The organism is Ekhidna sp. (assembly GCF_039960695.1).
Taxonomy (GTDB): domain Bacteria; phylum Bacteroidota; class Bacteroidia; order Cytophagales; family Cyclobacteriaceae; genus Ekhidna.
This window is the reverse complement of sequence record NZ_JBDVKP010000008.1, coordinates 1-56413: the sequence shown is the minus strand read 5'-3', so window position 1 is coordinate 56413 and position 56413 is coordinate 1. Positions and strand designations below refer to the sequence as shown.

General features: G+C 39.6%; 64 protein-coding genes and 1 other RNA gene (1 of these 65 cut by a window edge). 33 read left to right on the top strand and 32 right to left on the bottom strand.

Annotated elements, in window-relative coordinates:
• The 3 genes from ABJG98_RS05335 to ABJG98_RS05325 form a co-directional block, all read left to right on the top strand.
• Positions 1-14 carry the end of a LytTR family DNA-binding domain-containing protein gene (locus ABJG98_RS05335; protein ID WP_348278451.1) on the top strand. Its footprint begins 745 nt before the window's first position, so the window shows 14 of its 759 coding nt (coding positions 746-759); its start codon lies off the left edge, out of view; the stop codon is at positions 12-14.
• Between the two features lie 101 nt (positions 15-115).
• On the top strand, positions 116-1171 hold the full coding sequence (locus ABJG98_RS05330; RefSeq protein WP_348278450.1) for a DUF2911 domain-containing protein: 1056 nt from the start codon (positions 116-118) through the stop codon (positions 1169-1171).
• Position 1172: 1 nt separating this feature from the next.
• On the top strand, positions 1173-1838 hold the full coding sequence (locus ABJG98_RS05325) for a hypothetical protein (protein WP_348278449.1): 666 nt from the start codon (positions 1173-1175) through the stop codon (positions 1836-1838).
• Between the two features lie 288 nt (positions 1839-2126).
• On the opposite strand, the gene ABJG98_RS05320 is transcribed toward ABJG98_RS05325, so the two are convergent.
• From ABJG98_RS05320 to ABJG98_RS05310, 3 genes are all read right to left on the bottom strand, one after another.
• Positions 2127-2342 carry a hypothetical protein gene (locus ABJG98_RS05320; protein WP_348278448.1) on the bottom strand — a complete coding sequence of 72 codons (216 nt, stop codon included), beginning with the start codon at positions 2340-2342 and terminating at the stop codon, positions 2127-2129.
• A 244-nt stretch (positions 2343-2586) separates the two neighbouring features.
• Positions 2587-3126 carry an ATP-dependent protease subunit HslV gene (gene hslV / locus ABJG98_RS05315; RefSeq protein ID WP_348278447.1) on the bottom strand — a complete coding sequence of 180 codons (540 nt, stop codon included), beginning with the start codon at positions 3124-3126 and terminating at the stop codon, positions 2587-2589.
• A gap of 106 nt (positions 3127-3232) precedes the next feature.
• Positions 3233-4870 (bottom strand): pyruvate dehydrogenase complex dihydrolipoamide acetyltransferase, encoded by a 1638-nt coding sequence (locus ABJG98_RS05310; RefSeq protein ID WP_348278446.1) that lies wholly within the window; start codon positions 4868-4870, stop codon positions 3233-3235.
• A gap of 112 nt (positions 4871-4982) precedes the next feature.
• Between ABJG98_RS05310 and ABJG98_RS05305 the strand changes: the two genes are divergently transcribed.
• From ABJG98_RS05305 to ABJG98_RS05280, 6 genes are all read left to right on the top strand, one after another.
• Positions 4983-5666, top strand: a complete 684-nt coding sequence (locus ABJG98_RS05305) for an SOS response-associated peptidase (protein ID WP_348278445.1) — start codon at positions 4983-4985, stop codon at positions 5664-5666.
• Positions 5666-6787 carry a serine hydrolase gene (locus ABJG98_RS05300; protein ID WP_348278444.1) on the top strand — a complete coding sequence of 374 codons (1122 nt, stop codon included), beginning with the start codon at positions 5666-5668 and terminating at the stop codon, positions 6785-6787. The genes ABJG98_RS05305 and ABJG98_RS05300 overlap by 1 nt, the downstream gene beginning before the upstream one ends.
• Positions 6788-6792: 5 nt before the next feature.
• Entirely contained in the window at positions 6793-7362 is a 570-nt protein-coding gene (locus tag ABJG98_RS05295; RefSeq protein ID WP_348278443.1) for an RNA polymerase sigma-70 factor, read from the top strand.
• A gap of 55 nt (positions 7363-7417) precedes the next feature.
• On the top strand, positions 7418-8302 hold the full coding sequence (locus tag ABJG98_RS05290) for a FecR domain-containing protein (RefSeq protein WP_348278442.1): 885 nt from the start codon (positions 7418-7420) through the stop codon (positions 8300-8302).
• Between the two features lie 93 nt (positions 8303-8395).
• Positions 8396-10948, top strand: a complete 2553-nt coding sequence (locus ABJG98_RS05285; protein ID WP_348278441.1) for a carboxypeptidase-like regulatory domain-containing protein — start codon at positions 8396-8398, stop codon at positions 10946-10948.
• Positions 10949-11782, top strand: coding sequence for a DUF4249 domain-containing protein (locus tag ABJG98_RS05280; RefSeq protein ID WP_348278440.1), 834 nt, complete (start codon positions 10949-10951; stop codon positions 11780-11782). It begins immediately after the preceding gene.
• A 352-nt stretch (positions 11783-12134) separates the two neighbouring features.
• Here the strand turns inward: ABJG98_RS05280 and ABJG98_RS05275 are convergent, their stop codons facing one another.
• The 3 genes from ABJG98_RS05275 to ABJG98_RS05265 are packed head-to-tail and all read right to left on the bottom strand — an operon-like array spanning position 12135 to position 14289.
• A complete protein-coding gene (locus ABJG98_RS05275; protein ID WP_348278439.1) occupies positions 12135-12581 on the bottom strand; it encodes a DinB family protein in 447 nt (148 codons plus the stop codon).
• Entirely contained in the window at positions 12581-13180 is a 600-nt protein-coding gene (locus tag ABJG98_RS05270) for a YigZ family protein (RefSeq protein ID WP_348278438.1), read from the bottom strand. Before ABJG98_RS05270 ends, ABJG98_RS05275 begins: the two co-directional genes overlap by 1 nt.
• Positions 13177-14289, bottom strand: coding sequence for a hypothetical protein (locus ABJG98_RS05265; protein WP_348278437.1), 1113 nt, complete (start codon positions 14287-14289; stop codon positions 13177-13179). Before ABJG98_RS05265 ends, ABJG98_RS05270 begins: the two co-directional genes overlap by 4 nt.
• 96 nt (positions 14290-14385) lie before the next feature.
• On the opposite strand from ABJG98_RS05265, the gene ABJG98_RS05260 reads away from it, so the two are divergent.
• A complete protein-coding gene (locus ABJG98_RS05260; protein ID WP_348278436.1) occupies positions 14386-15276 on the top strand; it encodes a GNAT family N-acetyltransferase in 891 nt (296 codons plus the stop codon).
• On the opposite strand, the gene ABJG98_RS05255 is transcribed toward ABJG98_RS05260, so the two are convergent.
• Complete coding sequence (locus ABJG98_RS05255) at positions 15260-16426, bottom strand: glycosyltransferase (protein WP_348278435.1); 1167 nt, start codon at positions 16424-16426, stop codon at positions 15260-15262. The genes ABJG98_RS05260 and ABJG98_RS05255 overlap by 17 nt on opposite strands.
• A 49-nt stretch (positions 16427-16475) precedes the next feature.
• On the opposite strand from ABJG98_RS05255, the gene ABJG98_RS05250 reads away from it, so the two are divergent.
• Complete coding sequence (locus ABJG98_RS05250; RefSeq protein ID WP_348278434.1) at positions 16476-17318, top strand: glycosyltransferase; 843 nt, start codon at positions 16476-16478, stop codon at positions 17316-17318.
• On the opposite strand, the gene ABJG98_RS05245 is transcribed toward ABJG98_RS05250, so the two are convergent.
• The 7 genes from ABJG98_RS05245 to ABJG98_RS05215 all read right to left on the bottom strand — a co-directional run bounded on the left by ABJG98_RS05245 (position 17319) and on the right by ABJG98_RS05215 (position 23982).
• The gene (locus ABJG98_RS05245; protein WP_348278433.1) at positions 17319-19982 is read right to left on the bottom strand and encodes an ABC transporter permease; all 2664 of its coding nucleotides are present in this window, start codon (positions 19980-19982) and stop codon (positions 17319-17321) included. It lies immediately after the preceding gene.
• A 1-nt stretch (position 19983) separates the two neighbouring features.
• Positions 19984-20391 carry a hypothetical protein gene (locus ABJG98_RS05240; RefSeq protein ID WP_348278432.1) on the bottom strand — a complete coding sequence of 136 codons (408 nt, stop codon included), beginning with the start codon at positions 20389-20391 and terminating at the stop codon, positions 19984-19986.
• Positions 20392-20405: 14 nt separating this feature from the next.
• On the bottom strand, positions 20406-20744 hold the full coding sequence (locus ABJG98_RS05235) for a helix-turn-helix transcriptional regulator (RefSeq protein ID WP_348278431.1): 339 nt from the start codon (positions 20742-20744) through the stop codon (positions 20406-20408).
• A 122-nt stretch (positions 20745-20866) separates the two neighbouring features.
• Positions 20867-21688, bottom strand: a complete 822-nt coding sequence (locus tag ABJG98_RS05230; RefSeq protein ID WP_348278430.1) for a DUF4197 domain-containing protein — start codon at positions 21686-21688, stop codon at positions 20867-20869.
• Between the two features lie 165 nt (positions 21689-21853).
• Positions 21854-22768, bottom strand: coding sequence for a ribosome small subunit-dependent GTPase A (rsgA, locus tag ABJG98_RS05225; protein ID WP_348278429.1), 915 nt, complete (start codon positions 22766-22768; stop codon positions 21854-21856).
• Positions 22769-22874: 106 nt separating this feature from the next.
• On the bottom strand, positions 22875-23504 hold the full coding sequence (locus tag ABJG98_RS05220; protein ID WP_348278428.1) for a peroxiredoxin: 630 nt from the start codon (positions 23502-23504) through the stop codon (positions 22875-22877).
• A gap of 34 nt (positions 23505-23538) precedes the next feature.
• On the bottom strand, positions 23539-23982 hold the full coding sequence (locus tag ABJG98_RS05215) for a Fur family transcriptional regulator (RefSeq protein ID WP_348278427.1): 444 nt from the start codon (positions 23980-23982) through the stop codon (positions 23539-23541).
• Between the two features lie 170 nt (positions 23983-24152).
• Here ABJG98_RS05215 and ABJG98_RS05210 point away from each other — a divergent pair, with 170 nt between their 5' ends.
• The 3 genes from ABJG98_RS05210 to ABJG98_RS05200 all read left to right on the top strand — a co-directional run bounded on the left by ABJG98_RS05210 (position 24153) and on the right by ABJG98_RS05200 (position 26684).
• Positions 24153-25214, top strand: a complete 1062-nt coding sequence (locus ABJG98_RS05210; protein WP_348278426.1) for a DUF6588 family protein — start codon at positions 24153-24155, stop codon at positions 25212-25214.
• 139 nt (positions 25215-25353) lie between these two features.
• Positions 25354-25824, top strand: coding sequence for a low molecular weight protein-tyrosine-phosphatase (locus ABJG98_RS05205; protein WP_348278425.1), 471 nt, complete (start codon positions 25354-25356; stop codon positions 25822-25824).
• Positions 25821-26684, top strand: coding sequence for a fructosamine kinase family protein (locus tag ABJG98_RS05200; protein WP_348278424.1), 864 nt, complete (start codon positions 25821-25823; stop codon positions 26682-26684). The genes ABJG98_RS05205 and ABJG98_RS05200 overlap by 4 nt, the downstream gene beginning before the upstream one ends.
• Here ABJG98_RS05200 and ABJG98_RS05195 read toward each other — a convergent pair.
• Positions 26681-27919, bottom strand: coding sequence for an aspartate kinase (locus ABJG98_RS05195; RefSeq protein ID WP_348278423.1), 1239 nt, complete (start codon positions 27917-27919; stop codon positions 26681-26683). The two genes, ABJG98_RS05200 and ABJG98_RS05195, sit on opposite strands and share 4 nt — an antisense overlap.
• 77 nt (positions 27920-27996) lie before the next feature.
• Between ABJG98_RS05195 and fbp the strand changes: the two genes are divergently transcribed.
• Positions 27997-29004, top strand: coding sequence for a class 1 fructose-bisphosphatase (fbp, locus tag ABJG98_RS05190; protein WP_348278422.1), 1008 nt, complete (start codon positions 27997-27999; stop codon positions 29002-29004).
• Here fbp and ABJG98_RS05185 read toward each other — a convergent pair.
• Complete coding sequence (locus ABJG98_RS05185; RefSeq protein WP_348278421.1) at positions 28979-29296, bottom strand: hypothetical protein; 318 nt, start codon at positions 29294-29296, stop codon at positions 28979-28981. The genes fbp and ABJG98_RS05185 overlap by 26 nt on opposite strands.
• A gap of 42 nt (positions 29297-29338) precedes the next feature.
• On the opposite strand from ABJG98_RS05185, the gene ABJG98_RS05180 reads away from it, so the two are divergent.
• Positions 29339-29809, top strand: a complete 471-nt coding sequence (locus ABJG98_RS05180) for a nuclear transport factor 2 family protein (RefSeq protein ID WP_348278420.1) — start codon at positions 29339-29341, stop codon at positions 29807-29809.
• On the opposite strand, the gene ABJG98_RS05175 is transcribed toward ABJG98_RS05180, so the two are convergent.
• Genes ABJG98_RS05175 through yihA form a run of 3 tightly spaced genes read right to left on the bottom strand, consistent with a single transcriptional unit; the run spans position 29799 to position 31363 of the window.
• Positions 29799-30251 carry an acyl-CoA thioesterase gene (locus tag ABJG98_RS05175; protein WP_348278419.1) on the bottom strand — a complete coding sequence of 151 codons (453 nt, stop codon included), beginning with the start codon at positions 30249-30251 and terminating at the stop codon, positions 29799-29801. The genes ABJG98_RS05180 and ABJG98_RS05175 overlap by 11 nt on opposite strands.
• On the bottom strand, positions 30244-30729 hold the full coding sequence (locus ABJG98_RS05170; protein WP_348278418.1) for a DUF5606 domain-containing protein: 486 nt from the start codon (positions 30727-30729) through the stop codon (positions 30244-30246). The genes ABJG98_RS05175 and ABJG98_RS05170 overlap by 8 nt, the downstream gene beginning before the upstream one ends.
• Before the next feature lie 31 nt (positions 30730-30760).
• Entirely contained in the window at positions 30761-31363 is a 603-nt protein-coding gene (gene yihA / locus ABJG98_RS05165; RefSeq protein ID WP_348278417.1) for a ribosome biogenesis GTP-binding protein YihA/YsxC, read from the bottom strand.
• A gap of 62 nt (positions 31364-31425) precedes the next feature.
• Between yihA and ubiE the strand changes: the two genes are divergently transcribed.
• Genes ubiE through ABJG98_RS05145 form a run of 4 tightly spaced genes read left to right on the top strand, consistent with a single transcriptional unit; the run spans position 31426 to position 35076 of the window.
• Positions 31426-32148 (top strand): bifunctional demethylmenaquinone methyltransferase/2-methoxy-6-polyprenyl-1,4-benzoquinol methylase UbiE, encoded by a 723-nt coding sequence (gene ubiE, locus ABJG98_RS05160; RefSeq protein ID WP_348278416.1) that lies wholly within the window; start codon positions 31426-31428, stop codon positions 32146-32148.
• Positions 32097-32942: an outer membrane beta-barrel protein gene (locus ABJG98_RS05155; protein WP_348278415.1), complete on the top strand. Its 846-nt coding sequence runs from the start codon at positions 32097-32099 to the stop codon at positions 32940-32942. Before ubiE ends, ABJG98_RS05155 begins: the two co-directional genes overlap by 52 nt.
• Complete coding sequence (locus tag ABJG98_RS05150) at positions 32939-33691, top strand: SDR family NAD(P)-dependent oxidoreductase (protein ID WP_348278414.1); 753 nt, start codon at positions 32939-32941, stop codon at positions 33689-33691. Before ABJG98_RS05155 ends, ABJG98_RS05150 begins: the two co-directional genes overlap by 4 nt.
• A 38-nt stretch (positions 33692-33729) precedes the next feature.
• The gene (locus ABJG98_RS05145; protein WP_348278413.1) at positions 33730-35076 is read left to right on the top strand and encodes a saccharopine dehydrogenase C-terminal domain-containing protein; all 1347 of its coding nucleotides are present in this window, start codon (positions 33730-33732) and stop codon (positions 35074-35076) included.
• 1 nt (position 35077) lies between these two features.
• Here ABJG98_RS05145 and ABJG98_RS05140 read toward each other — a convergent pair whose 3' ends face one another.
• The 3 genes from ABJG98_RS05140 to ABJG98_RS05130 are packed head-to-tail and all read right to left on the bottom strand — an operon-like array spanning position 35078 to position 36768.
• A complete protein-coding gene (locus ABJG98_RS05140; protein ID WP_348278412.1) occupies positions 35078-35707 on the bottom strand; it encodes a hypothetical protein in 630 nt (209 codons plus the stop codon).
• Between the two features lie 39 nt (positions 35708-35746).
• Positions 35747-36202, bottom strand: coding sequence for a ribonuclease HI (rnhA, locus tag ABJG98_RS05135; RefSeq protein WP_348278411.1), 456 nt, complete (start codon positions 36200-36202; stop codon positions 35747-35749).
• Entirely contained in the window at positions 36199-36768 is a 570-nt protein-coding gene (locus ABJG98_RS05130; protein ID WP_348278410.1) for a MarC family protein, read from the bottom strand. The genes rnhA and ABJG98_RS05130 overlap by 4 nt, the downstream gene beginning before the upstream one ends.
• 178 nt (positions 36769-36946) lie before the next feature.
• Between ABJG98_RS05130 and ABJG98_RS05125 the strand changes: the two genes are divergently transcribed.
• The gene (locus ABJG98_RS05125) at positions 36947-38254 is read left to right on the top strand and encodes a tetratricopeptide repeat protein (RefSeq protein WP_348278409.1); all 1308 of its coding nucleotides are present in this window, start codon (positions 36947-36949) and stop codon (positions 38252-38254) included.
• 38 nt (positions 38255-38292) lie between these two features.
• On the opposite strand, the gene ABJG98_RS05120 is transcribed toward ABJG98_RS05125, so the two are convergent.
• Entirely contained in the window at positions 38293-39171 is an 879-nt protein-coding gene (locus ABJG98_RS05120; protein ID WP_348278408.1) for a hypothetical protein, read from the bottom strand.
• 97 nt (positions 39172-39268) lie between these two features.
• Here ABJG98_RS05120 and ABJG98_RS05115 point away from each other — a divergent pair, with 97 nt between their 5' ends.
• Both ABJG98_RS05115 and ABJG98_RS05110 read left to right on the top strand, forming a co-directional pair.
• A complete protein-coding gene (locus tag ABJG98_RS05115; RefSeq protein WP_348278407.1) occupies positions 39269-40180 on the top strand; it encodes an MBL fold metallo-hydrolase in 912 nt (303 codons plus the stop codon).
• Between the two features lie 40 nt (positions 40181-40220).
• Complete coding sequence (locus tag ABJG98_RS05110; protein ID WP_348278406.1) at positions 40221-40907, top strand: hypothetical protein; 687 nt, start codon at positions 40221-40223, stop codon at positions 40905-40907.
• On the opposite strand, the gene murA is transcribed toward ABJG98_RS05110, so the two are convergent.
• From murA to ABJG98_RS05085, 5 genes are all read right to left on the bottom strand, one after another.
• The gene (gene murA / locus ABJG98_RS05105) at positions 40900-42207 is read right to left on the bottom strand and encodes a UDP-N-acetylglucosamine 1-carboxyvinyltransferase (protein ID WP_348278405.1); all 1308 of its coding nucleotides are present in this window, start codon (positions 42205-42207) and stop codon (positions 40900-40902) included. The genes ABJG98_RS05110 and murA overlap by 8 nt on opposite strands.
• A 98-nt stretch (positions 42208-42305) precedes the next feature.
• On the bottom strand, positions 42306-42992 hold the full coding sequence (locus ABJG98_RS05100; RefSeq protein WP_348278404.1) for a DUF4290 domain-containing protein: 687 nt from the start codon (positions 42990-42992) through the stop codon (positions 42306-42308).
• A 40-nt stretch (positions 42993-43032) separates the two neighbouring features.
• Positions 43033-43455, bottom strand: coding sequence for a DUF5362 family protein (locus tag ABJG98_RS05095; protein ID WP_348278403.1), 423 nt, complete (start codon positions 43453-43455; stop codon positions 43033-43035).
• A 1-nt stretch (position 43456) separates the two neighbouring features.
• On the bottom strand, positions 43457-43879 hold the full coding sequence (locus tag ABJG98_RS05090) for a Rid family hydrolase (protein ID WP_348278402.1): 423 nt from the start codon (positions 43877-43879) through the stop codon (positions 43457-43459).
• A gap of 1 nt (position 43880) precedes the next feature.
• Complete coding sequence (locus ABJG98_RS05085; RefSeq protein ID WP_348278401.1) at positions 43881-45170, bottom strand: aminopeptidase P family protein; 1290 nt, start codon at positions 45168-45170, stop codon at positions 43881-43883.
• 37 nt (positions 45171-45207) lie between these two features.
• On the opposite strand from ABJG98_RS05085, the gene ABJG98_RS05080 reads away from it, so the two are divergent.
• Entirely contained in the window at positions 45208-46401 is a 1194-nt protein-coding gene (locus ABJG98_RS05080; RefSeq protein ID WP_348278400.1) for a S8 family serine peptidase, read from the top strand.
• Here the strand turns inward: ABJG98_RS05080 and ABJG98_RS05075 are convergent.
• Positions 46398-46913, bottom strand: a complete 516-nt coding sequence (locus ABJG98_RS05075) for a GNAT family N-acetyltransferase (protein ID WP_348278399.1) — start codon at positions 46911-46913, stop codon at positions 46398-46400. The genes ABJG98_RS05080 and ABJG98_RS05075 overlap by 4 nt on opposite strands.
• A 106-nt stretch (positions 46914-47019) precedes the next feature.
• Here ABJG98_RS05075 and ABJG98_RS05070 point away from each other — a divergent pair, with 106 nt between their 5' ends.
• The 6 genes from ABJG98_RS05070 to ABJG98_RS05045 all read left to right on the top strand — a co-directional run bounded on the left by ABJG98_RS05070 (position 47020) and on the right by ABJG98_RS05045 (position 53089).
• The gene (locus ABJG98_RS05070; protein ID WP_348278398.1) at positions 47020-47355 is read left to right on the top strand and encodes a YciI family protein; all 336 of its coding nucleotides are present in this window, start codon (positions 47020-47022) and stop codon (positions 47353-47355) included.
• Between the two features lie 106 nt (positions 47356-47461).
• Entirely contained in the window at positions 47462-48688 is a 1227-nt protein-coding gene (locus tag ABJG98_RS05065; RefSeq protein WP_348278397.1) for a sigma-70 family RNA polymerase sigma factor, read from the top strand.
• Between the two features lie 112 nt (positions 48689-48800).
• Positions 48801-49337 (top strand): DUF4136 domain-containing protein, encoded by a 537-nt coding sequence (locus ABJG98_RS05060; protein WP_348278396.1) that lies wholly within the window; start codon positions 48801-48803, stop codon positions 49335-49337.
• 58 nt (positions 49338-49395) lie between these two features.
• Positions 49396-50634, top strand: a complete 1239-nt coding sequence (locus ABJG98_RS05055) for a pitrilysin family protein (protein ID WP_348278395.1) — start codon at positions 49396-49398, stop codon at positions 50632-50634.
• A 17-nt stretch (positions 50635-50651) separates the two neighbouring features.
• Positions 50652-51290 carry an O-methyltransferase gene (locus ABJG98_RS05050; protein WP_348278394.1) on the top strand — a complete coding sequence of 213 codons (639 nt, stop codon included), beginning with the start codon at positions 50652-50654 and terminating at the stop codon, positions 51288-51290.
• Positions 51287-53089: a LysM peptidoglycan-binding domain-containing protein gene (locus tag ABJG98_RS05045; RefSeq protein ID WP_348278393.1), complete on the top strand. Its 1803-nt coding sequence runs from the start codon at positions 51287-51289 to the stop codon at positions 53087-53089. Before ABJG98_RS05050 ends, ABJG98_RS05045 begins: the two co-directional genes overlap by 4 nt.
• A 19-nt stretch (positions 53090-53108) precedes the next feature.
• Here the strand turns inward: ABJG98_RS05045 and ABJG98_RS05040 are convergent, their stop codons facing one another.
• Positions 53109-53555 carry a hypothetical protein gene (locus ABJG98_RS05040; RefSeq protein ID WP_348278392.1) on the bottom strand — a complete coding sequence of 149 codons (447 nt, stop codon included), beginning with the start codon at positions 53553-53555 and terminating at the stop codon, positions 53109-53111.
• Positions 53556-53576: 21 nt separating this feature from the next.
• Positions 53577-53918, bottom strand: a complete 342-nt coding sequence (locus ABJG98_RS05035; protein WP_348278391.1) for a hypothetical protein — start codon at positions 53916-53918, stop codon at positions 53577-53579.
• An 85-nt stretch (positions 53919-54003) separates the two neighbouring features.
• Here ABJG98_RS05035 and ABJG98_RS05030 point away from each other — a divergent pair, with 85 nt between their 5' ends.
• Positions 54004-54150, top strand: a complete 147-nt coding sequence (locus ABJG98_RS05030) for a hypothetical protein (RefSeq protein WP_348278390.1) — start codon at positions 54004-54006, stop codon at positions 54148-54150.
• A 73-nt stretch (positions 54151-54223) separates the two neighbouring features.
• Here ABJG98_RS05030 and dnaX read toward each other — a convergent pair whose 3' ends face one another.
• Positions 54224-55339 carry a DNA polymerase III subunit gamma/tau gene (gene dnaX / locus ABJG98_RS05025; RefSeq protein ID WP_348278389.1) on the bottom strand — a complete coding sequence of 372 codons (1116 nt, stop codon included), beginning with the start codon at positions 55337-55339 and terminating at the stop codon, positions 54224-54226.
• Between the two features lie 87 nt (positions 55340-55426).
• Here dnaX and ABJG98_RS05020 point away from each other — a divergent pair, with 87 nt between their 5' ends.
• Both ABJG98_RS05020 and ssrA read left to right on the top strand, forming a co-directional pair.
• Positions 55427-55939: a hypothetical protein gene (locus ABJG98_RS05020; RefSeq protein ID WP_348278388.1), complete on the top strand. Its 513-nt coding sequence runs from the start codon at positions 55427-55429 to the stop codon at positions 55937-55939.
• A 74-nt stretch (positions 55940-56013) separates the two neighbouring features.
• Positions 56014-56413: a transfer-messenger RNA gene (ssrA, locus tag ABJG98_RS05015) on the top strand.

Here is a 56413-nt window from a genome sequence, read left to right as displayed (position 1 = left end):
AATATTTAGGATAAATTCAACGGTTTATCACATCGTTAACACTTGATCATAAACATTCATTGCGTGGTTCTACTCCTCCGTAATCTTATTTCAAAAGATTAAAACAATGAAAGTCATGAACTACAACTCAAACAAGGCAATTACCATTTTGGCATTGATGATAATGTCATCAATGGTATTTGCACAAAACATTACCTTGCCTAGACCTAGCCAGTATGCTGAAATATCGCAGCGGGTAGGCATCTCAGATGTAACTATTACCTATCACAGTCCTGGTGCCAACGATCGGCAAATCTGGGGTGGTGTGGTGCCATTTGGAGCTATATGGCGAGCAGGCGCGAATGAAAACACAACCATTACATTTTCTCACGACGCTAAAATAGAAGGACAGCCGATTGCTGCTGGCACGTATGGTCTTTTCATGTTTGTTAAAGACAAAGAAAACATTCGTATCATACTTTCAAAGTATGCTAAATCCTGGGGAACAAACTATCCTGCTGAGTCTGAAGCAGTATTGATGGCGGAAGTGAAGACCAATGAAATCTCCATGCAGGATTGGCTGAGTTATGATTTTATAAATAGGTCAGGGGATGAAGTAACTGCAGTTCTCCGCTGGGCAGAACTGGAGATTCCGTTTAATATCTCCTTTGATGTCGATGCTATAGTTATTGATAATGCCCGAGCAGAGCTGAAAGGACCGGCTGGTTTTTCCTGGAGAGGCTACATGCAGGCTGCAAACTTCTGCTTACAAAACGATACCAATCACGAAGAAGCAATGGCATGGATTGATCAATCCATTGCTATGAGTAGCGGCTTTTCAAACCTTCAGGTAAAGGCAGGATTGTTAGCTAATAAGGGAGAAGTAGAAGAAGCTAAAAAAGTTATGGATCAGGCACTGCCAACGGCGAATGCTTTTCAGCTCAACCAATATGGCTATCAGCTGCTTACTGGTGGTGATACCAAAAAAGCCATTGAAGTATTCTCTATGAATGTGGAGAAGAACGCTGATCACCAGTTTATCTGGGGCTTTACGGACAGCTTAGGAGAAGCCTATCTGAAAGATGGAAACAAGAAACTCGCCTTGAAATACTATCGAGAAGCTCGGAAGCTTGCTCCAGAAAACCAGTACGCCTATTTGGATGGCGTGATAGAAGGCATTGAAGGAAAATAACATGAGTAGGTTTTTAGTAATTATGTTATTTGGTCTGAGCTGCAGTTGTGCGGCTCAGACTTCAAAGCGGGAATTTAAATCTTTCGATTATCAGGGAAAGAAGATCAGTTACGCAATTCAACTACCTGAAAATTTTAACCCAAAACAGACTTATCCTGTGGCTGTTGGTCCATCCGAAGCTGCTTCCAGAGATGATCAGTCTTACTACTGGCGAGATGTCAAGGATACGCAAGGGTGGATACTTCTTGACTTTCCCATCTATACTGGCAATAAAGCAGAGGTATCTGCCTTTTTGGACCACATCAATAGCAACTATCAGGTCGAGGGTGATAAATTTCATACCATCTGCTTCAGTGCAAACAGTTCCGGTATCTTCAGTTTGGTAATGAGTATGTCTGAATACTTCCACTCCATCACTGGAATGGCAGGAAATCCTGGATCACGGAATTCAGATCAGTTGGTCAAGCTCAAGGGTGTAAAGGTCCGGTTTGTCGTTGGAGATAAGGATTCATATTGGATGAACGCAGCAAAAGACAGGCATGCAAAGTTGCTTGAAGCGGGTGTTGAGAGTCAAATAGAGATTATAAAAGACGGAAAACACGTACTTACTGACTTGATCGGCACAGGGGTGTTAACTAGGATGAATAAATTGAGAAATACAAAATAAGTCATAGAGAGGAAACCCAGCTAACAAAAAACAGCAGCTTTGACGCAATGCCTGTTTCGCATTAGCAAATTATCCTATCCACTTCATCACTGATTTGCAATCTTGGTCTTTCACTATTTCGAGATTCACATTTGTTATATAAAGCAATTAGTAAGAGGGATATGATAAGTGTTTTAATAATGATTCTAGTATTCTTATCTAGCTTGGAAAATGGGCGTTGCCTAGGCCACTTCATATTTAACTGTAACAATTAGAATATTCTATCTCTTTGGGTTTTGCTACAACACATTATGATCCCTTATTTTGAAATGATTTTACATAACTATCATAGTCTGATTGTTGCATAGGATTAAACTTAATTTTTTGATACATGTAGTTTGTTGAATCTAATTGCTGATAGTAGAGCTCATTTTTGTAATAGACAACATTCCTTCCAACGACTAATGCCTTTGATGTACATGACGATAATGCAATCAGAAATAAAAGTAGGATCTTAATTTTCATAAAATATTTAATTACGAAAAGGAGCCTCTGATTGGATTTCAGTTTTCCATCTAAGTGATAACTTAAGAAGAAGTTGATGTTAATAGGAAAAATGCCAGTGAGGTGAGTGCACTGGTATGAAGATGTCAATGAGGGGTACGATTAATGGGAATTTAAAAAATTCACCATCGGATCTTAAGATCAGGAAGGAAACGTAGCTAGCAAAAACAGCAGCTTTGATGCAACGATAGTAGCTAAATAGCTATCATTCCACTACTTCAACAACTAAATTATGATTGGTATAAATACAGATATCTGCCGCTATCGTCAGACCTTCTCGCACCATTTCTTCTGCAGTCAGGTTTGGTGCATGTTTCTTTAATGCCAAAGCTGCAGAACGTGCATACATGCTTCCAGAACCAATGGAAGCAATATCACTATCGGGCTCTAATACATCCCCTGTTCCAGAAACGACCAAGACTTCATTCTTGTCAGCCACAATCATCATTGCTTCGAGCTTTCGGAGATATCTATCCGTTCTCCAGTCTTTAGCAAGCTCTACAGCAGCTCTCTTCAAGTTTCCAGAATAGCTACTTAATTTTTCATCGAACCGATCCAGCAAGGTGAAAGCATCCGCAGTGGAGCCAGCAAAACCCGTCACTATTTTGCCATCTCCCAATTTTCGGATTTTCTTCACATTGGATTTGGCGACTGTATTGCCAAGCGTTGCCTGACCGTCAGCACCAATTGCCACTTTACCATTGTGCTTTATTGCAAGGACGGTTGTAGATCTTATTTTTTCCATTAGGTATGCTAAAAATTGTAGTAGTGGATGCTCAAATCATTTCGGCATCCAGGTGAATCTAACCAATAGCGCCTGAAACAAGTTCAGCATGACTAATAAGTCAGATTTAGATCAGAATTCTAACCGGGTCTTCCAGAAGGTCTTTAAATGTTTTAAGGAATGCAGACCCTACGGCTCCATCCACAGCTCGGTGATCGCACGAAAGCGTTACCTTCATCACATTACCTGCATACATCTCACCGTCTTTTACCACCACGGTCTCTTTTATTCCACCAACAGCCATAATACATGCGTCTGGTGGATTGATAATAGCAGTAAATTCTTCTATTCCAAACATTCCAAGGTTAGAAATAGTAAATGTATTTCCTGAAAATTCTTCGGGCTGTAATTTCTTGTCTTTAGCTTTTTGAGCCAGCTCTCTTACCTCAGCTGAGATATGCGACAATGATTTGTTATCCGCAAATTTTACCACAGGCACAATCAATCCATCTGGAATGGCAACAGCAATACCCATATGGATATGCGAATGTTTCACCATATGATCTCCCATCCAGCTTACATTCACATTAGGATGCTGACGCAAGGAGGCTGCAGCAGCTTTTACTACCATATCATTGAAGCTGATCTTTACAGGAGCTACTTCATTCATGGACTTTCGAGCCTCAATGGCTTTATCCATATTGATCTCCATTGTCAGATAGAAGTGAGGTGCCGCAAACTTGCTGTCGCTCAAACGTTTCGCAATCACTTTGCGCATTTGCGAAAGCTCCATCTTTTCAGATATCTCCTCTCCTACTACTTGCGGAATATTAATTGCTGGCTGATCGCCTGATGCAGATGCTTCCTGCTTAGGTTGAGATGAAGGTGTGAAGTCTTCTACGTCCTTCTTAACGATTCTTCCGTCCGTACCCGAACCACTCACTTGAGAAATATCTATTCCTTTTTCTGACGCTATCTTTTTAGCCAGCGGTGACGCTTTAATTCTTCCATTGCTTGAAGATGGAGGCGTACTTGATTGTGGAGTCGCTGTTGGTGTAGCAGACGAAGCACTTTGTGGAGCCTCCACTTTCACTTCTTTCACTTCTTCTTTAGTATCCTCTCCGCCTTGTTTTTCTGCTTTTAATAAAGTCTCATAGTCGGCCCCTTGTTCACCAATGATGGCGATCACACCATCGACGGAAACACCACTTCCTGCTTCAACTGCAGTATATAAAAGTGTACCATCTTCATAGGCTTCTAGCTCCATAGTCGCCTTATCTGTCTCTACTTCCGCTAGAATGTCACCAGCCTCTACTTTATCACCCTTTTTCTTTAGCCACGACGCAATGACCCCCTCTTCCATCGTATCGCTCATTTTGGGCATACGAATGATAGTGGCATTGATATTACTTGTGTCGATCTCTTCACCAGAGCTTTTTTTAGATTCCTTTTCTTTCATCTCGGTTGGCTCACTCACTGAAGATTGGCCATTGCCGGCTTCCTCCAGCAGATGCTTAAAATCTTCTCCTTTTTCTCCGATCACGGCCAATATGCCATCTACAGGAACTGACTCTTTTTCTTTCACACCTATATGCAGGAGGATTCCATCCTGATATGACTCCAATTCCATTGTAGCCTTATCAGTTTCTACTTCCGCTAAAACATCACCAGAGCTTACCTCATCACCCTCTTTTTTCAACCATGAGGCAATTACACCTTCTTCCATGGTATCACTCATTTTGGGCATTCTTATTACTTCCGCCATTTAGATCGTCTTTAATTCTATGTCAAAATTAACCCATCCATTAAAATAAAAATTTGGTTTTGGAACAAAATGAAAATTGAGGAACCCATGTTCTCGTATTAAATTGCCAAAAATGCTGGATCGATACACCATAACACTAAAACCAGATGAGCTTGCGCTTGTTTTAGGTGCTGAAGTGCCCGACACTTATGAACCCCAATTCAACGCGGCTCCAACAAAGATTCTACCGCTAATAACTAGCGTAAATACAGAAAAGATTTCGTTCTTCAATTGGGGTTTGATGGCTATGTGGTCTAATAACAAAGCCATGAGTCCAAAATTTTTCAATCTGCCAATGGACTCAGTAATGAATAAACCTAGTTATAGGAAGAAGCTAGCAACCCACCGCTGCGTGATTCCCATGGATGGGTTTTATCTCTGGAAACAGGTGGCCAAAAAACAGCAAGTACCTCATTATTTTTTCTACCCAGACAAAAAAGTATTTTCTGTGGCAGGTCTGTGGGAAGAAAACGATGAAGGAACCCATTCTTTTATAATGATCACACGGCCAGCAAATGAGCAGATTATTGATTTCCAAGATGATATGCCTGCAATCATGGATACTTCTTCGACTCGGAGATGGCTGGAATCTGAAGATGAGGATGAGCTGAGCGAATTACTCAGTAAAGAGCATAAAGAGGAATTTTTAACACATACTGTTACTCCAAAAATCAGGGATATTGAAGGCAATGATGTTTCATTCATGAAACCTGCTCCAGCTTCGGATCAGCATGGAAACTATACGTTATTTACCTGATGCGCCAACAATTGTTTTTCCTAACACTTATCATTCTTACCTCATGCTACATTGCCGATGATGTTGCACCAGATCAAGAAATATGGGAATATGCGCAACCCGATGACGAAAGGTTATCAAGCCAGGCCCTTTTAGATTTGAATGAACTTATAAAAGCCAACCAGTTTCTTGAAATCAATGGACTTATCATTATTCGCAACGATAAACTTGTATTCGAAAATTATTATAATCGCACAACTCCGTCTCAAGGAGTGGTTTTAAGGGAAACCACACTTAAAAACAGGTCACTGATTACGAATATTGGAAGTGCAGGTCTCAGCTTTGCTTTAGCAGCTATTGGTGTCGCAGATGACAAAAGGCTTCTCTCCATAGATGATCCAATCGCAGACTATCTCCCAGCATACGCAGACATTTTCACTAACGATCCCGACAAGGAAGCAATTACTATTGCCCATTTATTAGTTCACAGAGCTGGTTTTTCCTGGAACGAAGGTATACAGCCGTTTAGTCCGGAAAATGACCTCAATCAAATGAAACTTACCAGCGATTGGATCAGATTCATTCTTGAAAAACCCATGGAAGCTCCTGCAGGTCTTCGTTATAATTTCAATACAGGAGCTGGAGTATTACTCACTGAAATTATAGAAAATGCCTCAGGACAAGATTTCGAAACCTTCCTAATCGAAAATGTGCTCGATCCGCTTACCATTAACACTTTTGAAATCGATGTGGATCCATCCGGCAACTTCAACAGTGGTGATGGAGTTGCTATCTCATTGCTGGACTGGACTAAACTTGGATACCTCTTTATTAATAATGGAACCTGGGAAGGTAGAAGAATCATCGACCCTAATTTTATCGCTGATGCTACATCTATCCAGTATGCAATCTCCGAATCACTGAATACTGGATACATCTGGCAATTGTTTGGAGATGATTTTTTAGGAATTTTTGGAGTAGATCACGATGAAATTTATTACATCAGTGGGGGAATTGGGCAACAGATTTATGTAATTCCGTCAGAAAACCTGATTGTTTCTATCTTCGCGGAGAACTACTTTTTTGGATTAGTAAATCCATCATTAAACTTGTTCTCTGAAATTACCAATACGCTTCAATAATCCGCATGAGTACCGACAATGACCTTTTGCTTTTCCAACAAGTGAAGAGTAATGACTTTACTTCGTATGAGGTCATTTTCAAGAGGTATTATAAAGAATTGTATCGCTTTGCATTCACTTACGTCCGTGATTCAACAATTGCTGAAGAAATGGCGCAAGAGGTGTTTCTTTATATCTGGGAAAAGCGAAGCAACATCGAAATTCAAACCACACTCAAGACTTACCTCTACTCTGCTGTTAAAAACAAGTGCCTGAATTACATCAAACTGGAACTCCCCAAGCAGCAATCAATGGCTGATGTGAGCGAAGTAATGCTCAGCGTGAGTATGCCAAAAAAGGATGAAGGTGAAAATGAGAAGCTGAAGAAATACATTCAATCTGCGGTGGATGCCCTTCCTAAGAAATGTCGAAAGATTTTTATGCTCAGCAGGCATGCAGGCATGACATATGAAGAGATTGCTGAGGAACTTGATCTTTCAAAGAAAACAGTAGAAAATCAAATGGGAATTGCCCTGAAAAAATTGAGGGAATCTCTCGAACATGTGTACAAACACTATAAAGAGCATATGAATTAAAAAAAGTGAAAAATTATTAGGGGTTGTCCCTAATATGATTGACTGATAAATAAGTATGGCGAAAGACCTGGAAGTATATAACCACCTCAACTACCAAGAGCAGCCTTCTGAAAAGGAGGACGGGTTTGTTGAGTTCCTATTTCAGCATACAGAAATGGATGCACCAGAAATAGATGAAAGCAAAGCCTGGGATAAGTTGAATCAGAAGGTTCACAACCCTAACAAAGGTTTTATGTGGATGAAAATTGCCGCGGCGGTTACTATTCTGGCTATACTTTCCATCTCAATCTTCCTTTATAATCCAACCCCATCACAGCTACACATTGCTTCTACTGATCAAAAGGTGAGCGTGTCCTTTCCTGATGGATCTATTGGAATTCTAAATGCAAATTCTTCATTCACATATCCTGAAGAGTTCGGTGATACTCGAAATGTTTCTTTCAAAGGAGAAGCATATTTCGATATTCAGAAAAGTGAAAAACCCTTCATCATTGATGTAAACGGCGTGGATGTAAAAGTATTGGGCACTGCATTTAACCTCATCACCTCAGAAAATGAAGTGAAACTTTACGTGGATAGAGGCTTGGTAGCTTTCGAAAAAGAAGGAGAACAAACACAGGTGCCTGCCGGGAATGAAGCCATTTTTAATAGAAAAACATCAGCCGTTAGGTTCAGTGAAATTCCTTCAGAAAACATTATGAGCTGGAGAAATGGTGTATTTAACTTCGACAAAACTCCTTTAAGCAAAGCCCTCGAAGAGCTTGGCGAATATTACAATGTTGAATTCGAACTTTCCAATGAAAAGCTTCAGAGCTGTAGACTATCCATGTCATTCAATAAAGAACCATTGAATAAGGTTTTGGAAACGATTAGTACTGCATTAAGGTTGAAAACCACTCGTAAAAACGATACTGTAAAAATTTCAGGTCAAGGCTGTTAAATACAGCCTGTTCCTTTCATTACTTTTGCAGGTGTGTTTATCACCTGTACTTCCAAATCACGTACTCTTTTCTGCATCACACTTCTGTGTTGGATGAGCGTATTGAGTGCTCAGCAGAATCCTTTTAATCAGAAATTAAACTTTTGGGGAGACATTGCATTATTTGATGCTCTTGACTCATTGAGAACACAATTTAATGTGGCTTACAGCGCTGATAAACTCACCAATCAAACGCTGGATATTGATAAAGGAATGACTGTAAAGGAATTCTTCGACATGATTAGGGAGAAGATAATCGCTGACGTTACTTACTCCGGAAATCAGATAGTTTTATCGCCACATATCCCAAAAACATATACGGTACACGGAGTATTGAAAAATGCCGAGTCTGGAGAGCATATAATCGGGGCTACTGTGCAGGTTTTAGGCACTAAACTGGGAACAACTACCAATGGATACGGATATTATACCATTACATTAAAAGAAGGGTCATACAACCTACAGTTTTCTCACCTTGGTTATCGATTAAAAAAATCAGAAGTATCACTCTATAGAACCACATATCTGGAAATATCCATTTTGCCTAAAATCACTCAACTGGAAGAGGTGGAAGTGTCTTCTATATCAGATGATGTCAACCTTTCTGAAACGATCCCTTCGATCAATCGAATATCGATTTCCGGAGCAGACGGACAAATTCCTTACTTTCTGGGTGAAGTAGATGTGATTCAAAATGCACTTCTTAAACCCGGAATACGAGCGATCGGCGAAGATGCCAGTGGTATCCATGTTCGTGGTGGAGGTGTAGATCAAAATCTTACTCTTCTTGACGAAGCCACCATATATAATCCGAATCATCTCTATGGCTTCATCTCTGTATTTAATCCAGAAGCTGTAAATAATGTACGAATTATGAAAGGGTATATTCCTCCATCCTACGGTGGGCGTACATCTTCTGTGATGGAGGTGAGGCAAAAAGAAGGAAATGCGAATAAAACCAGTTTTTCTGGGGGAATCGGAGTTGTGTCCGCAAGAGCTTTATTGGAAGGTCCAATTCATGAAGGGAAGAGTTCATATTTGATATCTGGCAGGCAGAGCTTACTCAATCTTTCTATCGATGATTTTGCAAGTACTTCAGTGCAGCGAAATAGGATTCGATTCCAAGATTTAAACTTGAAACTGAATTTTAAATACAGCCAGGCCAGTACCTACTACTTGTCGGGATACATTGGCAATGATCGAAATATTGCGGGGCTCAATTCAACCAGAAATTGGGGCAACAGAATGTTGAATTTCAGGTGGAATTATCTTTTTACACCGAGGCTTTTTTCTAACATTTCCGCTTTCGTATCAGAATACAATTATCGGATTGAAAGTACGGAGGAACCAGGTGCATTTGTGGGCAAATCAAAAATTGCTGATTACAGCATCCGAATCAATCTCACGTATGTCTTGAATCCAAACAATGAGATTTCGTTTGGTCTTGGCACCGTTTATCATAGGCTTCTTCCGGGATCTCGTGAACCATTAGATCTTAATGCGAGTACCAATAGTATTGAGTTAGAGAGGGAACAAGGCCTGGAATCGGCTTTTCATATAGGGCAGGAAACTAGAAAAGATAATTTTACTTTCAATTACGGATTGAGAGTAAGTAGTCTCCATTCGCTGGGCTCTGGTACCGTCTTTGATTACCGAAAAGGAGTGCCATTTGCAGACTCCACCATTATAGATACATTGAACTTCGACAAGCTGGAATTGATGGACAAGACATTTAATTTTGAACCTCGAATATCCGTCAATTGGAGAGTAAATGAAAAATCGTCTATCAAAGCGTCCTTTTCACGAACAGCACAGTATCTGCATTTAATTTCCAATACTATTTCTCCTGCTCCAACAGATATTTGGAAGCTCAGTGACACATACATTCCGCCATCAACAACCAATCAATACACGCTTGGTTTTTATAAAAACTTAAAAGACAATACATGGGAGTTGTCTTCAGAAATATATTTTAAGGACATCAGTGACAATATTCAATATAAGAATGGGGCAGATCTGGATTTCAATGAAAACATTGAAACAGAGTTGATTTTTTCTCAGGCTAGAGCGTATGGATTAGAGCTATACGCTCGTAAAAAGTACGGCCGGCTGAAAGGCTGGATTAGCTATACGCTTTCTCGGGCAGAAAGTCAGATTCCTGAAAACGAAGGTGAACGTTTCGTCCTTGAAAATCATGACAAAACACATGATTTTTCTACCTCCTGGAGCATGGAGCTGTCTCCTCGTTGGAGTGCATCCGCCAACTTTGTTTTCAATACCGGCATTCCTGTTACGCTTCCTACAGACAAATATGTCTTTGAAGGAAATCTAGTCCCGCATTTTCAATTTAGAAACAATGCGAGGCTGCCCAATTATCACAGGCTTGATCTCTCGGTAAGATGGGATGGGAAAAGATTCAAGAAAAATGGTTCAGCAAGAAAAAATAGAGATTATTGGATCTTGACAGTCTACAATGTGTATGCACGCCAAAATGCATACTCCTACTTCTATCGTGAGTCTCCGATTGATCCTGGAACTGCGCAGGTGGTTAAATACTCAATTCTTGGTACGATTATTCCTGCAATAACATACAATTTTAAATTCTAGATGAAAGGATTGATTTACATATTGCTGGTAATAATAATAATGTCTTGCGAAGAGGTGGTAATAGTAGAATTACCTGCATCTCAGAATCTGGTTGTTGTGCAAGGGTGGCTCACGGATTCATTAGGCAATCAATCCATTCGACTCACCCGCTCAAACGGATTTTCTGAAGATACACAGGTAGTTCCCATTGAAACCGCACAAGTTATTGTTCAATCACGATTCGGTGAGGTTTTCAACTATATCTACAACTCAGACGGGTTTTACATTGCAGATACACCTTATAAAGGCACGAGTGGGACCGAATATCGGGTGAGAATCGTTTTGGATACTATAGAAATTCGTTCTGAATGGGACGAAATGCCCAAAGCCATATCAATCGGGGACTTACAAGTGGATTCATTCGAAGAAAACGATCCTAACAATTCAGATCAGCAGATTACCATATTTTATCCTAAAATAACGACAACAGACCCTGTCAATCAAAAGAATTATTATCGATGGGTCTTCTTTAAAAATGGTGAGACATATACTGAACCTGAACCAATAACTATCCAAAACGATCGCCTTTTTGATGGAAATCTCATTCCTAATAATTTTCAAATATTCGGTTATGATTCAGGTGAGGAAATGACCGTACAATTACAGTCTATTTCAGCAGCTTCCCACGCCTACCTGTCTCTTTTAAAATCTCAAATCACAACGCTAGGAACAACCAGTGGTACCACCCCAGCTATAGTTACAGGAAATCTATTTTATGTTGATGATGACTCTCAACTGGTATTGGGATATTTTGGTGCCATTTCCAGCAGCGCTGAAACTGTGAATGTTCCTTAAATCATCAAAGAATTTGGGTAGTTATTAACTAGATTGGCTTGGTTGCATGAGGTAGAGAAAGTAGATTCTTTAATATCCAAAGTCTGAAATTAATTCATACCTTTTTTTATGCTTAAAAATATAAAGGGGATAAAAAGCAAACGGAGCGCCCTCACCAAAGCAACTCCGTTCTAATTCAACCAGCTATGGATTGTCTTTGAATTTCTTATGACTCAAGATTAGCTAAGATTTTGCTAACAAAAGGGGCTCATTCGTCCACCTCTGTGAAATATTAGATAAACACTACTTTCCATCCGATTAAGGAAATTGGGATTGAAATATTCCTAGAATAACAGGATTTTAGTGCTTAGTATCAAGTTTTTGATAGTATTCTTCTATGATAATTTATCTGACCTAAATGATAATTTAAATGACCAAGTAGGTGCATAAGGAAGTAGTTAATGGTCATAGTATAGCCGAACGGCTGCAATGGATATTCTTTATCGTATGCTGTGTTAGATTCATTTTGAAAGTAATCTTCTAATACTCTCTTGGTCTCTTGAATATCCGTCTTTAACTCATCAATTGTGACACGTCCATTGAATTCAAAATCCCTCTTCCGTTCATAGCCTGAATTAGCCAAAACAGCTCCTATGAAATGCTGAAGGTTGCCACACAAGTGCATAAATAAGTTGCCTGCTGAGTTATTTATTCCATCTACTTTTATCCAAAGAGACTCTTCGCTGGTATAGGTCTCAAGTTCGTCCATTAAACGATCCAAATCCCGGATAAATAAACTTTTAAAATCGGAGGCTTGCATTATTCTTCAATTATAAATTCAATGGTATAAAGATCGGAGGTTTTTTCTTGAAATGCCGAAAGCAAATCCTTTTTAATACTTCCGTGAATCTCACACGACAGTTGAAAGTCACGTGTGATAACCTCTATCTCAAAGTCCTCAATTAACCGCTCCACTATACTCATTGCATCGTATGAAAACTTCATTACAAGCTGCTTTGATTCAAAGATTACCTTTCTCTTAGCTTTCTCTAATGCTTCTTCAGTTGCCGTTTTATATGCGCTAATTAAACCACCTACACCTAACTTTGTCCCACCGAAATAGCGAATTACCACTACAAGCACGTTGGTCAGTTCAAATGATCTAATCTGTCCCAAAATTGGATCGCCTGCCGAATGTGCCGGTTCCCCATCGTCATTTGCACGCCAACTCTGATCATCCATTCCCAATAGCCATGCAAAACAATGATGTCTTGCATCATAGTACTGCTTTCTCAACTCCTCTTGAATTTGTTTTACTTGTTCTTCAGATGAAACCGGATAGGCTAAAGCAATGAACTTGCTTCCTTTCTCTTTATAGAGTCCTTCAGTTTTTGAATGAATGGTGTAGTAAGTACTCAAAGTTTAGATAATAGCTTTTTGGCTTCTGTCACTACTTGCTCTGTTTCGGCATACTTTAAAGACAGATTTAGCATTTCCTTAGCCTCTTCTTTCTCATTTTGACGCGCAAGTACTCTTCCTAAACCTAAATAGCCAAAACTCTTAAAAAACTCACCATGATTGGGAATTTCATCACCATATTCCAATCCTAAGCGATATGCATATTCTGCTTTCTCTTGATTTTCTATAATCTTCTCTTCAAAGTATCCAAGAAAAACATATCCGGCTAGTTTATAGTATGAGCTTTCATGAATAATAAGTGAATAAATCATATCGATAGGTACATTCTTAAAATCAGCAGGATTGGCTAGAGATTCCAGATATTTTGCTTTGGCATAATAGTTATTTGGATACATGCTGCATAACTCCGATAAATATTTTTGAGCCAGTTTCGGATCAAATTCATATCTCAGATAGATATAGCTTAGATACACATGAGCTTCCACACGCGTCAAAAACGATTCCGTACATGCTTTTTCTAATTGCTTCAATCCAAGCTGCATATCACCGCTTCTAAAAAACCACAATAATGGCTTGTAAATTGGGTGACGTTCCGGATACTTCTCCCGGAAGTAATTATATAATCCGGTTGTTAAAAGAAATTCAGGATGTTCATCCACAATTTCAAAGCCCTTTTTCATTAAACCATATGCTCTATTCGCCTCTCCTACCGCTTTCATTGTATAATCTTGATCCGCGTAATACTCAGCTAGCAATCCATATGCTGCCATAGCGAAAAAAATCATCTCCGGTTTTTTGAGATTCGGGTCTTTTTCTTTTGCTAAAAAGATGGCAGAATCCAATTGCACTTCCATCTTAAGAAATAGTTCTTGCGAAATAGTGGGAATATTTGACCATAGCATGGTCATGGCGCGCATGAGAGGAATAACTGGATGATCCGGGATAAGAATTTCCGCTTTAGAAATATAATATTCAGCAGAATCTGCTGACGCATTGTATATATGATCTGTTCCTTTTTTTACCAAATCCTGAATATGGCCAGGCTCAAAAACCTGCGCAGGCAGATATAATGCTGCCATGAGGAGTACAGTGGTGAATACTTTTTTCAAGGTGATTAATTTAAGATTTTATTGCAAAAATCTAAGATGCAAGATAACGTCCGATTTAAGCATTGGAAAGTGTGATGCAGTTTAATTTTGTATTGCATGTCATTAAATATTCATACTTCAATCGATGAAATCCCAGAGAACCTAAGACTAGCGTATTTTCAAAAGGGTTACTTTCAATCTCAGGTATATACTCAGTTTATTGGATACTCAAATGAAGATTTATTCATACCGATTGATATAACTCCAGAAAACGCAATTAGTATACCAAGGAGCCCATTCGGTTCATTTTTTCGTCGAAATCTGGAAATCAATGAGGAGAGAGAATTTATTGAGGAAATCCTGGCTGACCTTAAAAGCAGAGCTGTCAAAACATTAGAGATCCATCATCCATCCTTGATCTATAGCTCCTTTACTTCTCATCAGACTCTGGAAGAGACGAACTTCTCATTAGCTTTTACTGACATCAATCAACACATAGAGCTATCTGAAAAATGGGAAGACTCCATCCATAATATGCAAAAGAGAAAGTTGGATTCTCTACGCTCCGATGCTTTTATCTTTCGTAAAATGGAAAGCACCGAATTTGAGACTGCACATAAATTCTTATCGGTCTGCCGTCAAGCTCAAGGACTTCAAATTAATATTAGCTGGGAACAGCTAAAGAGCCTCAATGCACGTTTGCCAGCAGTTTACGATTGTTTTGGGGTGTTTAGAGAAGGTAAGATATCCGCATTATGTATTGCTGCAAAGGTGACATCCGAGGTTGTTTACTATTACTTGCCTGCTACCAGTCCCATGTTTAGAGACAAAAGTCCGATGGTTCTGTTAATTGCAGGCATGGTCGATCATTACAGAAACAAAGGATATAAGCAACTCGATCTGGGTGTTTCATCTTTTCTAGGGAAGCCGCAAGAGACATTAAAAATCTTCAAAGAAAGAATGGGAGCTTTAGAAACAGGTAAACCTACTTTTATGAAATCTCTCTAAAGAAAAATTCCAGCTTTGTAATCCACTGATTGGAAGAAAAATGATCTGTGGTGATTTTCCGTATGTTTTCAGCTTTGAATAAATGACGGTTTTGGAGCATCTGATGAATTTTATCACTTAGGTCATCCGCACTGATCTCGGCCAAATAGCCAGATTCAGGACTTACAATTTCTTCAGGTCCACCACATTTTGTGGCAACAACGGGCTTTCCGCAAGCCATCGCCTCCAACAACACGTTTCCAAAAGTCTCGTAGGTACTTGGAAGGATCAAAAACTGACATTTCTGAATCAAATCCTTGACTTCTTCACGACTTGCTTCTCCTAAAAGACTTACTCTGCTCCGAAGACCCAATGCATCAATCCTATTTTTGAGTTTATTTTTCTCTGATCCAGATCCCACAATCTTGACCTTTAGATCAGGCACCTTGGCAATGGCATCAATTAATAAATCAAATCCCTTTTCTTGCTCGAGTCTTCCAATTGCTATTGCATAATCTTTGTGATTGTCACCTATTTGGAAGAATTCAATGTCGACCGGATTATAAAATGTAGAAGCATTAGGTATCCACTTTTTTAACTGCTCTCTATGGAAGTTGCTTGTTGCAGTAATAAGGTTTGCTCCTGCAATTGCACTCAATAGATCTGCTTTCATCGAACCAAGTTCGTTTAGCATTTTTTCAAACATAAAACCACCAAGACGCACGTGTAGATGAACTGCAACGTCATACTTCTTCGCTAAATAATTAGCAATTAAGACCCCAGGATAGCAAGCCTGAACACTTATTATGTCTGGTTTTCCATTTTCGAGTGCATGCGCCTGGTAGTTAAGTTCATTGCAGCGAATGATCTCTCGCAGGTTTCCTTTTCTGAACTTCTTGGTCCAGCTTAGTGCCGGCTGATAGTATTCCTTAAAACCAGGTAAATCCATCACTGTGGCTTTATCGAGCCCATGCTTATTGAATTTTTGAAGGTTCCGAAAGTGATCTTTGACCCAAATAAGTTTTTCATGATCTCCCTGCCCCCAAGTACTTACACCTATCTTCCAATCAGGTCTGGATTTTGCCATCAAAGTGATTTGCTCTTTGACAAAAATGCCATATGATGGGTTCGATTTGGATGGATACCACGATGGGACAATAAAAATATTCATTCCCCCGAATTTAATTGGTAAAAAAGATCTGAGATGTGATATTACCAGAATGAATCAATTACCATTGGTTTCTGTCGTTTGTTTATGCCACAATCACCTTTCTCATTTAAGGCGATCCATTCAATCTGTTCTGTCTCAGTCGTACCCTTATGTTGAGTTGATAGTGGTGGATGATGGCAGCACGGATGGTAGCAAAGAGATGATTCAGGCTATCATTGAAGACAAAAACATTCAATACATTGATATCCCTTCTTCAATCGGCAATTGTACTGCCTTTAATCTAGGATTTGAAAAAACGAAGGGGGCGTATATAATTGACCTGGCGGCGGATGACGTGCTCTTGCCTGAGCGAATAATGAAAGGCATAAACTCATTTCTCAACTCAGATGCTGGCGTAACATTTTGTGATGTGATGAATTTGGATGAAAACGGAGTTGAGTTAGGTACACATTTTAAGAGAAACCGCAATGATGTATTGATAGAGAATGTTCCGGAGGGAGATATATATGTCGAGCTTATTGAACGCTACTTCATTTCTCCTCCAGGTATGATGATAAAACGTGAAGTAATTGAAGAATTAAGCGGATACGACGAATCATTAAGCTATGAAGATTTTGACTTTTGGATTCGCTCCTCGAGAAATTGGCAGTATTCTTTTACTGATGATGTGCTGGTACAAAAAAGAAAATTAAGTGGTTCATTATCTGAGCAGCAATTCAGGTATAAATCAAAACATCAAAAAACAACACTCAAGGTATGTCAAAAAATAAAAGAGCTGAATCGTTCCGGTGAGGAAAAATCCGCTCTTCGAAGAAGGTGTTTGTATGAAATGAGACAATGTATTAGACAGGGAAATTTTAGACTTATTCCTGAATTTCTCAAGCTTCTTTAGTTATTCATACTTCAATGTCGTGGCAGGATTCAACTTAGCCACCTTCAAGGTCTGGTATCCTACCGTCACAAGAGAAAAGACCAAAACGATGAGTAAGGATATCCCAAGCAATATCCATGGAAAACTGATTCGATAGGCGTAATTATCCAGCCATCCGTTCATTAAGAAATAAACCACAGGGAATCCGACCAATGACGAAAGGGCCACCAAGGTGAAAAAGTCTTTGTAGAATAGAAATATAATTTGCCCTTCGGATGCTCCTAACACCTTGCGCACACCGATCTCTTTGGACTTCTGTATCGACATGAATGAGGCTAATCCATACAAGCCAAGCACTGCAATAAAAACAGCCAGAATTGCGAAAATCATAAACGTATCACCAAAGCTTCGATCTTGTTGGTAAAGCGAAGCGAAACGATCATCAAGAAAAGAATAATTCAAAGGAGTGTTGACATAGAACTCCTCCCATGTTGACTTAATGTGATCTAATCCTGCCTTGTAATCACTTGAACTCAACTCTATGACCAAATCGTCTGCATTGAACCACGGAAAATAAAGACTAGGCTCTACCTGCTCCTTTAGTGTAGTTCTATTGAAGTCTTTTACCACCCCGATTAGTGTATACTTGGTATTAGTCTCCTTCGTGCCAAACTGAAGTTTCTTGCCTACAGCAGACTCAAAATCAGGAACATTAAGTCTCCTCAGAAATGCTTCATTCGCCATCACAGCAACTGTGTCAGATTTCATTTCCTCATTGAAATTTCTACCTGCAACAAGCTCCATGTCCACAGCATCAAGGAAACCTTCATCATTGTATTGGATATAGGTAGTGCCTTCTGTGGGTTCGGTGTCTCCTGCGAACCTTACAACTGTGGTCGTAGAATTAATATCTGCTACATCGCCGCCTGGTAGGTTTGAAGCACCACCTACTGATTCGATTGACGGATGATTGGCCAATGCTTTCTTAAACGCTCTGAGTTTATTCTTCGCAGCTTCATCTTCTTCCTCCGTCTCAGCATCTGATTCTGGGACTGTAACATTGACAACCTGATCTACAGATATCCCAATATCCTTTCCCTGCATATAATTGACCTGCTGGTAAATGGTGAACGTAGAAGCTATCAATATAAGTGAGGCTGCAAATTGAGTAATTACAAGTCCTTTTCTAAGTGCTATTCCTTTTTTAGAGTTTTGAAATTTGCCTTTTAAAATGCTGATCGGTTTGAAATTCGAAAGAACCAACGCAGGATAAAAACCAGAAGCAAACGTTCCTATAAATACAAATGTCGCTATAGATAGCAAGAATGGTATTTGGTTCCATACACTATCCAGCACTTCCTTTCCTACTAGCTGATTGAAATAAGGTAGAGTGATCGCTGAAAGACCCAAAGCGATCAATGCGCTTATCAGGTTTACAATAAATGCTTCGCATAAGAATTGAATAATCAGCTGTTTTCGAATAGCACCAATTACCTTTCGCAATCCAACTTCTTTGGCTCGCTCCACTGCCCTCGCTGTGGATAAATTGATGTAATTAACCCAAGCTATTACCAAGATAAAGAGTGAAATGATAATCAAAAAGTTTACTGCTTTCTCACTACCATGGATTTGTGGTTCATATGTGAAATCAGACTTCAAATGAATATCTCGTACGGGGTGCACATCAATTCGTGTTCCGTTGGTGTTCCAGTTTTCATCATTGTCCAGATTATTTATATGCTCATTTGTAACATCATTTGCCTTAGTTTCCAATAATGTGAGATTTACTTTTTTATCAGATTTGATATAGACATAGTAATTGTTCCAATCCCAGTTATTGTAATCATGACCCTCAGTCAATGTCTTGTCTGAAAGCAACATATTGAATGAGTAGTGAGTGTTGTCAGGTATGTCCTGAAGTATACCGGTGACTTTCAATGATGTTTTGTATGGAGAAACAACTTCAAGTGTCCTACCAATGGCTTCACCATCTCCGAAATATGCGTGAGCTCTACTTTCCGTCAAAACAACTGAAAGTGGTTCTGACAACATACTTTCAACATCCCCTTCTAACACTGGATAGTTAAACATCTTTAAGAAGTTCGGATCGGCTGAAATTGCCAGGCGTTCTTTAAAAGATTTCTCACCATTTTTTACCAAAAGAAAATCAAACTTCTTTGAGACAGTATGTTGAATAATTTCAGGTAAAGATTCCTCTAGTTTTCGCCCCATAGGGTAAGCTGCCATGGCATCTTTATCGGTATCCATCCCGTTTTGAACCTGTACATACGAGACCCGATATATATTGTCTGAATCATGATGAAAGGCATCGTAGCTCTTCTCAAATTTTATGTATTCATACATCAATAGGAAACTAGCTAGTCCAATGGCTAATCCTATCACATTTATTGCGGTGAACATCTTGTGTCTTGCAAGATTTCGAACGCTGACTTTAAAATAATTCCTAAACATACCTGTGTCCTTTATAATTGAGTTTTTTAGTATTGGCCTGAGAAGTGAGATGCGAAATAAGAGCATCACATCCAGAAGATATTTCAGTTGAGGAAAGCGACTCCCGACTTCCAAATGGTCACTGTACATTTCTTCCAGATCGCCCTTGATATCTGGATAGAAGTCCGGGTGACAATACCATTTGAATAGTAGATCCGCAATCTTTTTCAACATGCTATTCTGAAGAGCTATTAATTTGCTGTAATCTCATTCTTCCCTCCATTTTTCCTTTGAATGAATCATTAAAAAAGTCGCCGGCAGCTGTGCATTTGGAAGTGATATATATCGTTCGATATGATCCACGTCCAATACCGAATTCCTCAGAAAGAATTGTGTATTTATCATGCAGAACTTTATCCAGCATTTTACCATTTAAAACAGTCTCTGCTGTCCTTAGCGCCAGATGAATTTCTCCACTTTTATGACCCATTAGTCCATCAGCCCGCAACTCGGTGATAACTCTCTTCTTAAGCCGCTTCAGATCAATTTGATTGTAATTAACCGACTCTTTTATTTGAGCCAAGCTGTCTGTGGCTAGCATTAAGAAAAATAATGCCGCAAAAATTGATGTTACTTTTTTCATATAGTCCTTTTTTATTATGCCATTTTCAATTCAAGTGCTACCTCAGGAATGGCGTTCCATAATTGTATTCTTACATCTTGAGAATACTTCAAAGCTTCTTTCCCATAGGCAGTGATGGTGAAGAAACGTTTAGGCTTTCCACCTCTTTTTTGGTTAGAATCACCTTGTCTGCTGTCCAGATAACCTTTCTTCTCCATTCTTCTAAGCGCGGATTGCAATGCACCCACGCTCACCTTCCGCTTGAGTCTTTTTTCAATTTCATCTTTAATGGCAACACCGTATGCTTCGTCAAACAAAACACCTACTGTGAGAAGTACTATTTCTTCAAATTCGCCTAGTTGATATTTTTTCATAGATCAATTTCCTAAATGTAGTATTCGCAATACTAAGCAAAATGTTTCACAAATGTCCTAAATGTAGTATTGATTTAAAGAAGAAAAGCCGGAAAACCGGCTTCTGATGATTTCAGTAAGCACTACTTACTGCCAAATACACGTTCAATGATTGCACTTCCCCAGGCAAATGGATCGTCACGTATCTTCCTTTCTTCTTCTCCAACTAAGTGAAATAGACCATCTATGGCTCTATTTGTCGCATATTCATCAATGCTTTCTGGAAGATTCACGTTTAATACATCTTCAGGGCTTACTGTAGAAAGTCCCAATCCTGTTGGATCATATTCAAAGTTCAAAAACCCGACCACATCTGTATATATCTGAATTGCACCTGTACCATCCAGAGCCGTTTTTACATCCGGATTGAATGCCTCAAAAAGGGCAACATTCGTCTCATCATAGAAATAGTCTGTAGCCGCTGTATTATTTCCATTCAAAATCCCCCTTGCATCATCAAAGCTCATACTTGTGATGGCGTTTCCGAAAATCGGCAAAGCCTTATCAGCAGCATTCTCGGCTCCTTTATTCATAGCTGTGATCAATTCATCAAAAAGATCATTTCCATCATTTTCTAATGTGATATATGCATCATATACTACAGAGAGTGGCACTACGCCAGCAATGTTTTCTGTTTGAATCTTACTTTGTAAATCAGTTACCTCCTCAGGTAACAGGATTTTTATTGCTTCATTTTGCAAATAACCTCCTGGGTCCGATGCGCTTACTACCGAATTGTCAAGGCCAATACTCAATGCCTCCTTCAAACCTTGAATGATCTCTGACTCTGATAGTGGCAGAGGGCCTACAGCATCTTCAAACAATTCACACGATACCAGAGTAGCTGATGCGGCAATCATTACCAACATCAAAAGATTTCTAAACACTTTCATAATCAACTTCATATTATTTACCCTATTACAAAAAACTCTCCAAACTAAACCATTAAGATAGTTAACGCATTTAGCGAAACCATAGTCTAGGTTGCTTTGTTATACTATTGGCTACTATCGTTGAGTAGCGTTAGGTTGGTTGTGTGATGGGGCCGTTCGTTCTGAGCGGCCCTTTGTTTATTTTCTCCCATCTTCACTTCGTAAGATTGAAAGGTAACTTTGATACCTAAGCTCAGGTACGGCATCACCAACTGCCTCCTTAACGGCACAATCTGGTTCATTTTCATGCAAGCAGTTATGGAATTTGCATTGCCCCAAGAATTGCCTCATTTCCGGGAAATAATGCGAAAGCTCTTCATCTTCAATCTCTGAGAGACCTAACTCCTTGATTCCTGGTGTATCAATAATCGCAGATTGATCGTCCAGGTAAAATAGCTCTGCAAAAGTGGTGGTATGAACTCCCTTATTGGCAAAATCTGATATTTCCTTTACCTCCTGAGTTGCTTCTGGTATTAACTGGTTGATTAAGGTAGACTTTCCAGCACCACTATGTCCCGAGAGTAAACTGGTCTTATTCTTAAAAAGTGATCGAGTATCTTCGGTCACTTGGCTTTCGAATTGACATAAATCAACCTGATACCCAATTTTTTGATACACCTCTTTCAGCTCCTCATACTTTCTAAGTTCTTTTTCAGCATACAAGTCTTCCTTATTGAATAAAATGACTCCTGGAATACGGAAACTTTCCAGAGTGATCAAGAAACGATCAATAAAACCAATGGATGTTCTAGGCCTTTTCAATGTTACAATCAAAACTCCCTGACTGATGTTACTGGCGATAAGATGGTCATGTCCTTTTTTACGTGGACTTGCTCTCATTACATAATTTTCACGATCATAGATTTTGATGATCACCCACTCTCCATCTACCTGCTCATTTGGATTTATCTCTACCCAATCTCCTACTGCTATTGGGTTTGTTAACTTCTTATCTTCAAGCTTAAACTTACCTCTTAACCTTACCATCAATCGCTCTTGATTGGCCATCACTTCATACCATAATCCCGTCGATTTAATTACTAAGGCTTTCAAGCTTGTCTAATTTTTAACTGCTGCAAAGTACAAATTTGTAAATCATATTGACAAAAAAAGGCCGATCACTCAAAATGATCAGCCTTATTTTTTTTATTGAAAAAGTTTAGTTGTTTGAAAGGTATTCTGCTACTCCTTCTCTGGTAGCGTTCATAGCTGTTTTACCTTCTTCCCAGTTTGCAGGACAAACTTCTCCATGCTTTTGAACGTGCTGCCATGCATCTACTATTCTAAGCATTTCGTCAATGTTTCTACCCAATGGGAGATCATTGATAGTCTCGTGTCTCACAATACCTTCCTTGTCGATGTAGAAAGTACCTCTGAATGCTACTGGAGCGCCTTCAAATCCAAGATTTCCCTCTTCATCATACGACCAATCACCTGCAAGTACACCAAAGTTTGATGCTACAGTCTTGGATGGATCTGCTATTAAAGGATAAGTAACCCCACTAATTCCACCCTTATCTCTATCGGTCATTAACCAAGCAAGATGAGTTTCTTCTGTATCGCAAGAAGCTCCTACAACAGCTACTCCTCTTTTCTCAAACTCTTCAAGCTTCTCTTGAAATGCATGAATCTCAGTTGGACACACGAATGTGAAGTCTTTTGGGTAAAAGAAGAGCATCACTTCTTTTTTACCAATGTATTGATCTAGTGAAAAATTTTCTACAATCTCCTCACCGTTAATTACTGCCGGTGTATTTACGATCGGTGCTTTTTTTCCTACTAATGACATTTTTGTTTGTTTGTTTTTTAAGTGTTTAAAAAAATTATGTAATAGTTATATCTACTTCTGGATCAATTCGTTCACCATTGACTTGAAGTTTGATTTCATTGATTTTAAAATTCCTAATTCTCTTTTTCCTAAAGAAGTCATTGATAAGTTCATAAAGCTCTTCGTCATAAAAATCCTGAATCTTATTTGTCTTATGGCAATAAAGATGACCATGAGGACTCATATTAGCATCGAAACGCTTTGAGCCAGATCTTACAGAAACACGCTGAATCAATCCTGCAACTACTAATACATCCAATACGCGATAGACACTTCCTAACGAAATTGAAGGATTATCAATTTTAATCTTTTCATGTATATGCTCAGCAGTGGGATGATCATTAGAAACCACAAGTTCCCTTAGTACCACAATTCTAGGATGCGTTGCCTTTAAACCTGCCTCGCTTAGTTGTTCTTTAACTTGATTAGTAATTTCCATTTAGGAATTATTCTCAAGTGCGAATTTAAACCAAATATTGTAACAGTACAAGATTTTCGACTAATGATTCAAAATACTCCTCTGCATGGATCGTATATCTGGTAAAATCTTGGTTAATTGCAGTACAACACGTTTTGCCTTAAAATCAATCAGAATCAAAAACAATGATTATGAAAAAATCTACTACTAAACTTGTGACCCTACTGCTGGTTGGGCTTTTTACTTTCAATAATTCTGCCAATGCGCAGGATTTTGGTGAAGTATTTAAAGCGGGACCTGAAGATGCTGAAAAATATTTAGAAAGCTATGTTAGACCAATCATGCTATCCTTTAATAATGGTTTAGGAAGTGGCTGGGTGAATACCGCAAAGCCACACAAGCTTTTGGGTTTCGATTTGACTGCTACCGCAAATATTGCCAATATCCCAAATGAAGATAAGTTGTGGCAATTTAGGAACTCAGATTTCACAAATCTTCGTCTGCAAACAGGTACGGAAGCAACGCTACCTACAGCTGTGGGTGGTCCCACAACAACCAATTTGGTCGTAAGAGGAAATGCTCAGATTGGGCCTATCAATTTTGCAAATGAATCAGATCCATTTCCAGCGGCTGAAGGATATGACACTAAAGATCTTCCAATCGCAGGATTTCCAGTACCGGCTTTTCAATTGGGAGTTGGAATCGTGAAGAACACAGACCTTAAAATCAGATACGTACCTACTCAAACCATTGATGATTTAAGCATTGGACTTTTTGGAATCGGGGTGATGCACGACATCAAACAATGGATTCCAGGACTAAAACTAGTGCCTTTCGATCTTTCTGGTTTTATTGGCTACACAGGATTAAAAGCAGAATTTGATATTGATGTGGATGAGACAGATTCCAACAACTATCGTTACGAAGCAAATGGTACGGCAGAATTTAAAGCTTCATCCACAACTATTCAGGTATTAGCTTCTAAAAAGATTGCCATTTTAACACCTTACATCGGTCTGGGATATAATATTGGTGGTAGTTCATTTAAGGTAAATGGTGATTTCACATATACTGATGACATGGGTCAAAGTGTGACCATTGAAGATCCGGTTAATCTTTCATTTGATGGGGGCAGTTCACCGAGAGTCACTATTGGGGCAAGAGTTAAATTACTCGTTTTAACCCTGCATGCAGATTACTCCATTCAGAAGTATAACACCTTTACACTTGGAGCTGGAATTAGTGTTAGATAAGAATCTCAAAACCGTATAAACAAAGAAAAGTCCCGTCAAAAACGGGACTTTCTTTTTTACTTGTCAAACAGGTGTATGAATAAATTTGTGTTATGCATTAGATATATACTATCTAATCAAAAAAGGTAACCCCACATTTATGATAAAAGTTTTATTTGTTTGTCTCGGTAATATTTGTCGCTCACCATTGGCTGAAGCCATTTTTAAGAAAAAGGTCGAAATTGGTGGATTAAGTAATAAAATCCATGCAGACTCAGCTGGTACGGCTAACTATCATGTTGGTGAAAATCCTGATCCCCGTACCATAGAAATTGCTGAAAAACATGGGGTTCCTGTCGATCACAAAGGACAGCAGTTTCAAAAAAAGCACCAAAGCCAATTTGATTACTTACTGGCAATGGACCATTCCAACTACCGAAATATGACCGTTGAGATGGGGTCAGATCCAGATAAACTAATGTTAATGAGGGATTTTGACCCACATGGAAAAGGGCAGGATGTACCGGATCCATGGTATGGGGGAATGAACGGATTTGAAGAGGTTTACCAAATTTTGGATCGTTCGCTCGATGAATTCTTAGACTTCTTAAGAAAAGAACATGATCTATGAATGACTTCATTGATCATATTTTAAAAAAACACCTCTCACCTTCTATTTGCATAAAAACCACATCTTCAGTTTCAGGGGGTTGTGTAAACAGTACTTATAAAATTTCTACAGATACGGGCTCATACTTTCTAAAGTGGAATAAAGCCAGTCTCAATGGGATGTTCATTTCAGAAGAGAAAGGACTGGACCTGCTACATAAGTATTCACCTATTATCACTCCAAAACCTCTTGGAAAAGGCGTTATCTCAGAAAAGTCGTATTTGCTAACCGAGTGGATTGAACAAGGCATTCAGTCTTCCCGCTTTTGGGAAAATTTTGGTAACAACCTTGCCAAACAACATCAGAATACCGCCACAAAATTTGGATTAGATCATGACAACTTCATTGGCAGTCTAGCTCAATCCAATGCACAACATTCCAGCTGGAATGACTTCTTTATTCAAGAAAGGTTGGTCCCTCAATTAAGACTTGCTGAATCAAAAAATCTAATTTCTAACAGTATTCAGGTTCAATTCGAAATGTTGTACTCAAAATTAGATGAACTGATACCACCTGAGCAACCAGCATTGTTGCATGGAGATTTATGGAGCGGCAACTTCATGATCAATCAAACGGGTGAGGCCGCCATATTTGATCCTGCGGTTTACTATGGACACAGAGAAACTGAACTAGCTTTCACAAAGCTTTTTGGAGGATTTTCTTCAGAATTTTATCATCATTACAATGAAGCTCATCCAATGGAGCAGGGTTTTGATAGTCGTGTTGACATTCACAACCTTTATCCATTACTCGTTCATGTAAACCTTTTTGGTACCTCTTACCTTTCTGGGATCATTCAAACACTCAATCGATTTACTTAATGATATAGCACTTGATAATTATTGGAAGTTTTTTGTTCCATAATGATTGATCTGTTCCATGGAAGCTTATTAAATGAATCAGGTGTGTAATTCTTAATGGTTGCTAAATTCAATGGGCTCTCAAAAGACAAAATAAAATCACGATTTAAAAGCTCTTTTATTCGTCTTGATTTAAACTCTTTATTATCAATGCAAAACGAGAATGTAAGCGCAGAATTCTGCATCAGGTTAATCTTTATATTTAACAGATCAAGTACCTGAAGGATCATTCCTAGCTTTTTCTCATTCATGAAACTGTGGTCTTTCACCTGAGCTGTTACTAACAGCTGATTGCCTTTGAAAACAAAACATGGAATCATTTTGGTTGTATTCTCAGATGCGATTGTAGTGCCTGATTTACCTTTATCAAGGAATGATCGTACAATCAATGGTATGCTCTTTTGCGCGATAGGCTTCAGGGTTTTGGGATGAATAACCTGAGCACCATAGTAGGTCATTTCGGTTACTTCACGATAGCTAAGTTTTTCGTATTGTTCTGTTCCTTCCAAAATCCGAGGATCGGCGTTCAAAATACCGGGAACATCCTTCCATACTGTAAATCCTTCTGCATTGAGGCAGTACGCCAATATTGCACCAGTATAATCTGATCCCTCACGACCTAATGTTGTTGAATTTCCTTCTACATCGGAACCTATAAATCCCTGCGTAACAACGATGCACTTTTCAGCTAAGGGTTTTAGGTCACGTACAATTTGTTTCTCGGTGACCACCCAGTCTACGTTGGCCTCAGTAAAATACTGATCTGTTCGGATCACTGCACGCGCATCAAACCATTGGCAGTTGGTTTGCTTTTTTAAGTACGCTTCAATGATGGCAGTAGACATTAATTCACCATGTGGTACTACTTTATCATAGGCTAGCATCACATCATGCTGGCTTAGCTCACTTAATTCTTTTGCTAGAGACTCTTCAAATTGCACATATCTTTCAGGCATTTCACTTAATAGTTCACTAATAACCCCACGGTGATAGGCCTTTAATTCAATAAAAGCATCTTCATAAGTATCTCCGGAATGTGCTTTATTAACTAATTCTTCAAGCTTATTTGTGGTCTTCCCCATTGCAGAAACTACAATGACTACTTGCTCATTGCCATACGATGAGACTATTTCTGCCAAATTTCTAACACCAGCTGCATCCTTAACAGATGCGCCACCAAACTTGAAAATCTGCATTATGCAAACGTTATAATTAGTGAATGAATTAATTTCGTGGTTCGAAACTCAAAATTTAATTCTGAACTGCGCTCCCTATGAACAAAAGTAAGCTTGGCCTGCCTATAGGAACAACCTTAGATCGCTTTATTAAACAAAAAGAGGATGAATTTTCTTCTGCCACAGGAGAACTGTCACAACTTTTGAGAGATATTGCCCTTGCAGGAAAGATCATCAATAAGGAGGTGAACAAATCAGGACTACTAGATATTACCGGAGGTTTCGGTGAAAAAAATGTTCAGGGAGAAGATCAGCAAAAGCTTGACGTAGTTGCGGACATTCGTTTTACAAGAGCTCTAAAGAATGGTGGTATGACGTGTGCGGTAGTTTCTGAAGAAGAGCAGGAAATCATTCACTTAAATCCAAACTGCAGATACGTTGTTGCAATCGACCCACTTGATGGAAGTTCAAACATTGATGTCAATGTGTCAATTGGAACTATTTTCTCCATTTATAAGAGAATTTCACCTGTAGGAGGTCCGGTTCAAGAGGAAGATGTTTTACAAAAAGGTACAGAGCAAGTAGCGGCAGGGTACATCCTATATGGTTCCTCCACTATGCTTGTATATACTACAGGCAGAGGTGTTCATGGGTTCACATTGGAGCCCAGCTTAGGTGAATTTGTGCTCTCACATGATCACATGACTTGCCCAACGGATGGAAAAATATACTCGATCAATGAAGGTAATTATTATGCTTTTGATGATTGGGTGAGAGAATATGTTGAGGATTGCAAAAAGAAGTGCCTGACCGCCAGATATATTGGGTCGCTTGTTGCGGATTTTCACCGAAATATGATGAAGGGTGGGATATATCTATACCCAAACACTGAAAAAGCACCAAATGGTAAGCTTAGATTACTTTATGAATGCAATGCGCTTGCTTTCATTGCAGAACAATCAGGTGGAGTAGCTACTAATGGTAAGGAAAGGATTTTGGACATCCAGCCTACTTCGTTCCATCAGCGGTCTCCGCTATATCTGGGATCTGCTAAGATGGTGGACCATGCCATGTCATTCGTCAAGGCTGATACTTCTGTCTCATGATTATTTTCTGTTTTTCTCGCTCTATGATCGCTCGAGCTAAATTTCGGGCGATTTGACCTTGTTGTGAATCGTGAAGCAATTCTTTGGCCCGTTGCTCGGGTATGTCTATCCTGTATAGAGCATTCATAAGTCTGTTCAAGTCATTATCAAGCAAGTAATTCACCTGCTTGGTGAGAAAATCCTCCAGCCGATCAAATCCATTTTTTCCTCCCTCAAATTCCATTTCCACCTCCAATCCGAAATCCTTTCGAATCAGTTGATAACTCTGCTTGACTAAAGTAACTTCATTCATCCTAACCACGAGTATTTTTACAAATCACTCAAAAATTGGACTATGAAAAAAATAATAGTTATCTGTTTGCTGGGATTTTCATTTAATGGGTTTGCTCAAAATAAGGAAGCTGAAGTAATGAAAATCATCAATCAAGTCTTTGAAGCTATGCGAACCAATGATAGCACTATGCTAAAACAAAGCTTCATTGAAAATCCCAACACATTCACAGCTTATATCAATAAAGAGGGTGAGTCTGTATTATCTACAGGTGATTTTCAAAGATTCGTTAGCGCCGTGGGGCAGCCGAAAGAGCAAGTTTGGAACGAGCCTATTTGGAATGAGAAAGTACAAATAGATGGTAATCTTGCTTCTGTATGGGTTGATTACGCATTTTATGTGGATGATCAGTTTTCACACTGCGGTGTAGATGCTTTCCACCTGATCAACCAAGAGGGTATTTGGAAAATCTTTCATTTAGTAGATACCAGAAGAAGGGATGACTGTGTTATTCCCGATGATATTAAGCCTTAGCTTTGTCCGGGATCCATTCAAAATCTTCTGACTTTATAGAATCAACGAGAATATCACTAAGCTCTTTTGGTGGAACAGTTGTTCTCCGTTTCACTGTGTCTAGCCATGCGCCATCTACATCAATTTTTGCTGACAAATCTCCGTCTTTTGTATAAATATTGTGTCTGAATGACCACTTAGAGCCATCTCTTCGAAGCTTTGAAATCGTAAATCCAACTTCAAATTCTTCATTCATGCGTATTTCTTTGAAGAATCGTGTATCTTCTCTAAACAGTATTGGTCCAACATTCATTTCGAGCAACTTATGAAATGGCATGCTGATCTCTTCAAAATACATTAATCGTGCCTGGGCACAATAGTCATTATATGCCGTATGCCGCATATGTCCATTCGGATCTAAGTCAGCCCAACGTACTCGAAACTTAAACTTAAGCTCACTCACCTTTTGTTTTTTCTTTCTTTGCTGCAGGTTTTTTTGGAGCCTTTTTCTTTTCTTCTTTCTTCTCTACCAATTCTTCCTTTTTCTCAACCAATATTTCTGGTGCTTGCGTCACTATTTGATCATACCAGCTCACGACTTTCTTGATATCAGAAACGTAAACTCGTGATTCATCATATTCGGGAAGTATAAATTTTAAAAACGACTTCAATTCTTCCGAACTACTATTCTTATCCAAATCCGTATCGCCATCAAATTCTTGATGAATTTTTTTCATCACCTCTTCAAGAGGTACTGCACCATCTGCATCGGTCGTATAAATAGAAATCTCAGACAGTATGCTCACCTTATTGTGCATGGTGGCTATCATTTTCTTTTTATGCTCATCCATACTTTCAAGAACTACACCTGTGCGTGTTGGCTGAACAATTTTAAAAAGGTTTCCTTTCCCAGAAACCGACGCGATATCACTAAAATCCATAAGTTGCTTTTTTTGAGTGGGCAAAAATATCCTATCCTGCTATCTCCACATTGATTCGGTCAATAAAATCTAAGATTTCTTTACCTCCTACCTTTTCAGTGGAAGATGTGACAAAGGTTGGTGGCAATTCTTCCCAGGTTTTGCGCATCTCCTTTTTATAGCCAGCTGCATGGTATTGGATTTGCGTTTTACCTAGCTTATCAGCTTTAGTGAAGACAATACTAAAAGGAATTGCGTTTTCTCCCAACCATTCCATAAACTCCAAATCAATTTTTTGAGGTTCATGTCTAATGTCCACCAACACAAAAACACATGCCAGATTTGGTCGTTCTTCCAGGTATGAATTAATCATCTTCTTCCATGCAGCTTTATTGACTTTGCTAGTCTGTGCCCACCCATATCCTGGCAAATCGACTAAGTACCAAGCTTCATTGATAAGAAAATGGTTAATCAACTGCGTCTTTCCTGGTGTTGAAGATGTCTTAGCAAGTTTCTTTCGATTGGTCATATGATTGATCAAACTCGACTTACCTACATTTGACCTTCCGATAAAAGCATACTCGGGAATGGTTGGATCTGGACATTCAGACACATCGGGACTGCTTTTTACAAATTCTGCTGATTTTATCTGCATAGAGAAGAAACTGATAACATTTAGACCGAACACGGGTTTAATCCACTAATATTGCGGCAATTATGACGGTACTTCCTTACAAAGATAAGTCGGATGCGAAAAAGAAGCAGGTAGCTGAAATGTTCGATAGTATTTCTAGCAAGTATGACTTTTTAAACCACTTCTTAAGTTTAGGGATTGATATTAGGTGGAGAAAGAAAGCAATAAAGATGCTTACCGACCTTCAGCCTAAGCAAATTCTGGATATTGCGACAGGAACCGGGGATTTTGCGATAGAGTCACTTAAGCTTAATCCTGAAAAGGTAATCGGGGTGGATATTTCAGAAGGTATGCTGAATGTGGGTCGTGAAAAAATGAAGAAACGTGGCTATTCAGATATCATTGATATGCAGTCTGGAGATTCCGAAAACCTTCATTTTGATGATAATAAATTTGATGCGGTGATCGTTGCATTTGGAGTGCGTAACTTTGAAAATTTAGAGAAAGGCCTTTCAGAAATGAATCGTGTATTGCGATCTGGAGGAAGAGTGGTAATTCTTGAATTTTCAAAACCTACGGTATTTCCGTTCAAACAATTATATAATTTTTATTTTCGTTGGATATTACCGAAGATTGGCAAGGTGGTTTCAAAAGACAATGCTGCCTACACTTACTTACCAGAATCAGTAAATGAATTTCCATTTGGAGACGACTTTCTTCAAATTCTGGAAAAAACAGGATATAAAAACACCAAATGCAAACCATTAACGCTAGGAATCAGCTCTATCTACGTGGGAGAAAAATAGCACTCGCTAGTTTGTTGATTTTCGGTTTGGCACAATCGTCTGTTGCGCAAAATAATCCTTCGGACAATTTACTTAACTATGAGGACCAGTGGATACATTATGGATTTCTCATCAGTGTACACTCATCTAAATATGTGATCAGGCACTCGGATTACTTCACCTCGCCTGCGATGGACACGGTTCATTCCATCATACCTGGTAACCTTGGAGGTTTTAAGTTAGGCTTTGTTATCAACATGAAAGTCTCTGAATATCTCGACTTTAGGCTCCTTCCTACAGTAGGGTTTTATGAAAATGATTTGAACTATCGGTTTACCAACGGCATTACTCAAAGGGAATTAAAAGATGCTACCATGGTAGAGCTTCCACTTCTTTTAAAGTATAAGTCTGCTCGTAGAGGAAATCTGGCTATGTACATGGTGTTTGGAATTAATCCTTCCTTAGAGGCTTCCGGCAAAGGGGATGAACAAGATGTTTCGCAAAAACTGGAATTAAAAAATTGGAACCTTGCCATTGACGTAGGTGTAGGCCTTGATATTTTCTATCCATTTTTTAAATTCTCGCCCGAAATCCGGTATTCATATGGTCTGAGAAATATGCTCACAGAAGATCCGAATGATTTCAGCATCGGCCTTGAAAAACTTACTACTCAAAATCTAGGCATTTTTGTCACATTCGAAGGAGGTCCTAGTTCTAAACGTAAGCTTGGAGGAAAAACAAAAGGAGGCGGTCAGATAAAGGCACGTCAAAAAAAACGATTAAAAGGAGGAAAAGGTAAAGGAAACGGCCAATGAGTCAACCTATTGCATTAATAACAGGAGCCACGAGTGGTATAGGTGAAGCAACAGCTCGCCTGCTTTCCAAAGACTATCGTCTAATTATCTGTGGACGAAGAAAAGATCGTTTAAAGAAGCTCCAAAAAGAGCTTGCCAGCGAATCTCAGACTCTCTCCTTTGATGTTCGAGATAAAAAAGCAGTTTTTGAAGCATTTGAATCCCTGCCAAATGAATGGCAAAATGTGCATGCGTTAATAAATAATGCTGGAAACGCACATGGTCTAGATCTAATTCAGGATGGAAATACGGATGATTGGGATGCCATGATGGACATCAATGTAAAGGGCTTACTGTATGTAAGCAAAGCAGTGATCTCTGGGATGATTGAACGTAGAAAAGGACATATTATCAATATCAGTTCCATCGCAGGACTCGAAGTTTATACAAAAGGGAATGTTTACTGCGCTTCGAAGCATGCCGTTGATGCGCTCACCAAGGGAATGCGTATGGATCTCAATGAGCATGGCATAAAAGTTTCTTCCATTGATCCAGGGTTGGTGGAAACAGAATTTAGTGAGGTGAGATTTAAAGGAGATACAAATATGGCAAGTAAGGTGTATGAAAATTACACACCTTTGAAAGCCATTGATGTAGCAGAAACTATTGAGTTTGTGCTGAATCGACCTCCCCATGTTACCATTGGTGACCTACTGATCCTTCCAACAGATCAGGCGAGCAGTACAATTGTGAATAAAAAAAACAAATAGTCTTTTCGTAAGAATTACGATAAACACATATTTGCCGCATGCAAAACATCCTGATCATCGGGGCGGGAAAATCATCCACCGCACTTATTAATTATCTACTCAAGCACGCAGTAGAAGAAGACTGGAATATAACCATCGCTGAGAAAGACCATAAGCTTGCAGAATCAAAAATAGATGGACACGAAAAAGCAAAAGCAGTATCCTTCGATGTTTTTGACAATGAGAATCTAAGCAAGTTGGTTGGTGATCATGACCTGATTATTTCCATGCTTCCAGCTTCATTGCATATCCACGTAGCGGAAAAATGTGCAGTGCTTAAAAAGCACTTTTTAACCGCTTCGTACCTGACTGAAGAAATTAAAGCTTTAAGTGGTCAATTCGAGGACGCTGGCAAGCTCATGATCATGGAGATGGGACTTGATCCAGGGATCGATCATATGTCGGCTATGAAAGTGCTAGATGAACTGCGAGAAAATGGTTGCGAACTAACCGGATTCGAGACCTTTACTGGGGGACTAGTTGCTGAGGAATCGGTAGGTGATAATCCATGGAAATACAAATTTACGTGGAACCCCAGAAATGTTGTTTTAGCTGGACAGGGAAGCTGTAAGTTTATTCAGGAAGGACGCTACAAATACATCCCGTACCAGAAGCTGTTCAAACGAACAGAAACCATCTACATTCCAGATCACGGCTATTTCGAAGGTTATGCCAATCGTGATTCCCTCGCTTATCTGGATGTCTATGATTTGAGAGGTATTCGAACACTCTATAGAGGTACACTCCGCAAACCCGGCTATTGCTCTGCCTGGGATGTGTTTGTGCAACTTGGCGCTACCGATGACACCTATGAGATGGAAAATGTGTCTGAAATGACGCATCGACAATTCATCAATTCGTTTTTATCATACAACCCAAATGATTCCATCGAGCTGAAGCTAGCGCATTATTTAAACCTTGATTTAGATAATGGCATCATGTTTAAGTTGAAATGGTTAGGCATGTTTGATGATGAGCTTGTTGGACTCAAAAAAGGATCTCCTGCTCAAATACTTGAACACATTTTGAAAAAGAAGTGGACACTGGAACCAGAAGACAAAGACATGATTGTAATGTGGCACAAATTCAACTTCCTAAAAGACGGAAAGCCACATCAGATTGAATCAAGTATGGTTGCTTTAGGTGATGATGAAGTAAATACAGCAATGTCTAAAACCGTAGGATTGCCATTGGCGATAGCCGCTAAAATGATCCTTAAAGGAAAAATAAAATTGAGTGGAGTACATGTACCAATCAAAAAAGAAATCTATGAACCTGTGTTAGCAGAGCTTACCAACACAGGATTGGTATTCAATGAAAGAGAGGTAGAACCTACTTTTTACTGAGTTACTTTATGACGTGTGCTTTTACTACCGAGTCAATTTCGGCCATTACAAGGTCAATTTGTGAAATATCGTTCTCAAGGTGCTGATCAATCAAGTTTTGAAGGTGACTTGCAATCTTAATTTCATCTTCTTTTTGCTGTCCTCTCGCAAATCTGATAGAGTTCTGAAGATGATCCATCGCATGATTGATCGTCACTCTGGCTTCTTCTTTTTTACCTTCTCTGATAAATTGTTCCGATACTCTAAGCGAAGCAAAAGCTAGTGAATTCATGGCGTCTGCAAACGCTTCATACATTATATCATCATTGATATCTTCTGCTTTGATATGACCTTCGACAACTTCCAGGTCACGAATGGCTATTTCTATTGCTTGGGTACTTATGCTATCACCATCCTGCTCTAAAAGCTTCATCATCTTGATTGCGTCTTCCAGAAATTTAATTGCGGTAAGTGATTTGTGATCCTGCAAAGTTCTGTCCGCTGTATTCATTAACAGATCAGGCTCTGTGGCCAGATCAGTCAAGTTCGGATTCTCCATCTTCAAATCGCGTTGAATTTTGAAGTATATAACCATTGAGCCAATAACAATAACTGCAAAGAGAAAATAGAAAAAGCCTTTATTAAAATTCATTTTGATCCTTTTACTGTAATTACGTACTAAAATAAAACATCAGTTCATACCATTCTCAAAAGCAGCGTCTACTTTTAAGTTTTTTCGTTCAGCAGCCTCCACGGCCAGTTGATCGCATCGTTCGTTCTCTGGATGGCCAGCATGACCCTTGACCCAATTGAATTTTACATCATGTGGCGCTGCAGCTTTTAGATACCGCTCCCAAAGGTCTCGATTCTTTTTTCCCTTAAAATCCTTAACTACCCAGCCTTTTAGCCATCCTTTTGTCACAGAATCTACTACATATTTGCTATCCGATACCACAAGCACATTCCAGCCTGGCTTTTTTATTGCTTCTAAACCAGCAATAACAGCCAAGAGCTCCATTCGATTATTGGTTGTCATTCGAAATCCATCTGAAAGCTCTTTTTCTTTATCACCATATCTAAGTATCGTGCCGTAGCCACCTGGGCCTGGATTGCCTTTAGCAGCTCCATCCGTAAACATTTTTATCATGCCAATAGATGATTTTTAAAGATTTTAATTGCAATCGCTAATAGGACAATACCAAATACTTTTCGAAGAATATTAAAGCCCGCTTGCCCAATTTTACGTTCCAGCCATCCACAGGTTTTTAAAACTATATATACGAAAAGTAGATTTACTACTATTCCAATCAAGATATTGGCTGTAGAATACTCTGCCTTTAAGGATACCAAAGTAGTCATAGTTCCAGCTCCAGCAATCAACGGAAATGCCAGAGGCACAATGGATGCGCTTTTTGATTCTTCAGGGTCAGATTTAAAAAACTGCAATCCAAGGATCATTTCCATGCCTAAGAGGAACATAATAATGGCACCTGCAATGGCAAATGAGTTGATGTCAATTCCAAAGAGTTTGAGAATACTTTCGCCCAAAAAAAGGAATATAACCATGATAACGCCAGAAACCAGCGTGGCCTTCTCAGATTGGATATGGCCAAACTTTTTTCTTAGGTCGATGATGATAGGTACACTGCCTAAAATGTCGATCACAGAGAAAAGAATAAGCGAAACACTAATAATTTCTTTAAAATTGAACATCAGTTGCGTTTGTTAGATAAAACTTAACACAAAACTAATGTGATACACAGCCGTAATAGCATAAAAATTATTCATTTTGCAAATCATTTTTTGACCATGCGTAATAATCAATTGGCACTGTTTTCGCCTGAATAATTTTATCAAAAGGCAAAAACCAAAAATTTCAACTCAAAAGGACATGACTAAATCGACACTTTTTACACTTCTTGTGTTTGTATCTACTTTTTCAGTAGCTCAAGAAGGCTGGAACTGGCCGAAAGATCCAAACATGAAAACTCAGGCCATGGAGAGACAGGCTTATTATAAGCTACTCATAGCACAAAGTAAGCACTCAGAAGCAATGAAGCCTTTGAACTGGCTTTATGAAAATAATCCAGACCTTAATCAATCAATATATATTGAAGGCGTCGAATGCCTTGAAAATATAATTGAGAAAACATCCGACAAGCAAAGAAAAGAGCGTCTTCAAGATTCGCTTCTATGGATGTTTGATCAGCGTATTGAATACTTCGATAATGCCGCCTCTACTATGGATCGTAAGGCATACGAGGCTTTTAAAATGCATTACAGAACACCATCTAAGTATCCAATGCTATATGAAATATATTCCAAAGCTTATGAAATGAATGGTCCTGAAATATCCACATTCAACTTAAATCCATACATGCTATTGGCGAAGCAGTATCATCAGGCCTTCCCCGATAAAATGCCTGCAGAAACTGTGCTTGACATTCATACTCAAATCTCAGATATTATAGAAATTAAGCGAAAGAACGGTGAGAACGCTGATAAATTGGATAAAGAACAAGCTAAGACGGATGCTTGGTTGAGCTCTATTCCAGGCATTTTATCCTGTCAGTTTATAAAAGAAAAGCTAGTTCCTAAATTCAGAGCCAACCCGACAGATTTAAACACTGCTAAAAAAATATTTAAGTATTCATTGGAAGCTAAATGTACCGATCAGCCATACTTCCTCGAAGCAAGTGAACCGGTTTTTAAAGTACAACCATCTTTTGTTCTAGCTAGCAACATCGGAAACAAATATTTAGTCAATGGAGAGGTAAATAAAGGATTAAAATACCATGCCGAAGCACTTAAACTCGCCTCTAATAACGATGAAAGATACAGTGCTTACATGGGACAGGCTGTGGCCAACAGCAAGCTGGGAAATAAAGCAAAGGCACGCGCTCTTGCGTATGAGGCATTGAGTGCCAAACCTGGCAGTCCGGAAGCTTATAACCTCATTGGTAATTTATACTTTACGAGCTTCGATGATTGTAAAGCAGAAAAGAGCCAAGTGCAAGATCGCGCCATATTCATTGCAGCATATGAGATGTACAAAAAAGCGGGAAACTCTGCTCAAATGACAGCCTCTAAAGCACAATTTCCATCCATAGAAGATATTTTCAACGAATCAAAGGAAGAAGGCAACCAAGTGACCATTGGCTGTTGGGTCAATACCACTGTGAGTCTTCAGCGACGGTAACAATCAAAGCTGGATAACTTTCGTTATCCAGCTTTTTATCAATCTACCTCTTCTCTGATCTGTGCACCCAATTCCAAAAGATTTGCATTTTTTGGTTCGACTTGAAGTCCTTTTTTTACCGAAATTAATGCCTCTTTTTTCTTGCCTAGCGAATCCATAAACCTTGCAAGCGTCTGGTGTACCGTTGCCTCTTCAGGGAATAGTTCAGCATTTAGCTCAAAGACAAACTGAGCTTTTGGAATTTGGAAAGACGTCCAAAGCACATACCCATAAGTGTTCAGTTCATAGATATTTTCTCCTGATTCGAACTGGTCCAGTAGTTTGGATTTCATTTTTCTAAGCTCTTTTAATGAATATTCCTCAAAGTATTGAATAAGCTTGTTGGCTACAGGATAAGCTGTATGGTATGTTTTGCCAGTGAGAACAGTATTTATGTCATCCTCAAGCGAAACAACCGGCTCTTCTACAATCCTGCCAATCTCTTCTCCATTGTCACTATGAAAGATGAATGTAGGCACGCGATGAATGTTTATGCCTCTTTCTTCCCGTTCAGGCGCTTGCTTGTAGTTCTGAAAGCCTGTGTTCAAGCAAAGAATCTTAAGTTTTTTGAGGTCATAATCTGCCGACTCTAGAATTTTCAGAAATCGAGGAACTTCCCTCCTGCTATCTCCGCACCAGGTGCCCATAAAAATGGTAATGGAGTCTGCTTTGGTTAAGTTTAATTCAGTATCACTTACCTGGTAATCTTCATAATTTTCAGTGTACCACGCATCAAAAGGTGCTGCTTTCAGTCGTGTCAAGTTGACCTCACCGAGCAGCGTTATTTTTCCATTCGCGCTTTCAAAGGAACGATTAATTGGTTGTGAAAATGTAATGATTGAGGACGTGAGGAGTAGGAATGGGATTAGGATTTTCATGTGTTTTTTCTTCAAAGTAGATCAGAACAAACTTTACGGACTGTTAATGAAAACCTAATATTTCTTAATAAGGTGTTAAGCCAGTAGATTTATATTTATGAGATCAAAAAGCACCCTCCTTCTCTTTTTTCTTATTCAGCTTTCATTTGGCCAGCACATCATAGTTTTAGGAACCGCACAAGACGGTGGATTTCCTCATGTCGGATGCCAAAATGAATGCCAGAAAGCGTTCGACAATCCTGATTTGTCCAGATTTGTCACTTCTCTCGCATTTGTAGATCAAGAAAGTAAACAATGGTGGCTTTTTGAAGCATCGCCTGATATGGATGATCAGTTGCAATATTTCAGTGAATTGACCCAAGGAGCCTATCCATACTTACCTTCTGGAATTTTTCTAACGCATGCTCACATTGGCCACTACACGGGTCTGATGACACTTGGTAGAGAAGCATTGGGCGCCAACGGAGTTCAGGTCTATGCACTGCCACGGATGATCGAATTTCTAAAAACCAATGGTCCATGGAGTCAACTGGTTTCATTGGGCAATATTGAGCCTATTGTCTTAGCCGAAGATTTGGCAGTAATACTACAAGAAGATCTTTCCGTTGAGGCTTTCACAGTTCCTCACAGGGATGAATTTTCTGAAACTGCAGGATTTAGGATTAATAAAAAGCGAAAAAGCTATCTCTTCATTCCAGATGTTGACAAATGGAGCAAATGGGATAGCAATATTGTTGAATTGGTCAAAGATCCGGTCATAGCATATGCTTTCCTGGATGCCACTTTTTATGCTGATGGTGAACTACCCAATCGGGCCATGAGCGAAGTTCCACATCCGTTTGTAACTGAAACCATGGACCTGTTTGATGGAGAGTCTCGATCGCTAAAAAATAAGGTTATCTTCATTCATTTCAATCATACGAATCCACTACTATTTGATCAGCAAACTAATATTGATGTGCTGAAACAAGGATTTGGAATTGCGGAGCAAGGAAAAAAATATGAATAATTAACTTACTTTTTTATCATTTATCAGACTGAAACTTCAGATGAAATTAGTATTGATCATTTTGCTTATCGGTTGCACTCCATTTGCCCAAGCACAATATGAAGTTCTTGAAGCCAAAAAGGTCCGTAATCATAGCGGAGAGAAGGTCAAGAAGGGTGATTTCCTTTCTAAGGAAGATAAAATTGACATAGCCGCCAAAGGTGGACTCACGCTGGATGTTGAATCAGCCATGCATATGAAGCTAGCTCCAGGAGCCTATGTTGTTGGTGTTGAAAGTGCCAGACATAATGTATGGTACGATACTCATTTAGCGCTGACAAAAGTGTTAAAACAAAAAGGAATGATCATGTGTAGGTTCACCTATAAAACATTGGCTGTCCCCGGAAGCGATAGACATTATGAAATAGATCGGATTGAACTGGATCAAAAAGGCTTGGTGAGAATAAACAACGATACAACCTCACTTACCATCAGCTGGGTGAATCCCAACTATAGGTATAAAGGAGGATATCACCTTGTAATCAGAGATTTTTATAACCAGGGATTCATTGATATCATAGAAACTGATGAAGAAACGCTCACCTTCTATCCTGGCAAATACGGTCATAAGCACATGTATTACAACATCATTGCTGATGACTGTCGGGCAAGTCTACGATACAAAATAGAAGTAAATACACCAAGCGCCCGTATTAATAGTGCAACAACATTTTTAGATGCTAATTAACCCGCTCGATTTTAGCTCCTAATGCATTAAGTCTATTATCTATAAACTGATAGCCACGATCAATTTGATCAATGTTGTGAATGGTGCTTATTCCTTCAGCAGACATTGCCGCAATGAGTAGAGAAACCCCAGCTCGTATATCTGGAGAGGTCATCGTGATTCCACGCAAAGGATATGCTCGATCTAAACCAATAACTGTTGCCCGATGAGGGTCGCATAAAATAATCTGTGCGCCCATGTCGATCAGTTTATCCACGAAGAATAGACGGCTTTCAAACATTTTTTGATGGATGAGTGCAGTTCCTCTGGCTTGCGTTGCTGTGACGAGGATAACACTCAATAAATCTGGGGTTAATCCGGGCCAGATCGCATCTGCAATTGTAAGGATCGATCCATCGATGTAAGATTCAATTTCGTAATGCTCCTGCGCTGGGACGTGAATATCGTCTCCCTGGAAGTCCATTTTTATTCCCAATCTCCTAAAAGTATCCGGGATAATTCCGAGTTCCTTGATCTGCGCATCTTTTATTGTTAGTTCTGAACCTGTCATAGCTGCCATACCGATAAAACTTCCAACCTCAATCATATCAGGCAGCAATGTATGTTCGGTTCCTTTAAGAGATTTCACTCCTTCTATTCTTAGCAAGTTTGAGCCAACACCTTCAATCTGGGCGCCCATGCGCACGAGCATTTTACAAAGCTGTTGTATATAAGGCTCACACGCAGCGTTGTAAATGGTTGTCAAACCTTCCGCTAAGACAGCTGCCATTATAATGTTTGCTGTACCTGTTACTGACGCTTCATCTAAGAGCATGTATGCACCTTTCAGATTGGTGCCATCTACGGTATAAAATGATGTCTTAGGATCGTAATTAAACTTGGCTCCAAGGTTTTGAAAGCCCACAAAGTGAGTATCCAGTCTTCTTCTGCCAATCTTATCTCCACCTGGCTTAGGCATTCGGCCGGTTCCGAAACGTCCTAAGAGTGGTCCAAGAATCATTATGGAGCCTCGGAGGGCCGAAGCTTTTTCTTTAAAATCGTCTGTGTTTAAGAAATCCAAATTGACATTGGCAGCTTTGAATATGTATGATTCATTTCCATTTTTGGAAACGTCAACGCCCATGTCTTCAAGCAAGTCAATCAGCTTCAATACATCGCGTATCTGCGGAATTTTATTGATGACCACTTCTTGGTCTGTCAATAGTACTGCAGAAATGATTTGAAGTGCTTCATTTTTCGCTCCCTGAGGAATGATTTCACCGTTGAGCTGGTGACCGCCTTCTACCCGAAAAGATGACATTATTTCGTGATTAGTTAATTAGTGAATTAGAATTAACAAATAAAGAGTTACCTGACTAATTCACCAATCAACTATTCAACTATTTAGCTAAAATCGAATTAATTTCTTCTGCGATTATTGCTTCTTCCGCCTTGATTGGTATTGCGACGACCTTTGCCTCCTTGATTGTTGCGACGGCCTTTGTTGTTGTTATTATTATTTCGTCTACCTGAAGGTTTCTTATCAGAATCGAAGAGACCCAGTTCTTTAACTGTTTCAATATCGATATCAAGTTGATCCTTTGACATCTTTTTGATGTTCTTTAGAATTTGCTCGTCTTCAATGCTCTCTTTATTCCAGGTTTGAAAGAAGCTCTTCATCAATCTTCCGATAGCGACGATTGCTCCTTCTTTCTCTTTCGCATCCTCCATAGCTATCGCCTGATCTATCAAAAGCTCAACGCTACGACCGTAGTGACGAAATTTGATTTCATTGGAGTAGTATTTAAGCCTTTCCGGCTTTCGGTCCAATACGGAAGGATCCGGCTTTGGAAATGGTCCTTCTATGTCAAGTTCAAAGTTTGAGATAATATGAAGATCATCCCATACCTTTTGGTCGGTCTCAATGTCGTTCCCTAAATCAGGATTGATCAACTTCATAAGCTCTACCAAAGTGGCAGCTTTCTTGTTTCGTTCTTCTTGATCCGTGATTACTCTTAAGTGTGCTACCAGGTTTTGCACATTCCTTCCATACTCTCTCAGTTTCAAGTGAGCACGCTGAGTATTGTATTCCAATGATTTATTCATAATAATATTAAGCCCCAAAAATAGGCAATTCGATTATAGATTAAAGCATTCCCCCCATCATTCCTCCCATAATGGCAAATAGAATGACTAACGCATACAGTGATAACATGATTATGGTAAAGACTCCCATGAATAAAAATAACCTCCGCAGATTGCTGTATGCTTCCGAACACTGCTTTTTATTTTGCTCTCTTATGCCTCTTTGAACCTGAACACTGAAACGAAACAGATAGACGGAAGGAAAGATATAGATCAGTGAAAAAAGGATGTAAATGATACCAACACCCGCTGGCGCCATCGGGATTTCTTCATAAAAACCTCCGATTCCCATCATAACGAATCCTGCTATAATCATAAAGCCACTAAAAACAAATCCAACAATGGATAGGAATTTTCCCCATTTAGCTGTCTCCAGAAAGTTGTTTTGATCTGCTTTTGATAAAACTAATTCTTGCTCTTCCATATTAATTTTTTATTGCTGCAATGCATTTTAATTCAATTGCAATTGGTGTTGGCAGTGAGCTGATCTCTACTGTTGTCCTGCAAGGCTGATTCTCTTTGAAATACTCCGCATAAATCTTATTATACGTTTTAAAGTCGTCTTTCATATTGGTGAGAAAGACGGTAACATCTACCAAATCGTCCCATGTGGCGCCAGACGCCTCCAAAATAAGCTTGACGTTCTTGAATACGGAATGGCACTGTTCTGCAATGTCATAACTTTCAATATTGCCTTGATCATCCAGCTCAACACCTGGTATTTTCTTTACTCCTCGTGCTCTTGGTCCAACTCCCGAAAGAAACAACAAATCACCTACTTGTCTGGCGTGTGGATACAAGCCTACTGGTTCAGGAGCTTTGTCTGAATCAAATTTTGTACTAGCCATATTACTTATTCATTATGTCTTCAATCTCTTCTGGTTGGATCGGAATGTTTTCCATGAGATTGATGTGACCTTCTTTAGTGATCACAATATCATCTTCTAAACGACAACCAATATTTTCCTCTGGAATATAAATACCCGGCTCAACGGTAAAGACCATTCCTGGCTCAAACACTTTATATATCGATGCAATATCATGCACATCCAAACCTATGTGATGCGATGTTCCGTGCATAAAATACTTCTTATAAGCGGGCCAATCAGGATTCTCATTTTTTATATCTGTCTTGTCGATCAAGCCAAGATCCAGTAATTCCTTTTCCATCAACTTACCCACTTCTGCATGGTATTCAGGGATCTTATTGCCAGGCTTTAACATTTCTGTAGCGCCGTTTTTTACACGTAGTACTGCGTCGTAGACTTTACGCTGGCGCTCAGTAAATTTTCCCCCAACAGGAATGGTACGTGTCATGTCAGAATTGTAGTTGCCGTATTCAGCACCAACATCCATGAGCAAGACATCTCCGTCTTTTAATTCCTGATTATTCTCAATGTAATGTAGAACGCATGAATTTCCTCCACCTCCAACAATAGGCGTATAGGCAAACCCTTTGGACCTATTTCTTACAAACTCGTGTAGATACTCTGCTTCAACTTCATATTCCATTACACCAGGTTTCACAAAGTCTAATACTCGTCTAAACCCTCTCTCTGTGATGTTACATGCATGCTGAAGGATATCAATTTCAAATGAAGATTTGATGCATCTCAAATCTTGTAGGATAGGAAACAGGCGCTCATAATTATAGAGCGGATATCTTTCAAGACATTCTTTGACAAATCGTGCGTTTCTGGTTTCTACTTCACTGGCATTCCTGATGTGCTCGTTACTGTCCAGATATATATGATCAGACTCTGCAAGTACGGTGTAAAGCGTCCTTTCAAATTCGGATGTCCACTTTACATTCTGAATACCTGAAGTAGTCGTAGCTTCATCTTTGGTAAGTTTATGTCCTTCCCAAACTGCGATTTCTTCGCTTGTCTCTCTTACAAACAAAATCTCCCGCATTTTTTCGTCCGGAAAGTCTGGGGCTATTAAGACAACAGATTCTTCCTGATCTACACCTGTTAGCCAAAATAGATTCGCATTTTGCACAAATTTCATGGTGCCATCAGCATTGGTAGGCATGATATCGTTGGCATGAACAATCGCAACTGAGCGAGGCTTCATACGTTTGGCAAGTTTTTCGCGATTCTGAATAAACAGCTGGTTATCAATCGGATCGTAGCGCATAGGTTATCTTAGTTCTGATTTAAAAAATCTTCTATCTATGAGGTGGCTAAAATTAGCATTTCTTTTTCTCTCTGCTCCGCTATTTAGCCAGCAATTAAGCTTTGCATTGGAGCAGGTCAATGGACAAGCGATCATTGAGGCCGGGCTTACTGGAAAAGGAGTAAAAATTGGCATTATTGATGGTGGTTTCCTCAGAGCGGACAAGAATGAATCTCTAAGAAAATTATTTGAAAATGGACAAGTTGCCGGGTATAAGGACTACTTAGATCCCGATGCGGATGATTTTGCGGGAAGTGCTGCTTTCGACGATGTGCATGGCACTGAGGTTTGGGAACTGATTGGAGGATTGAATGAAGAAAGGAAGGTGCAATATGGATTGGCTACTGGTGCAACCTATTACCTGGCACGTACTGATCATGGTGGATACGAGCGCAGGCAGGAAGAGAAGTTTGCTATTGAGGCGATGGAATGGATGGCCAAGGAAGGCGTTCAAATCATCAACATTTCTTTGGGATACAACTTTGGATTTAATGATAAAAGAGAAAACTACAAACCTGAACAAATTGACGGTAAGAGTACGATTTTAACACAGGCTGTCAATCGAATTGCGAAGCAGTACAACATCCTGTTCGTCTTGGCAGCTGGCAACGATGGTAATCATAAATGGCGAATTGTGGGTTCTCCGGGAGATGCTGAAAATGCACTAACTGTTGGAGCTACTAAGTTCAAAGTTTGGGATGGAATGAAATATACTTCCAAAGGGCCCGAATGGTTGGATTATGTGAAGCCAGAGATTTCTTGCTATTCCTCATTGGGCACCTCATTCTCTGCTCCTATCATTGCAGGTTTGGCTGCATGCCTTTTGGAAATGGATGCTACACTGGATCACCATGATCTAAAAAAAATAATTATGCAATCTGGTAATCTGGCGTCACCAAACAATTACATAGGATATGGTGTTCCCGATGCTGGATTGGCAATTGCTCAAGTGAATGGAAAAGAAGTTGAACCAATAACCGTGACCCACACCCAAAAGAAAAGCATCGAAGTGGTACTGAAAAATCCTACAATCTATGTCACCGTTTACCATAAAAAAGGCTGGGAAGTGCTCAAAAAAGAGGTGATTCGAACAGACAAGTTGAAAGTGAAAATCAGAAGAAGGGAAGACGCACAATCCAGCACAGTAATATGGGAAGGTGGGAGTTTAGAAGTGGTGTGGGAGTATGATTAATCTATCCGTTTGAGCATTATCTCTGAAGGTAACACCTCATCACCTACATAAATATCATCTCCCCTTCCCAATAATTCAAATCCAAGTTTCTCGTAAAAACGCTGTGCTCGATTGTTGAGTTTAGAGACGCTCAGCCAGACATATTCCTTACCTTCATTTTTAACTCTCTCAAACACCTTATCCATCATTTCCTGAGCTAAGCCAGAACCATATTCTGATGGGAGTAGATACAGATGTTTTAACTCTGAGGCCTCCAAATCTTTTTTTAGCGGACACAGCCGATGATTCACAACGGCTATTCCGACCGTTTTTTTATCTCTATTTGCCTTTAAGCAAACAAAGTTGTCTTCGGATAAGATACGCGTTGCTTCATCCATGGTATAGCTCTCTGAGAAATAGGCAGCTATATTTTCTTTCGAATGAATGTCTCCGTAAGCAGCCAGAAAACTTTCTCGCCAAAATTCCATCAGCTCCTTAGAAAATTCGGTGTCAGCAACTTCAAATTCAATCATATCATTTTAAAATAAATAAGAATTATTAATTCTCAATTTGTCCATTATCCATTGTACGTTTCGTCTCTAGGGAAATATTTAACTTAACTAAAACTCTTAAAAAATTATGAAAAAGTATTTGTATGTATTCCGAGGCGGTGATAAAGGCTATGAAAATCAATCACCTGAGCAGATGCAAGCTCACATGCAGCGATGGGGCGAATGGATGGCTAAAGTGAAAGCCGAAGGTTACCCATTGCAGCAAGAAGGCAAAGTAGTCGGTTCAGGTGGAAAAATTGTGACCGACGGACCATTTACTGAAGGTAAAGAGATTGTTGGTGGCTATGTTCATCTAGATGCAAAGGACCTGGATCACGCAGTAGAATTATCTAAGGATTGTCCGATTTTCGAATTCGGAGGAACCACTGAGGTCAGAGAAATTATAACTGATATGGGTGGATAATCGATTTATTTTAAAATTGTCATCCTGAGTGAAACGAAGGAGCTATCTTCTTGTGCAAGAGATACTTCACTGCGTTCAGGATGACACTTAATTGCTAGTTCACTCAATGCAAACTTCGCAACTTGTAGATCACTTTTTTCGAACGGAATATGGTAAAGCTGTATCTCACCTTACCAGCAAGTATGGTGCGTCCAACTTGGGGCTTGCAGAGGACAGTGTGCAGGAAGCATTGATCAAAGCGATGCAAACCTGGCCATACTCACAAATTCCGGACAACCCAACAGGATGGATTTTTAGAGTCGCCAGAAATAAAATGATTGATCAGCTGAGAAGGGATCAGAAGACAAATTATCAAGAAGTACCGGAACGTGCAGAAGAAATGAACGAAGAGTTATCCTTAGAATCAATCAACGATGACATGGTACGTATGATGTTTGCATGCTGTCACCCATCACTGAGTCAGGAGTATCAGATCATTCTCACGTTGAAGATTCTGGGCGGCTTATCGATACGCGAAATATCCAGTTCGCTTCTAAAAAAAGAAGAAACAGTAGCAAAGGCATATACCCGTGCGAAAAAGAAATTTAAGAAGGATGAAATCAAGCTAATTCTCCCTCCTGCTCACGAAATTGAGAAACGGTTGGATATGGTGCTTAAGATCATCTACTTACTTTTTAATGAAGGATACAAATCAGCTGAAGGAGAAGAATTAATTCGAAAAGAACTATGTGAAGATGCCATACGATTGAATCGGGTTCTTTTGGAAAGTGAAATTTGCAACACCCCAGCTGCCAACGCACTTATCGCGCTTATGCACTTTCACACCTCCCGATTTAATGCGCGCACTGATGAAAATGGAAATGTCATCACACTCGAAGATCAAGATCGTACAAAGTGGGATGACGAATTAATTCAACAGGGCTTGATCTACCTTGATAATGCTTCTGAGGAAGGTGCCGTCAATGAATACTTAATTCAGGCTGCAATCAGTGCCACTCATTGCCGTGCCAAGACTTTTGAGGAAACTGACTGGGAAAATATTTTGGCCCTTTATGATCTACAACTACAAGTAAATACTAGCCCGATTGTAGAACTCAATAGAGTTGTTGCTTTAGAAAAAGTACACGGCTCACTGCTTGGTGTTAAGGAAATTGAGCGACTTGAAGCTAGTCAGTTCTTTGATGAATATTATCTCTTTTATGCCATTAAAAGTGAGATGCTTATGAAGCTCGGAAATAGAGATGAAGCCAGGCATGCCCTGGAGAAAGCCATATCGCTAACGAAAAACGAAAAAGAGAAGAGCTATCTGAGTACCAAGTTGATCAATATGTAATAGTCAACCTCCCGCATTATATTGTTTGGTTGACATTATTCATCCGCTCGACTGATTGACGTCATCCGAAACAAATCTCTACTTCATGAACTTGCACCAAAGTCAAGGACTCATGAAAAAGCTATCTACAATATTTTCTATTCTGATTCTCACAGGATGCGCAGTTAATGTAAAGACGTATCAAAAACCAGATCAATCATTCGACGATTTTAAAACATGGTGTTGGTTAAAAGGATGTGAGGTTACATACCAAGGACCCGATTACTTATTTGATCAGCGGGTAGTGGATGAAATATCTAATGCTATCGCTTACAATATGTATCAAAAAGGCTATGAGCAAAGCGACGATTCGTCAGATCTAGTAGTTAATTTTTTCATGATCCTAAAAGAGGATTCTGCAGAAATAGCCAATACATATGATGGATTGATGCCAGAAATTGCGTGGATGGATCACGCGTATCCAGCATATGAGAAATTCTTAAAAGGCAGCTTGATAATTGACGTGATAGATCGAAAAAAATCAGAGCTGGTGTGGCGATCCAATGCCGTACGGTATATGGAGCTAAATCCGATTTATGACAAAGCTGAAATATGGAGCGGAGTAGAAAAGGCAATGAAAAAATTACCAATTGTTGCTGAACCCAAATAACTCTTTAGTTTAAACTCAGGATACATTACTAACAACTTCATCCTACCTTTGCGCTCCAATGAGCAAGAAGGAATATGAGCTGATCGAATTACCGAATGGCATTCGGATCATCCACAAAGAAGTAAACCATACCAAGATCGCCCACGTCGGCATCATGCTGGATATCGGCAGTCGGGATGAATCACTTGAAGAACAGGGGCTTGCGCACTTTCTTGAGCACATGGTTTTTAAGGGCACAACTAAGCGTAGCTCATACCATATCATCAACAGGTTAGAGTCACTTGGTGGCGAGCTAAACGCCTATACAACCAAAGAAAAAATATGCTTTTATGCCTCTCTTCTAGACATTCATTTAGATAAGGCAGTAGAACTTCTTTGCGATATCACGTTCAATTCTACTTTCCCAGAAAAGCAGATTGAAAAAGAGCGGCAGGTCATACTGGAGGAAATGAGCATGTATCGAGATACGCCGGAAGATTCCATTCAAGATGAATTCGATGAATTACTTTTTCCTAACCATCCGCTAGGAAGAAATATTCTCGGCACAGAGGAAACAGTAAAATCGTTCCAAAAAGGTGATTTTAGAGCATTTTTGGATCGTAACCTGAATACCGAAAAAATCATTCTTTCAAGTGTTGGGAATTACTCCGCTAAGAAGATTCAAAAATTAGCTACCAAATATCTTAAAGACATACCGCATAAGAACCACACTCCTGATCGTCAATGGTTCTCGGGATATCAGCCATCTCGAAAAGAAATGAAGAAAACCATCAGTCAAGCTCACTTTGCCATGGGTATGCCTTCATTGAGTATTAAAGATAAAAATCGCATCCCCTTTTTCTTTTTGGTGAATCTACTTGGTGGCCCAAGCATGAGTTCACGTCTAAACCTAAGTCTCAGAGAAAAGCATGGGTTGGTTTATGGTGTGGATGCCAGTTATGCTCCGTATTTAGAAGTAGGCCAATTTGCAATCTACTTTGCTACAGATCCAAAAAATCTAAAGAAAAGCCAACGAATCATTTTGCGGGAAATAGAAATGATGAAGAGCAAACCACTCGGAAATATGCAGCTTCATAAGGCTAAAAATCAGATCAAAGGACAGATGGCGCTATCAGAAGAAAATAAAAATGCCATCATGCTGATGATGGCCAAAAGTCAACTGGACCTAAATAAAGTACCGGACATTAATAGTGTATTTGATAAAATTGATGGTATCACATCTGATCATATTCAACAGCTGGCCACGCAATATTTACCAACTGATCAGATGAGTGCTTTGACGTATCTGCCGGAATAATTCTTATCTTTACGTACATGGAATTTCTACCAGAAGGTCTTCAAGAATATGTGGAAGATCACTCAGAGCCTGAATCTGATTTGCTTCAGCAGATCAACAGGGAAACTCACCTCCATGTATTAAAACCACGGATGCTTTCCGGCCACCTTCAAGGTCGTGTGTTATCGATGCTTTCGCACATGATCAAGCCAAAATACATCCTGGAAATTGGCACCTACACTGGATATGCGGCACTCAGTATGGCAGAAGGCATGCAGCCCCATGGCAAGCTCATCACCATTGACAATAATGAAGAGCTTTCAGTCCGCTCAAAGAAATATTTTGAGTTATCAAATCATTCAGATCAGATTGAAATGCTCGTTGGAAATGCAATTGACGTAATTCCTACTTTAAAGGAGCGATGGGATTTGGTTTTTATAGACGCAGACAAAGAGAATTATGCCAATTATTTTGATCAGGTAATAGATCAGGTAAATACCGGAGGGTTTATCATTGCTGATAATGTGCTTTGGAGTGGCAAAGTATTTGATAAAAACAAGCAGGATAAGGCGACTGAGTCAATCAAAGGTTTCAATGAAAAAATGCATACTGATTCCAGGGTTCAAAACGTTCTATTCCCCATCCGTGACGGATTGATGATATTGAGAAAGATATGAAGAAAGGTTTAAGCTATAAGTTTCAGGTTTCAGGATGGGTACTCTTCCTACTGGTGAACCTGACGGCATTTTCTCAAACCGTGCCTAGAGAAATGAAGATTGGGGATGTTCACCTCACCATCAATGAATCTGCACGTAAGCAAATCCAAAAGGATGTAGACCGACTGACTAGAAGCCAAACCTATTATGGAATCCTTGTTGATCGCATGAACTTATATTTTCCATACATTGAGCGGGAACATAAGAAAGCGGGCATTCCAGATGAAATTAAGTTTTTGGCCATACAGGAGAGCGCGCTAATATCCGATGCGGTCTCATCAGCCAATGCGGTCGGGTTCTGGCAATTCAAAGATTTTACAGCCAGGGAAGTTGGGCTGGTGGTAGATCGAAAGGTGGACGAAAGACTCAATATCGTTTCTGCCTCCAGAGGATCAGGTAAGTATTTCAATTCCAACAACTTCTATTTTGACAATTGGGCCTATGCCGTCATTGCGTATCAGGCAGGTGCCGGTGGTGCTAAAAGCCACACAGACAAGTCAAACTATGGAAAGAAGAAGCTTACAATCACGACGAACACTTATTGGTATCTAAAGAAGTTCATTGCACACGTAGTTGCTTTTACTCCTTCACTTGGTCTTCCACATTCAGAAGGTATCTGGTTGGATGAGGTGACTAATGCAGGAGGAAAAACCCTTGAGCAGATTGCAAGACAGGAAAAAGTAGATCTTGAGGAACTCAAAAAATATAACAAATGGTTATTGCGCGGATCTGTCCCAACGGATAAAACATACTCGGTGATGATACCGAAAAAAGGAACGCCTCCGAAGCGACTTGTAGCAGAAAACACCACCAAGCGTAATAAGATTTCAGAACCACAAACTAAGATTTACCCAACTGAACTAACACCCGGTATTACGGAAGCCAACAAATCGACCATTATACCATTGAATGGGATTCCATCAATCTTGGCTAGAGAGACAGATGATGTGCATAGCATTTCAGCAAGATCTGGTATTTCTGAAAAGAAGTTTAGAAAGTACAACGAAATGAATGAATCGGATAAGATCATTCCGAATGAATTCTATTACATCAAAAAGAAAAAAGGAAAAGCAAAAATTGGGTTCCATGTGGCCAAGCCTGACGAGACGCTTTGGGATATATCACAACAATATGGCATCAAGTTGAGCAAGCTTTCGAGCATGAATCGAATGAGTATCATAGATGAGCTGAAGCCAGGAAGAGTGCTATGGATGAATAAAACCAGACCTTCGGACGAGCCAATAGCCTATCATAAACTTACCAGTCCTGTTATCACAAAACCTACTGCAAAGGCAACAGCTTCTACTAATAACGTGGAAGACACAATAATTTCTAAAGAGTCGGTGGAAGAGTCCATTGATGAAGAAATAATTGAAGAAGAGGTGCCTCCTATTGTAGTTCCGGAAGTTGACATGAAGGAAGAACGATTGAGAAAGGTGAAAATCCATACGGTAGCTTCCGGAGAATCTCTTTGGGCAATCGCGCAGCTGTACGAAGTGAAAATGGATGATTTGTTGCGATGGAATGAACTTCCCAATCCAGACGCATTGAAGATCGGTCAAAATATCCAGGTGAAAGCGCCTATTGAGGAGGCTTCTGCTGGCAAGCATATCATCATCCACACGGTGCAACCAGGTGAAACACTTTATGCCATCTCCCGCAAATACGACATGACGGTGGATGAGGTGATGGACCTAAACGGAATGTCCGGTTTCGACTTGAATGTAGGGCAGGATTTGAAGGTGTATGGGGAGCAATAGAATTTAGAATTAATCAGCGCTAGTAATTCATCTCAAAAGGTATTTGCAGATCTTTCGCAATGTTCTCCAACGCCTCCATGTCGCGTGTATCATTCCTGTTGCAAGAGATCAGATGGCTCTCTTCCCCATCCTGGATATAAGCTTTGTAGAAATACATCTTAACGTTTGCCGATTGTACTCGGGAATTTACATTTTGCGATACCTGGACCTCATTGATGTACACCATTGTAGGGCTTTTGATTGCTTTGATATCATTGCCTGACTTTATGATTTTTTCTTTGGTATCTACCGTAATACTCTTACCTCTCAATTGACACCAAATGAGCCCTGCTCCAAAGACCATCAAAATAGCTGCAGCGGGTATTGGCCCAGAGAATAGTGTTATGATCCCAACGATGACCAAGATCCAACCAAGCGAGGATACAATCTGCATGTTGTTTTCAAAGTGTCTTAAGCGATAAGTCATGAATGGTAGATTTTTTAGAATCTAATAGTCAAAATCCAACCCCAATCGATCTTTGAGGTCCTTTAGATCTGGGTTTTGTTTGACCATGTAATCAAAGATATCCGTGCTGGTATACAGCTTTTTCTCATCTTTGATCTCTGCAATTTCTGTACGTAAGACAATGTGATCGTTCTCCAGTTCTGATCGGAAATATTGCACCAGCTCAGTATCAAACTTCTCTAAAAAGCTAACCTCCAGCTGACTCCCCAGCATGATGATAATGCTGTGATTATCTCCCTTTTTCACAGACTTACTAAGTACTAACCTCTCCGTATCTCCAGCATCGGTTTTCTGTTCTTCAAATTTTTTCCAAGTCTTCTGCAAATCTTCCTCCGAAAACTCCGTTTCCTTTTTCTCAACTATAGAGGCTGTCTCTTCTGCTTGCTCCTTGGATTTCTTCTTCCCAAATATGCTAGGTGTCTCTTTCGGTTTATCCGAAGTGGATGGTCTTACAACCGGACTTGGTTTGGACTTAGGAGGTTCTGGCTGCTCGTTTACCTCATCAACAGTTGATGGCTGTGGTTCCTCCGTAGGCGGAGGTGGAATGTCTTCCTGAACTGGAGTGATTGCTGTATTTGAAGGCTCGGCTTTGGGCGGTTCTGGCTTTGAAGTTTCTTTTTGAGCCTCTTTTACGCTACTGCCAGGTCTTTTTTTTTTGCTCCGTCATCAGAGGAGCTAAGTGTGAGCGCGCTGGTCAAATGTGCCAACTTCATCAGACAAAGTTCTACATGCAGTCGCTGATTTTTGCTTTGCTTAAAGCTCAGCTCAAATTGATTGGAGATATTCAAAGCTGAAAGTAAAAAAGACGGGCTACAGTTGGCAGCTTGCTCGCCATATTTTGTTTTTAAATTGTCTGTGACTTCCAGTAGAGTGATGGTTTTTTCATCCTTTGAAACAAGAAGATTTCTTAAATGATGCTGGAATCCATTCAAGAAATTATTCCCATCAAAGCCATTTCTAAGAATTTCATCAAACAGCATCAATGTGCCGGCCATGTTTTGCGCCAGCAAGTCATCCACCAATTTAAAATAGTAGTCGTAATCAAGAATGTGTAAGTTCTTGATGGTATCCTGATAGGTGATCTTACCGTCCGAGGAGAATGTGGTGATCAGATCAAATATGGAAAGTGCGTCCCTCAATGCTCCATCCGCTTTTTGAGCGATCAAATGGAGGGCCTCCTTCTCAGCTTCCACCTTTTCACTTGAAGCAATCTTTTCCAGCTGTTTGACGATATCGCTCACCTCAATGCGGTTGAAATCATATATCTGGCACCTGGAAAGAATCGTTGGGATTACCTTATGCTTTTCTGTAGTAGCCAATATAAAAATGGCATACTCGGGTGGCTCTTCCAGCGTTTTCAGAAACGCGTTGAAAGCTTGCGTTGAAAGCATGTGAACCTCATCTATGATGTAAACTTTGTACTTTCCTTGCTGAGGTGGATACCTCACCTGATCAATGAGGTTTCTTATATCTTCTACAGAGTTGTTTGAAGCAGCATCCAGTTCGAAGATGTTGAAATTTGAGGTTCCTTCCGGGCCTTCATTTTCAAATCCATTGATTGTCTTGGCAAGGATACGTGCACAAGTAGTTTTTCCTACACCCCTTGGCCCGCAAAAGAGGAGCGCTTGCCCGAGATGATTGGAGTTGATGGCGTTTTCCAACGTTGTGGTAATATGCTCCTGCCCCACTACCTCCTCGAAACCGAGCGGTCTGTACTTACGTGCCGATACCACAAAATTCTCCATTCTGCCGGCAAGATACAGAGAGGATCAGACCTGAGAAAATTCTCTATAAGGGTTTTTGACAACAGATGGGTTTTAGACCAAAAAAACATGATCAAAAAGCTTAACCTACTTACGATAACCCTGATCCTTTCCCAATTTGGTTATTCACAAAATCTTTCTAAAGAAGATCTTTTAGGAAGTTACCAGCTCAAGAAAATTGACTACATCTATTCAGACACCACCATCACTGTGAGTCCGTCACAATCTGGCTTTCTTGTTTTGGCGCCATTGCGATATGCCATCGCATATAATCCTGGGCTTAATCCCAGAAAAGCATTCGAGAATCTTTCCTCACCAACGGAGGAAGAAATATTGGCCGGGTTCAGATCGTTTGCATTCAATAGTGGCGCATATACGTATACAGAGGGGACATTTAAGGCTTCACCGGATTTTGCCAAGGTGCCAGGCTTTGAAGGTGGTGAGCAAGTGTATGAGGTAAATTATATCGATGGATTATATTCTTTCAATATGTTTGACGAGACCTATCCAGGTGGTGAAAAACCAAGCTGGTATGGGAAATTGAAAATCAAACTTTATTTTGAAAAAGAGCAATCAAATTAGAACCATTTCTTCTTTTCAAATGTCTTACTGTCCCGAAAGGTATTGCTTACCTTTGTGTAGTTCTTTTACTTAATGGGGTCGACCGGAATCGACAGGAAGTGCAAAGCATATGCTAGCATGCCGGGTGGCGAGCGTACATCCGCAATAAATGCGTTCCAAATTGTAATTGGCGAGTCTAACTACGCTATGGCAGCATAATCTCAAATTAAAGTAGAGTTTATATAGGGTTGAGCCACATAGGTTCCCCCTGTCACATCCTACCTTGCTGTTGTCCTTAGGGCGAGGAATTGGGGTGTCGAAAATAAGGAATAGCTCAAGGCAGTGTTGCGGGTCATGAGTGAAATAAAGCAACTGGTTTTTCAGGTGGGTAGTTATTCGCCAGCCTGAGATTCGAGATTAAAAGAATAACTAAGCATGTAGAAGGTCTATGGTTTCCTTAGCTGGACGAGGGTTCGAATCCCTCCGACTCCACTT

Coding starts and splice junctions, on each gene's coding strand:
- ABJG98_RS05220 (WP_348278428.1), bottom strand. CDS start 23,504: ATGTCATTAGTAGGAAAAAAAGCACCGATCGTAAATACACCGGCAGTA.
- ABJG98_RS05030 (WP_348278390.1), top strand. CDS start 54,004: ATGCTAGGTGTCTCTTTCGGTTTATCCGAAGTGGATGGTCTTACAACC.
- ABJG98_RS05110 (WP_348278406.1), top strand. CDS start 40,221: ATGAAATTAGTATTGATCATTTTGCTTATCGGTTGCACTCCATTTGCC.
- ABJG98_RS05095 (WP_348278403.1), bottom strand. CDS start 43,455: ATGGAAGAGCAAGAATTAGTTTTATCAAAAGCAGATCAAAACAACTTT.
- ABJG98_RS05310 (WP_348278446.1), bottom strand. CDS start 4,870: ATGGCGGAAGTAATAAGAATGCCCAAAATGAGTGATACCATGGAAGAA.
- ABJG98_RS05290 (WP_348278442.1), top strand. CDS start 7,418: ATGGCGAAAGACCTGGAAGTATATAACCACCTCAACTACCAAGAGCAG.
- ABJG98_RS05245 (WP_348278433.1), bottom strand. CDS start 19,982: ATGTTGAAAAAGATTGCGGATCTACTATTCAAATGGTATTGTCACCCG.
- ABJG98_RS05155 (WP_348278415.1), top strand. CDS start 32,097: ATGCAAACCATTAACGCTAGGAATCAGCTCTATCTACGTGGGAGAAAA.
- ABJG98_RS05320 (WP_348278448.1), bottom strand. CDS start 2,342: ATGAAAATTAAGATCCTACTTTTATTTCTGATTGCATTATCGTCATGT.
- ABJG98_RS05125 (WP_348278409.1), top strand. CDS start 36,947: ATGACTAAATCGACACTTTTTACACTTCTTGTGTTTGTATCTACTTTT.
- ABJG98_RS05055 (WP_348278395.1), top strand. CDS start 49,396: ATGAGCAAGAAGGAATATGAGCTGATCGAATTACCGAATGGCATTCGG.
- ABJG98_RS05250 (WP_348278434.1), top strand. CDS start 16,476: ATGAATCAATTACCATTGGTTTCTGTCGTTTGTTTATGCCACAATCAC.
- rnhA (WP_348278411.1), bottom strand. CDS start 36,202: ATGATAAAAATGTTTACGGATGGAGCTGCTAAAGGCAATCCAGGCCCA.
- ABJG98_RS05260 (WP_348278436.1), top strand. CDS start 14,386: ATGTCATTAAATATTCATACTTCAATCGATGAAATCCCAGAGAACCTA.
- ABJG98_RS05195 (WP_348278423.1), bottom strand. CDS start 27,919: ATGCAGATTTTCAAGTTTGGTGGCGCATCTGTTAAGGATGCAGCTGGT.
- ABJG98_RS05145 (WP_348278413.1), top strand. CDS start 33,730: ATGCAAAACATCCTGATCATCGGGGCGGGAAAATCATCCACCGCACTT.
- ABJG98_RS05235 (WP_348278431.1), bottom strand. CDS start 20,744: ATGAAAAAATATCAACTAGGCGAATTTGAAGAAATAGTACTTCTCACA.
- ABJG98_RS05275 (WP_348278439.1), bottom strand. CDS start 12,581: ATGCAAGCCTCCGATTTTAAAAGTTTATTTATCCGGGATTTGGATCGT.
- ABJG98_RS05300 (WP_348278444.1), top strand. CDS start 5,666: ATGCGCCAACAATTGTTTTTCCTAACACTTATCATTCTTACCTCATGC.
- ABJG98_RS05240 (WP_348278432.1), bottom strand. CDS start 20,391: ATGAAAAAAGTAACATCAATTTTTGCGGCATTATTTTTCTTAATGCTA.
- ABJG98_RS05075 (WP_348278399.1), bottom strand. CDS start 46,913: ATGATTGAATTTGAAGTTGCTGACACCGAATTTTCTAAGGAGCTGATG.
- ABJG98_RS05170 (WP_348278418.1), bottom strand. CDS start 30,729: ATGGATTTTAGTGATATCGCGTCGGTTTCTGGGAAAGGAAACCTTTTT.
- ABJG98_RS05120 (WP_348278408.1), bottom strand. CDS start 39,171: ATGAAAATCCTAATCCCATTCCTACTCCTCACGTCCTCAATCATTACA.
- ABJG98_RS05330 (WP_348278450.1), top strand. CDS start 116: ATGAACTACAACTCAAACAAGGCAATTACCATTTTGGCATTGATGATA.
- murA (WP_348278405.1), bottom strand. CDS start 42,207: ATGTCATCTTTTCGGGTAGAAGGCGGTCACCAGCTCAACGGTGAAATC.
- ABJG98_RS05230 (WP_348278430.1), bottom strand. CDS start 21,688: ATGAAGTTGATTATGAAAGTGTTTAGAAATCTTTTGATGTTGGTAATG.
- ABJG98_RS05325 (WP_348278449.1), top strand. CDS start 1,173: ATGAGTAGGTTTTTAGTAATTATGTTATTTGGTCTGAGCTGCAGTTGT.
- ABJG98_RS05090 (WP_348278402.1), bottom strand. CDS start 43,879: ATGGCTAGTACAAAATTTGATTCAGACAAAGCTCCTGAACCAGTAGGC.
- ABJG98_RS05285 (WP_348278441.1), top strand. CDS start 8,396: ATGAGCGTATTGAGTGCTCAGCAGAATCCTTTTAATCAGAAATTAAAC.
- hslV (WP_348278447.1), bottom strand. CDS start 3,126: ATGGAAAAAATAAGATCTACAACCGTCCTTGCAATAAAGCACAATGGT.
- ABJG98_RS05085 (WP_348278401.1), bottom strand. CDS start 45,170: ATGCGCTACGATCCGATTGATAACCAGCTGTTTATTCAGAATCGCGAA.
- ABJG98_RS05295 (WP_348278443.1), top strand. CDS start 6,793: ATGAGTACCGACAATGACCTTTTGCTTTTCCAACAAGTGAAGAGTAAT.
- ABJG98_RS05280 (WP_348278440.1), top strand. CDS start 10,949: ATGAAAGGATTGATTTACATATTGCTGGTAATAATAATAATGTCTTGC.
- yihA (WP_348278417.1), bottom strand. CDS start 31,363: ATGCAGATAAAATCAGCAGAATTTGTAAAAAGCAGTCCCGATGTGTCT.
- ABJG98_RS05180 (WP_348278420.1), top strand. CDS start 29,339: ATGAAAAAAATAATAGTTATCTGTTTGCTGGGATTTTCATTTAATGGG.
- ABJG98_RS05020 (WP_348278388.1), top strand. CDS start 55,427: ATGATCAAAAAGCTTAACCTACTTACGATAACCCTGATCCTTTCCCAA.
- ABJG98_RS05100 (WP_348278404.1), bottom strand. CDS start 42,992: ATGAATAAATCATTGGAATACAATACTCAGCGTGCTCACTTGAAACTG.
- ABJG98_RS05210 (WP_348278426.1), top strand. CDS start 24,153: ATGAAAAAATCTACTACTAAACTTGTGACCCTACTGCTGGTTGGGCTT.
- ABJG98_RS05305 (WP_348278445.1), top strand. CDS start 4,983: ATGCTGGATCGATACACCATAACACTAAAACCAGATGAGCTTGCGCTT.
- ABJG98_RS05070 (WP_348278398.1), top strand. CDS start 47,020: ATGAAAAAGTATTTGTATGTATTCCGAGGCGGTGATAAAGGCTATGAA.
- ABJG98_RS05150 (WP_348278414.1), top strand. CDS start 32,939: ATGAGTCAACCTATTGCATTAATAACAGGAGCCACGAGTGGTATAGGT.
- ABJG98_RS05205 (WP_348278425.1), top strand. CDS start 25,354: ATGATAAAAGTTTTATTTGTTTGTCTCGGTAATATTTGTCGCTCACCA.
- ubiE (WP_348278416.1), top strand. CDS start 31,426: ATGACGGTACTTCCTTACAAAGATAAGTCGGATGCGAAAAAGAAGCAG.
- ABJG98_RS05065 (WP_348278397.1), top strand. CDS start 47,462: ATGCAAACTTCGCAACTTGTAGATCACTTTTTTCGAACGGAATATGGT.
- ABJG98_RS05200 (WP_348278424.1), top strand. CDS start 25,821: ATGAATGACTTCATTGATCATATTTTAAAAAAACACCTCTCACCTTCT.
- ABJG98_RS05115 (WP_348278407.1), top strand. CDS start 39,269: ATGAGATCAAAAAGCACCCTCCTTCTCTTTTTTCTTATTCAGCTTTCA.
- ABJG98_RS05140 (WP_348278412.1), bottom strand. CDS start 35,707: ATGAATTTTAATAAAGGCTTTTTCTATTTTCTCTTTGCAGTTATTGTT.
- ABJG98_RS05215 (WP_348278427.1), bottom strand. CDS start 23,982: ATGGAAATTACTAATCAAGTTAAAGAACAACTAAGCGAGGCAGGTTTA.
- ABJG98_RS05080 (WP_348278400.1), top strand. CDS start 45,208: ATGAGGTGGCTAAAATTAGCATTTCTTTTTCTCTCTGCTCCGCTATTT.
- ABJG98_RS05060 (WP_348278396.1), top strand. CDS start 48,801: ATGAAAAAGCTATCTACAATATTTTCTATTCTGATTCTCACAGGATGC.
- ABJG98_RS05255 (WP_348278435.1), bottom strand. CDS start 16,426: ATGAATATTTTTATTGTCCCATCGTGGTATCCATCCAAATCGAACCCA.
- ABJG98_RS05130 (WP_348278410.1), bottom strand. CDS start 36,768: ATGTTCAATTTTAAAGAAATTATTAGTGTTTCGCTTATTCTTTTCTCT.
- ABJG98_RS05040 (WP_348278392.1), bottom strand. CDS start 53,555: ATGACTTATCGCTTAAGACACTTTGAAAACAACATGCAGATTGTATCC.
- ABJG98_RS05185 (WP_348278421.1), bottom strand. CDS start 29,296: ATGAATGAAGTTACTTTAGTCAAGCAGAGTTATCAACTGATTCGAAAG.
- dnaX (WP_348278389.1), bottom strand. CDS start 55,339: ATGGAGAATTTTGTGGTATCGGCACGTAAGTACAGACCGCTCGGTTTC.
- ABJG98_RS05045 (WP_348278393.1), top strand. CDS start 51,287: ATGAAGAAAGGTTTAAGCTATAAGTTTCAGGTTTCAGGATGGGTACTC.
- fbp (WP_348278422.1), top strand. CDS start 27,997: ATGAACAAAAGTAAGCTTGGCCTGCCTATAGGAACAACCTTAGATCGC.
- ABJG98_RS05050 (WP_348278394.1), top strand. CDS start 50,652: ATGGAATTTCTACCAGAAGGTCTTCAAGAATATGTGGAAGATCACTCA.